This is a genomic window from Arthrobacter sp. Soil_C_49, assembly GCF_057656635.1.
In genome coordinates this window covers 1-46,830 of record NZ_JBDGJZ010000022.1, presented here as the reverse complement: position 1 = coordinate 46,830, position 46,830 = coordinate 1, and the positions used below count along the sequence as shown (strand labels likewise).

The window sequence follows — 46,830 nt, the reverse complement described above, 5'->3', positions numbered from 1 at the left end:
CACAGGCACCCGCTGGTCGAGCGGGCAGCGCACAGGCACCCGCTGGTCGAGCGGGCAGCGCACAGGCACCCGCTGGTCGAGCGGGCAGCGCACAGGCACCCGCTGGTTGGGCGTGACTGACAGCGGGAGGTTAGGGAGCGGCTGGGGAGCCGACCCGTGTGGCCGATCCTGCGGCTGGGCGGAACCGATTCGGTGGTTGAGCTCGGGGCCGACGGCCGCCGGCCTCCCCGGCCGAGCGCGGAGGTCAGGGAGCGAAACCCGGCGACGAGTCAGGCGGGTGGGGCGTGCAGGAACCACTCGAGTGCTTCTTCGCCTGGGGAGAGCCCAAGGTAGATAAAGTCCGGAGGATCCGCCGAGGCTTCGTGCAGTTGCCTGGGCCAATGTGGTGGTTCCCAGTCGTGGTGTTCGGTTTTGTAGTGGCGGCCGGTGGGTGAGGTCCAGCCCGGTGGTTCGTTTTGGGTGGCCGGGGTGGGCGTCCATCCGGTGGCATGTTTGAGGCGGTGGTGTTTCGGGCAGAGCTGGGCCAGGTTACTGATCCCAGTGGTGCCGCCGTGCTGCCAGGCTTGAAGGTGGTCCGCCTCGTTGTCCAGGGAGGGGTTATTGCAGCCGGGGAAGGTGCACTTACCGTCCCTGAGCTGCAGTACCTTCTTCATCGCTTTGGTGAGCCGGTAGCTGGTGCGGCCGATTTCCAGCGGCGCCCCGTCCCGTGGATCAACGAGCACCCGGTAGAACGAAGAGGCGCCACCGTCGACGAGTTTGCGGGCAATGGACGCAGGGATCGGGCCGTAGCCGTCCAGATTCGCCGGTTCGTCCGTGGCGCCCAACAGCGCGAACACCGGCACGGTGACCAGGACATCCGCCTTGGGTACCGGGACGTCGCCCAACCCGGCACCTGCGTGGGTTTCACCCGGCTTGCCTGCAGCCGCGTTGCTTTGTTCTGTGCTGGTTTCCGGGCCGGGTTGAAGTGCGGTTCCGGCGCCGAGCAGGACGCTGGCGGCGATGTCGGGGCGGAGTTGGGTGATGGTGCGGGGTTCGTTGGGGCCTTGGAGGCCGCGGGCGAGGGCGGTGGTGCGGTTCCAGATCGCTGAGGCCTGGTCCGCGGGAACGTAGAGGGAAACCCGGGCCATGCCGTCGCGGTCCGGGATGTATTCCATCCGCCGGTCCGCCACACCCTTGGCGTGGCGTTTTTCGATGGATTCCGGGTGGTGGCGTTCCCGCCAGTTCCTGGCCTTGGCACGAAACCGGTACGCCGGCAACTCCCCGACCGGGGTGGCCGTGGGCGGCCGGGGCACGTCGGGGTCCAGGAAGTGTGCCTCCAGTGCCGCCGCGCCGGCGGGGTCAAGGCCGGCGGTTTCCTCCGCCATGACCAGGGCGTGGGGCCAGGTGATCGTTCCTGCCTGCAACGCCGAGAAGGCCAGCGGCAGCTCTTTGGTCACGGTGTGGGAGGCGGCCAGGAACGCACCGGCGGCCCGGGGCCCGAGGGCCAGGAGGGTGCCGATTTCCGCGGCGACAGCCGTTTCCAGCGCCTGCACCGGCATGTCCGGCCCCGCGATGGCCTGGGCAGTGTCCGCATACGTCACGGCAGCCCGGGCCTTCACAGCCGCGATCCCGGCCTCCGCCACCCGCGCCCCCGCAAGGATGTCCAGGCACCCATCTCCCAGTCCGGCCAGCGGATCAGCAACGGAGAAGGGCTCCGCACCACACCCCTCCGCCTCGGCGTTGAGCACGGCAAGGGCGGCATTGATGTCCTCAAACGCCTTCACCACCGCCGCTTTCCCCATAAACCCATCATCACAAGGGGGTCTGACAATTTGGCGGCGCTAAGAGGCACAGGGACCTGAAGCGAAAAGCAAAATAGGGCAAGAAGATATGACCCGCGCCCAGTGATCCTAGACCCGCGTCCAGCCGACCTTCCCCAACCACGCCCGCAGGATCGGCAGGACCACAGAACTGTGCATCGCGCTGAGGTGTTCCAACCCGGGCAGGACCTGGATGTCCCAACCGGCGGCGACCAGCGCATCGCGGTGCCTGGTAAGTGGCGCACCAATACTGACCCGGACGCCGCCCCACTGCTCGCTGTAGTCGATCTGGTCGTTGGCCCCGGCAAACGCGAGGCGGGACAGGCCGGGCGGTACCGGAGCACCGACGTCGTCGAAATCCTGCAACGCCTCATAGAGGGTGACGAACTGGCGGGTCTGCGCCTCGGTGGTCTGCACTGTCACAGAGTCCCAGTCCCCCGGCTCCGCTTCGGCAAGCGGAACGGCAGACGGATCCGGCGCCTGGGTGGACGCGGCATGCGCGGCACGGGTCACCGCAAGCATGCTCCGGTAGGGCCCGTCCCACGGCGGAAAGCCACCCATGGCGAGCGTCCGCAGGCGGTCCGTGCGGAGGGCTAGCTGAAGCCCGGCGAGCGCGAGCCAGGAGTACCCGTAGTAGCCGAAATCATCCGCACCACCGGCGTCAGCGATCGCGAGAAGGTCGGCGGTAAGGTGATCCGGCGTGAGGGTCTCCGCTGCAGGGTGGACCATCCGATGCCCCTCGTAGTCCGCCACAATCAGCCGGTTCGATCCGGAAAGCCCGGCAACCAGGGCCGCCCCCAGGTCCGGGTCCCCGCCCCACTTCCGCATCGTCTCGGCCTCGTCCGGCGGATACGGTTCAAGCCGGACAGGGAGCAGCATGGCGGGGCCTGCACCGTGGACGGTGACCCGAATGCCAGACCCGTCATGGAGGAAAGCATCGACAGGTGCAGCCATAAGCAACCCTTCCTCTGGACTTTGCAACCAGTTTCAGGATGGCACCGAAAACCGGCCACGTCCTGGCTGGGATCCCAGAACCGCCATTCAGTTCGGGCGGGTACGCGCGTAGCATCGTCGGAGCCCGCGTCCGGATGGGCAATTCGCCAGCAAGGAGACAATGATGTGCCTTCATGACCACACCTCCGCCCCCACACCCCAAACCAAGCTTCCCCGCCGCGGAATCCTCGCCGGCGCCGCAGCACTCGCCGGGATCTCCGTAGCCACCCTCGCCGCGCAGCTCGGCGGCGCCCCTGCCGCACACGCCGGAGGCAAGCCCTCCGGCCTCAACTACCCCGGCAGCCCCCTCACCCATCCCCCGCTGATCATCGAAGGCGGCACCATCGTCGACCCCGAGACCGGAGACGCCGTCGAGGACGGTGTGCTGGTGCTCGACGGCGGCAAGGTCGCCGCTGCGGGCACGCGCGACGAGACGCGAAAGGCGGTGGCCGCCGTCGCCGGCCGTGCGCAGGTCCTGAACGCCGCCGGCCGCTGGGTGCTCCCCGGCCTGGTGGACGTGCACGTGCATGCGAACGCGCTCGCCGACGCCCGCGCCATCCTGCAGGGCGGGGCCACCAGCGTCCGCAGCGGCTCGAGCAGTTTCTACCAGGACGTGGCACTCGCAGCCCTCCCGGAGTGGGCGCCAGGAGTCTCACCTCGGATGACACCGGCCGGCCTGTTTATCTCCCCGGACCTGGGCGACTCGCTCCTGGCCGATCCCGATCTCGCACCGCTCGCCACGCTGTCGAGCGGGGTCAAGGAACCCTCGGATCTGGCATATCTCACGCGCGTGAACCTGCAGCGTGGAGCCAAGGTCATCAAGACCCGCGCCAACCCCCGCGCCGGGCTGCCCGAGCAGGATCCGCGCGAGCTGGTCTACAACCAGGAGCAGCTGTCCGCCGTGGTAAAAGCCGCCAAGGGCGCCGGCGTCCTGTGCCACGCCTACAGCGCGGAAGGAATCGACGGAGCGGTCCGGGCCGGGGTGCAGAGCATCGAACACGGCGTTTTTGTCACGGAAAGCACCATCGCAGAGATGGCACGGCGCGGGACCTACTTCACGCCCACCATGGATGCCATCACCAGCATGGCAACATCGACGAACCCCATTCTGGCGGCGCGCGGCAAGGAGTACACCCCCATCCTGCAGGCCGCGGTGCGCGCCGCGAAGGAGGCAGGCGTGACCATTGTGGCGGGCACCGACTCCTTCGGCACCGACGTCACACCCATCGGCACTGAAGCCCGTCTGCTCGCCGAAGCCGGACTCTCGCCGCTTGAGGCGCTGCAGTCCGCCACCGTGCACGCCGCCCGCCTGCTCGGACAGGACGACGTCGGGCGGCTGGTCCGCGGATCACTCGCCGATGTGGTGGTGGTCGACGCTGATCCACTCTCCGACGCTTCCGCCCTCGAGAAGGTGCGCGTTGTAGTGGCGCAGGGCGCAGTGGTGCGGAACGGGCTCTAACTCCCGCCGGGCGGCCGGCCGGCCGGGCCGCACGGGCCCGCGGCAACGAGGGATCAGTTGCTGGTCCGCTGCTCCACCGGCCGCCCAGTCCGGACCATCCGCATCTCCGGCAGGGCTTCCCATTCGGGCGGGAGCAGGCCCCGCCTGCCGTCCGGCCGGAAGCCATGCCTGCGGTAGAAGGCCTGCGCCCGAAGGTTGTCCTCCAGCACCCACAGGTACGCCGGTGACTCCCCGATCGCGGCATCCACCAGGGCCGAGCCCAGACCGAAGCCCTGTGCCCGCGCCAGGATGTAGATGGAATACAACTCCAGCGGAACGGGACCATCCTCGTCCCGTCCGGTGCCGGCGTCGGCAAACCCCACCACCTCGTTGTTGGCGTCCACGGCGATCACGCGCGGGTCCCCCACGTCGAGGTGATTCCGACGGCGGGCCACCCGTTCCGGAATCGCCTCACGGCGGGCTGCGAAGAAGGCCGGGGACAACAGGTGCGGATAGCACTCCTCGTGCGCCAGCGTATGCATCAGCACTATTGCTTCGGCATCGTCAGGAGTGGCCTGGCGAAGTACGTAGTCCATGCCCCAGCGTAACCAGTGATGCACGTCAACCCCTTCAACCCTTGCCCCCGGCGGAGTGCAGCAGCATACTTATTAGCAGGACTAATTAGCATTGCTAAGCATTTTCAGGAGGCGCAAAGCCACAGTGACCAGCACCGCGAACGTCATACCCAAAGATCCGATCACCGCTGATAACCTCGCCATCGAGCTGCGCACCGCCGTGATGCGCACATCCCGCAGGCTCCGCGTTGAAGCGACCGGTGATGTCATCACGCCGGGCCAATACACAGTGCTGGCCCAACTCCACGGAAGCGGCGCCGCCACGCTGCGCGAACTCGCGGAGCGGGAGCACGTGCAGGCCCCTTCGATGACCCGCATCGTCAATGCGCTCGCCGACCAGGGCTTTGTGTCCAGGGCCGCAAATCCCGACGACGGCCGCCAGGTCCGCGTGGACATCACCGACGCGGGCCGCGCCGTCCTGGCTGAGGCCCGGAACCAGCGCACCGCCTGGCTGGCCCAGCGCGTCGCGGGACTCAGCGAGGAAGACAGGCTGGTCCTGAGCCGCGCGGCCCACATCATGCAGGAGATGAGCGGCAAATGAGCGCCATGTTCCGGGCCTTGGAAAACCGCAACTACCGCATCTGGGCCGGCGGGGCGATCGTGTCCAACATCGGCACCTGGATGCAGCGGGTGGCGCAGGACTGGCTGGTCCTGACGGTCCTCACCAACCATTCCGGCGCCGCCCTGGGCATCACCACCGGCCTGCAGTTCCTTCCCATGCTGCTGCTGGGCCCGTACGGCGGGGTGCTGGCGGACCGTTACCGCAAGCGCATCATCCTGCTGTGGACACAGGTGGCCATGGGCGTCACCGGGCTGGTGCTGGGACTCCTGGTTGTCACGGGCACCGCCCAGCTCTGGCACGCCTACCTGGCCGCGCTGTGCCTTGGAATCGCTGGGGCCATTGACGCGCCGTCGCGCCAGGCATTCGTTTCCGAACTCGTGGGGCAGGACAACATCTCCAACGCGGTGGCACTGAACTCCGCATCCTTCAACACCGCCAGGCTTACCGGCCCGGCCATCGCCGGCGTGCTGATCGCCTGGGTGGGCACCGGCCCGGTGTTCCTGCTCAACGCGGCAAGCTTCGCCGCCGTCATCATTTCGCTGTTCAGGATCCGGACGTCCGAACTGGCCCCCGCCGTCCGGCCGTCCCGGAGCAAACACCAGGTGGCGGAAGGCGTGCGCTACGTCCGCCAGAGGCCGGACCTGGTACTGATCCTCTTTATGGTGGGCATTTTGGGCGCCTTTGGCATGAACTTCCCCATCACCAACGCATTGATGACCACCACCGAGTTCGGGGTGGGGCCCGGCGAATTCGGGCTCCTCGGCTCCATCATGGCGGTGGGCACGCTGGCCGGAGCGCTGCTTGCGGCGCGCAGGGCCGGCCCGCGGCTGCGGTATCTCCTGGGCGGAGCGCTGGGCCTTGGCGCTTTCACGCTCCTGGGCAGCGTATCGCCGTCGTTCTGGCTCTACGCCGCCGTCCTGATCCCGGTGGGCCTGGCGTCCATCACGTTCCTGAACAGCTGCAACACCACCATCCAGCTCTCGGTGGAGCCCCAGTTCCGCGGACGGGTGCTGGCCCTTTACCTGGCAATCCTGCAGGGCGGAACTGCCGTTGGTGCCCCGCTGATGGGGTGGATCGGCTCCGAGTTCGGTGCCCGCTGGTCCGTAGCCGCCGGCGGTGCAGTGGTCCTGCTGACCGCACTGTTCGCCATCATTGTGGTAAGCCGCCGGAACAGCCTCAGCCTCCGGGACAACCTGCGGCTGGTGTTCCGCAGAAGGCGCGAGCCGGCGGTATAACTGGCCGCCGGGAGTCAGCTCTTCTGAGCCGCGACTGCTTCGGACAGTGATTTCAGGCCGCGTTCGAAGTCCGACCCCACCAGCTTGTCCATGTTCATAAAGAGTGCGAACAGCTTGGCCGCGCCCTTGTTTTCCCCGGTCATCACCCAGCTGACCTCGGTGCCGCCCGGTACGGGGGTGAAAGTGAAAGTGGTCGGATTCAGGGCCTTGAAGGGCTTGGTGAACTGAAGGCGGACGTGAATCCGGCTGGACGGCTCGGATTCGACGATCTCCATGGTTCCGCTGCCCGCTTTTCGGTTGCCGCTCCACTCATAGCCTGCGCCCACACCTGATTCGCTGCCGAAGTAGCGCCGGCTCATGCCCGGATCCACGGTCTCCCACGGCGACCATTTGGTCCACTCGTGGAAGCTGTTGACCAGCGGAAAGATGTCTTCGGCAGGGGCAGGAATGACCGCGCTGCGGCGGACTTCATAGGTGGACATGGCCCTAAGCATAGGAGCCGCGCCAGGTTCTGAGTAGACCGCCTAGTCCGGCGCGCCGCCCAGCACCACGTTCAACGGCTCCTTGCCCTCCAGCATCAGCCCGATCTGCTGCTTGACCAGGCGGACCATGCGCGGGAACATCGCCGAACTCGCCCCGCCCACATGCGGTGTGATGAGCACGCCGGGCGTGGTCCACAGCGGATGTTCGGCCGGCAGCGGCTCCGGGTCTGTCACGTCCAAGGCTGCCCGAAGCCGGCCGGACGACGTCTCCGCCAGGAGCGCATTGGTGTCCGCCACCGGTCCTCGTGCCACGTTCACCAGCAGCGCGCCGTCGGGCATCGCCGCCAGGAACTTCGCGTCCACCAGCTGCCGGGTCTGCTCGCTCAAGGGCACGCTCACCACCACAATCTCGTGCAGCGGCAGCTGTTCATACAGCGAGTCAATCCCGAAAATCTTTCCGGCGGCGTCCTCGCGTTCGCGGCTGGCCATCCGGGTCACCTCGGTTTCGAACGGCAGCAGCCGGGCCTCGATGGCCTTGCCCACTCCCCCGTAACCCACCAGCAGCACCCGCCGGTCGGCCAGGCTGGGCCGCTGGCTGTTGTCCCAGGTCCCGGTGGCCTGGTTCCGGGCAAAATCGGCCATGCCGCGCTGGCTGGCGATCATCATGCCCAAGGCGAGTTCCGCCGTCGACGTCTCATGCACTCCCGCTGCGTTGGCGAAAACGCACCCGTTGGGCAGCACGTCCGCCACGCCGTCGTACCCGATGGACTGGCTTTGGACCAGCCCGACATCCACGCCGTCCAGGGCCGCCAGCGCACCCGGCTTGCCCATGTAGGGCGGCACCAGCAGGTCGAGCCGGCCCTCCGGAGCAGGCCCTGTGAGGTCCCACAGGAGAAGTTCGACGCCGGCCGTCCCCTTCAGAGCATCCATGAGCTTCTGGTCGGGCAGGGCTACCCGCAGCGGCGCGGTCATGCCGCCACCACGAGCTTGACGTTGGCCGCACCCAGCGCGTCCTCAATCATTGCCGGCGGGGGCGCATCGGTCACCAGGACGTCCGCTGCGTCAAAGGCGGCCAGCCGCGCCAGTGCGTACCGCAGCATTTTCTGGTGGGTGGCCACAACAACCACCTGTTCCGCAGAGTTCATGAGGGCGATCTTAGTGGCCCGCTCCACGTCCCGCTCAATGTAGAACGCCTCGTCGTGAATCCCGCTGACGCCAATGAATGCCGTCTTCGCGCGCAGCCCGGCAGCGGCACTGACCGTCATGGGTCCGTTGAACGCCTGGCTGTCCAGCAGGAGCTCACCGCCCAGGCAAATGGTCCGCGCCGCCGTCAGCTGCAGGCACCGCTGGATGGCCGGCGCCGAGTGGGTGATGATGGTGCCGGTGAAGGAAGTAGGCAGCTCCTGGGCAATCTGGTAGGTGGTGGTTCCCGCGTCCAGGATGATGGCGTCCCGCTCGCCGATCATCGACACGCAGGCCCGCGCCACCCGTAGCTTCGCGTCCGAGTCTTCCCGCACACGCGCCGCGAAGTTCGCGTTCTGCCCGTGCCCATCGACCGCACTGACGCCGCCGTGGACCACCCGGGCCAGGCCCAGCTTGGACAGGACGCGGGTGTCGCGCCGCACGGTCATGTCCGAAACTGCAAACGTCTCCGCCAGGTCGGTCGTGGAAATGAACCCGCGCCTGCCCAGCTCGTCCAGGATGGTGCGCTGCCGGGACGTCAGCGCACCCTCTTTCCGTGCGGTGCCCATAACCCCTTCTTTCCTCCCCAATATGCCGGGCCGCAGCCAGGCGGAGTGTTGCAATTCCAACACCAATCTACTTACGAACGTACCCCGGAAGCGGCAATCGTAAGCTCCACGGGGCGGCCTTCCGTAATAGAACGTTCGGCAGCCAGGCCCATCCGGACAGATTGCAGGCCGTCGGCCACTGTTACTTCCACGGGCCCTTCACCAAGAATCGCCTTCCGGTAGCCAAGGTGCTCGTAATAGGTGGAGCCGTGGTGGGCGCCGGCAGCGAGCACTGCCTCATCCACCGGAACCTCATGCTTTTCCGGACCCAGCGGCGAGCGCGGGCTGAACTCCACGGTGGCTTCTGCCTCATCTCCGGGAATCCAGTGATTTGCCGCCACCGGGATGAGCGTCTCAATCTTGGCCGCATCACCCACAATGGAAATCCGCTCCTGGAACTTGGACCCTTCGGCGAACATGGACAGCTCCAGCATGGCCCGGCGGCCGCCCCTGAAGTCCACAATCACGTAGGCGTTGTCGATCATGTCGGAAACACGGCCGTCGTACACCTCGTCCATGTGGTTTACGTCGTGGCCGCCGCTCGCGTAGACGCGGACGGGCTCGTCCTGCAGGATCAGCCGCATAAGGTCGAAGAAGTGGCAGCACTTTTCCACGAGCGTGCCGCCGGTCCGTTCCGCGAAGCGGTTCCAGGCGTCCACCTTGTGCAGGAACGGGAAACGGTGCTCCACGATGGAGAGCATATGGATGTTGCCGAGCTTGCCGCTGTGCGCGGCCTGGATGACTTCCTGCACCGGCGGCATGTAGCGGTATTCCATGGCAACCCAGACCGGCGCGGTGTAGTTGGCGGCAAGCTGCTCAAGTTCGTCCGCCTGCCCGGCGCTGGTGCACACCGGCTTTTCCACCAGGACCGGGAGGTTGGTTCCGCTGGCGAAGATGTCCTTCAGGATGCCCAGGTGCGTGTCATTGGGGCTGGCGATGACCAGCGCATCCACCAGGCCGGAGGCCAGCAGTTCCTGATGGGACGGGAAAGTCTGCACCTGGTAACCGATCTCCTTCACGGTCTCTTCCAGTGAGGCCTGCGTGGGATCGGAGACTGCGGTGATGGTGCTTCCGGGGATCAGGGCAAGGTTCCGGACGTGTTCGCGGGCCATATGGCCGGCTCCGATGAGGCCGTAACGAATAGTCCGGACCGGTTCCGCAGAAGGCAATGACATGAGCTGCTCCGTTTTCTCTACGTTGAGGTGGGGGGACCGCGGCGTTGCATCCCAAACACAACTATACAGAAAGTGTTGTTTTTCCAACATAGCGTGTGTATATTTCTTCAGTATCAGCCCGGAACTACAACGAGGTGGAACGTGCCCCAACCGTCAACCGGAACCCTGCTCTTCGTAGGGTGCGCCACCCTGGACGCGATCGCCCTGGTCCAGGACTACCCCGCCGCGGACAGCCGCACCATCGCTTCAGACTTCGCGACCGCCGGCGGCGGCCCCGCAGCCACGGCCGCCGTTGCGGCCGCCCGGGCCGGGGCCACTGCAGCCTTCGCGGGCGTCCTTGGCACCGATGAAGAAGGCGACCGCATCATTGCCGGACTCAAGGCGGAAGGCGTGGACACCTCCGCCGTCATCCGCGACCCGGGCGTCAAAACGGGCGCCAGCGTGATCGTGGTCAGCCAGGCCACCGAAAGCCGGGCCATCGTGACCCGCCCCGTCCCGCCGGTCAGCTTCCCCGCCGGCAGCCGGTTCTTTGACCTGCTGGCAACCGCAGCCTGGGTCCACGTGGATCACCTGGGCTGGAACGCCGTGGCGGCAAAGCCGGGCTTCAAGCCCGGGAGCCTGAACATCAGCGTGGACGCCGGCAACCCCATCCCTTCCTTCACCCCCGCCGGCGTCGCCTTGTATGTGCCCACCATCGAAAGGCTCTCGGCCGAATACGGTGAGCACCTCTCCCCCGAGGCGCTGCTTAAGAAAGCAGTGGACGACGGCGCTTCCGCCGTCGTCGCCACCGCCGGCTCCCAAGGCGCCTGGGTCATGGAACGGGGCGGCACTGCCGTCCACATTCCCGCAACCCCGGCCACCATCGTGTCCACCCTCGGCGCCGGAGATGTGTACCACGGCGCATTGCTCGCCGCCGTCGCAGCGGGTCTTCCGCTCGTGGAAGCCGCCGCCTTCGCCGGCCGCACCGCCTCCGCCTCCTGCGGGGGCTTGGACGGCCGCTCCGCCATCCCGCACCAGACCATCAACCCTGTCCTAGCCTCCAACCTGCCCGCCTAAAACGCCCAGCTGAAAGAAGCAGCCCATGAGCCCCACAGACCTCTCTCCCCTCCAGCGCCCGTCAGGCGCTTTCGCAATGCTCGCCGTTGACCAGCGCGAAGCGATGCGCAACATGTTTGCCGAGCACACAGACCAGCCCGTCACCGACGACGACCTCCGCGATTTCAAACTTGAGGCCGCCAGGATCCTCACCCCCTACGCCTCCGGCATCCTGATCGACCGCCAGTTCGCACTGGACCAGGCCATCGAGGCCGGCGTGGTGGACCCCAACTGCGGGCTCATCGCTTCCGCTGACCACTTCGAGTCCGCCCACGGCGAGCTGGTGGGCGAGGTGACCATTGACCGGCTGGTGGACCCGCACAAATACAAGGCGCTGGGCGTCAAGGCCCTCAAGCTGCTGGTGCTCTACCGCCCGGACGAGCCCGCCGACGGCCGGGTGGCGATGGTCTCCGAATTCGTGGAAAGCTGCCGGTCCGCCGGATTGATCAGCATTATCGAGCCCGTCTCGCGCAAGCCCCTGGCCGGCGGCGATTTCGACTGGAACGCCGGCATCCTGGCTGCCGCCAAGGAACTTGGCAGCCTGGGCGCCGACCTTTACAAGGCTGAGGTCCCTTTCAAGGGCCAGGCCTCCGAGGCGGAGGTCCGGGCGGCGTGCGCCGAGCTGACCAACGCCATCGACGGCCCCTGGGTTGTCCTCTCCTCGGGCGTTCCCGAGGACGTCTTCCCCGACGCCGTCCGGTGGGCCTGCCTCGAAGGCGCCAGCGGCTTCCTCTCCGGACGCGCAGTTTGGGCATCCTGCATCGGCGCCCCCGACGTCGTTGAATCCCTGTCCACGGACGCCGTCCGCCGGCTGCAGCGCCTCTGCGCCGTGGTGGACGACGTCGTATCCGCCCAAAGGACTAACGCATAGCGGCCCCCCGCAAAGCGCCTCAGGGTCCTGGCCGGGCACCCCACTTTTTCGTAGTCAAGCAATAAGGCATAGCAAAACTCAACGAGGAGAATACTGTGAGTCAGATTTCACGCAGGCAGGCCATCGCCATTCTTGGTGCCCTGGGCTTCGGCGCTACCGCAGCAGCGTGCGCCGGCCCCGGGGGCTCCACCGCTCCTGGCGGTGCCACCGGGCCCGCCGCCCCTGCCACCGGTGACATCACCGGCAGGGTGTCCTTCGCCCACTGGCGCGGTGAGGACAAGGCGGTCTTCGACGAACTCATCAAGCGCTTCGCCGCCATGCATGACGGCGTAGAGGTGGCCCAGGACATCTCCACCTCCAACGACTACAACGCCCAGGGCCTGCAGAAGGTGCGAGGTGCCGCCATCGGCGATGCCTTCGCAACCTTCCGCGGAGCGCAGTTCAAGAACTTCACCGAGGCCGGAATCTACACCGAGCTCAAGGACAGCAAGGCTGTTTCCAACTACCAGGAAGGCCTGCTGTCCGCCGGGAAGTCGGGCGAGAGCCAGTTGGGCCTGCCGTACCAGGTGGTGTTCCCCATGCCCCTGGCCAATGTGGACCTGTTCGAGAAGGCGGGCGCGGACCTGGCCCCGAAGGACTGGGATTCCTTCATGGCCATGTGCGAGAAGCTGGCCGCCTCCGGCGTCGTTCCCATTTCCTGGCCGGGTGGCGACGTTGGAAACGGCGGCCAGCTGTTCAACTGCATGATCGCCAACAACGCGCCCGTGGATGACATGTGCGCCCAGATCGAGCAGGGCAAGCTCAAAGTCACCGACGATTGGTTCATCAAGATGCTGGGTCAGTACAAGGACCTGGTCCCGTACCTGCAGTCCAACGCCACCGGCACCGCCGTGGAACCTGCGCAGAACCTGTTCTCGCAGGGCAAGGCCGCCATGCTGGCCACCGGCTCCTACCACATCGCCGCAGTCCGCGGCCTGGGCGCCCAGTTCCCCATGGAGCTGGTGTTCCCCAACACGTCGGACGGCAACGCCAAATACGAGGGCGTCTACAACGCCACCTTCATCCTGGGCGTGAATTCCGCGAGCAAGAACCAGGCCGCAGCCGCAGCTTGGATCGATTTCCTGTCCGAGCCGGAGAACGCGGGCTACTACGCGAACCAGACGGCCCAGCACGTGTCCGTCAAGGACGTCGACTACACGAACCCGGACCTCAAGCGCCTGAGCCCCTGGCTGGACAAGAAGACGGCCCTGGCCGCCCGGTTCCAGTTCCAGAACCTGGACGTCCGCAACGCCGTGGAAGCCAGCGCGACGGCGGTCATCTCCGGCACCAGCCCGGAGCAGGCAGCCGAGGCAGCCCAGAAGATTGTTGACGAACGGCTATGAGCATCCATCCCGGAACGGCTGCGAAACGAAAGGCGCCGGACAGCCGGACCGAAAACGGCGCAGCCAGGAAACGCCGCTCCCCTACGCGGGTGAATCCGGCGCTGTACCTCTTCCCGCTCCCGGCCGTCGCCATCATCGCGTTCTTCCTGGTGATGCCTACCCTGCAGGCGTTCCAGTACGCAATCACGGACTGGAACGGCTTCTCGGCGGCGTTCAACTACGTGGGGCTGGACAACTTCGTCCGTGCGTTCACCAAGGACTCGCTGTTCACCAATGCGTTGACCAACAACCTGAAGTTCGTGCTGCTGGTGGTGATTGCGCAGACGCTGTTCTCGCTGGTCCTGGCCTTGCTGCTCACCAGGAACTCCCGCGGCAGCATCCTGCTGCGGGCACTGTTCTTCTTCCCCACCATCCTGTCCTCGGTATCCGTGGCCTTCATCTGGAAGTTCATCTACGATCCCAACTTCGGCCTGGCCAACTCTGTCCTGGGCGCAGTGGGGCTGGAGGCGCTCCAGGGCTCCTACCTTGGCAACAACGCCCAGGCCCTGTACTGGGTGGCCGTCACGCAGGTCTGGTTCCACTCGGGCCAGATGATGGTGGTCTACATCGCCGGCCTGCAGGCCATCCCGCGGGAACTCTACGAAGCCGCCGAAATGGACGGCGCTGGCAAATGGCAGCAGTTCAAGTCCATCACCTGGCCGTTCGTGGCCCCGGCAACATCCATTGTGGTGGCCTACACCACCGTGCAGTCGTTCAAGGCCTTCGACCTGATCCTGGGTATCGCGGGCAACCCGCCCAAAAGCTCCCTGGACATCCTCTCCACCCGCATCTACAGCACCTTTGCCAACTCGGAGTTCGGCTACGCTGCCGCCCAGTCGATCATCTTCATGGCAATGATCGCCCTGGTCACCTGGCTCCAGCGCCGGCTGCTCCGGCTGACCCCGAAGGGGGAATGACAGCATGCTCGCCTCAATAAGCCGCCGCGCCATCCTTGGCATCTACGCGGTCATCATCATCGTTCCGCTGACCGTGGTGGGGTTCGGCAGCTTCAAGTCCACGCAGGAACTCTTCGCCGGCCCGTTCAGCCTGCCGCAGTCCCTCTCTCCCGCCAACTACGCCGAGGTGATCGGCGGCCAGGATCTGGGTTCCTCGTTCTGGAACAGCGTCATTGTCACCGCCGTGTCCGTGCCGCTCACCCTGTTCCTGGCGAGCCTCGCCGGGTACGCCGTGTCCAGGCTGAAGGGCTTTATGTCCTGGGCGATCTTCGGTTTCCTGGTCTTGGGCATGGCCATCCCGGCTCAGGCCAACATGGTGCCGCTGTACGTCCTGTTCGGCCGGTTGGGGCTGTTGGACAGCCTCACGGGCCTGATCCTGGCAAACGTGGTGTCCACCCTGCCCATCGCCGTTTTTATCCTGGGCGGGTTCATGCGGACCCTGCCCCGGGAGCTTTACGAAGCATCCTCAATTGACGGCACCGGCCCCTGGCGGACCTACGCGTCCATCGCCCTGCCGCTGTCGGCACCGTCCATCGCCGCCGCCGCGATCTTTCTGTTCGTCATCCACTGGAACGAGCTGCTGTATCCGCTGTTGTTCATCCAGTCCCCGGGCAACCGCACCCTGCCGCTGGCACTGCTCAGCTTCCAGGGCGAGTTTCAGACCGACTACCCGCTGCTGTTCGCGGGTGTCATCCTGGCCTCGCTGCCCGTGGTGGTGGCCTACGTCTTCCTGCAGCGCTACTTCGTTGCCGGCATCACCGCAGGCGCGAGCAAGGGATGAGTACGACGACGACGGGCGGCTTCGCGGGCGGCGAAGCCCTCCCAGCCAACGAAAGGCAATATCAGTGAACCTCAAATCAGCCCGACACCTGGTGAACGGCACCTGGCATGCGGCCGGAACGTCGAAGGACGTGACGGACCCCGGAAACGGGAGCACCGTGGGCGAGGTAGCCTGGGGCGCCGCCGAGGACGCCACCCAAGCTGCCGATGCCGCCGCCGAGGCCTTCGCGTCCTGGTCCCGCACCACGGTGCGCACCCGCGCGGACCTGCTCCGCAACGCCGCCGATCTCCTGGCCGAACGCCGCGACGAACTGGCCCACACCCTCGCACTGGAAGCCGGCAAACGGCTTCCTGAGGCGCAGGGCGAAGTGGACTTCTCGGTGGAATACTTCCGCTGGTTTGCCGAGGAAGTGCGCCGCACCACGGGTACCGTCAGCCCGCCCGAACTGCAGGGCCGCCGGCACCTCAGCCTCCGCAAGCCCATCGGCGTGGCGCTCAGCCTCACCCCGTGGAACTTCCCGGTGTCCATCCAGGCCCGGAAGCTCGCCGCGATGCTGGCCGCCGGCTGCACCGTGGTGGGCCGTGTCTCCGAAAAGGCGCCCCTGGCTGCCACCGGGCTGTTCGAGGTGCTGCACGACGCCGGGTTCCCGGCCGGCGTCGTGAACCTTGTGCACGGCCCGTCCCGCGAGATCACCGCCGCGCTGCTCAGGCACCCGGCAGTGCGGGCCGTCAGCTTCACCGGTTCCACCGGCGTGGGCCGCCAGATCATGGCCTCCGCGGCAGTGCGGGTGGTCCGCCCGCTGCTGGAGCTTGGCGGCAACGCTCCCTTCATTGTGTTCGAGGACGCGGACCTGGACGCCGCCGTCGAGGGCGCCGTGCTGGGCCGGCTCCGCAACACCGGACAGTCCTGCGTCGCTGCGAACCGCTTCCTGGTCCAGGACAGCATCGCCGACGAGTTCGCCCGGAAGCTGGGTGCGCGCTTCGATGCGATGAGCATCGGACACGGAGCTCCCGACGGCGGCGCACCGGTCCCTGACCTCGGTCCGGTCATCGACGCCGAACGGGTGTCCGCGGTGCAGGCGCTGGTGGATGACGCTCTGAACCGCGGCGCGCGCCGCGTCACGCAGCGGACCGACGTGCCCGGCACGGGGTCCTTCCTGGCCCCCACGCTGCTGGCGGATGTCCCCGACGATGCCCCGCTGGTAGGCGAGGAAGTGTTCGGCCCGGCTGCCGGCGTCGTCACCTTCTCCTCGGAAGAGGAAGCTATCCGGAAGGCGAACGCCACGGAGATGGGACTCGCTGCCTACGTCTGGAGCAGCAGCCCCAAGCGCGGCTGGGACATCCCCGAACGGCTCGAAGCCGGCATCGTGGGAGTGAATGACCCCCTGCCGTCCGTAGCCTTTGCCCCCATGGGCGGCGCCAAGCAGTCGGGCCTGGGACGGGAAGGATCCAGCCTGGGCCTGGAGGAGTTCGAGGAGGTCCAGTACGTGGCCTGGAGGCCGTAAGGTGCTGACCACCGGGCTGGTACTGGGCGCTGTGGTGGTAGGGGCCGGAATGCAGCGGATCACCGGCATGGGCTTTGCCCTGGTGGCCGCCCCGTTCCTGGTCCTGCTGCTGGGCCCGGTGGAAGGGGTGGTGCTGGTGAACGTGTGCGGCGCCGTAACGGCTGGGGCCATCATCTTCCGGGTGGTGCGGGACGTCGACTGGAAGCGGTACCTCCTGCTCGCGGCCTCAGCGTTGCTCGGGATCATTCCGGCGGCGTTCCTGATCCGCCTCATTCCGGCGGCGGTCCTGGAGATCTCCATCGGAGTGATCCTCGCGGCCGGGCTCACCGTCCTGCTGGTCCTCAAGTCCGCCACCCTGCCCGCACGGCGCCGGTACCTTCTCACCGCCGGTGGCCTGAGCGGTTTTATGAACACGGCGGCCGGCGTGGGTGGTCCGGCCGTCAGCATGTACTCCATCGCTACCCGGTGGCAGCACAAGTCCTTCGCGGCCACCATGCAGCCGTACTTCTTCACCATTGGTGCGTTCTCGCTCATCTCCAAGGCCCTGACCGCGCCGGAGACGTTTCCCGTGCTGCCCTTGGGCATGTGGGTGGCGGTTGCAGTGGCGTGCCTGGGCGGGCTGGTGCTGGGCGACGTCGCATCGAAGTTCGTCCCCGCCCGCGCCGCGCAAATCCTGCTGATCGTCCTGGCGTACCTGGGAGCGGCCGCCACCATCACCCGCGGCGTGTTCGACGCCGTCGGCTGACCTGATTTTTCACCTGCACCAGAGAACTTGCATCGGAAACAGAGAGAGGAAACAACATGACGTGGCTGAATAGTGCCGCTCACGCACGATGGCTCGAGGCTGAAACGGACCGGCTGATCAATTTCGCCGCGGCGTCGAAGGTGCCTACGGGATTCGGCTGGCTAGACAACTACGGCGTGGTGTTTGCCGACAAGCCCACCCATCTTTGGATCACCGCGCGGATGACGCACAGTTTCGCTGTTGCCGCGTTGATGGGACGGCCGGGTGCCGGGCTCCTTGTGGACCATGGCATAGCAGCACTTAACGGAGCCCTCCACGATGACGAGTTCGGCGGATGGTACGCCGAGGTGGACGGGGACGGTCCCGTGAACGCCACCAAGTCCGGCTACCAGCACTCTTTTGTGCTCCTCGCGGCTGCCAGTGCTGTTGCTGCGGGGCGCCCGGGAGCCAGGGAGCTGCTCGATGAGGCGCTGCGGATAGCTGACACGAAATTCTGGGACCACGAGGCCAACATGTGCTTCGACTCGTGGAACCGGGAATTCACGGAAACCGAGGCATACCGCGGCGGCAACGCGAGCATGCACTCGGTCGAGGCGTATCTGATCGTCGCCGATGTCACCGGGGAGGACCGCTGGCTCCAACGGGCACTGCACATCGCCGAAGTGCTCATCCACAACTTTGCGCGCAACAACAACTACCGCGTGTTTGAACACTTCGACCCGGAGTGGAACCCCATGCCGGAGTACAACACCGACGACCGGGCCAGCCAATTCCGTGCGTATGGCGGAACGCCCGGCCACTGGGTTGAGTGGGCGCGCCTGCTCCTCCACGTCCGTGCCGGGCTTGAGGCCCGCGGCCTGGAGGTTCCGGCCTGGCTGCTCGACGACGCGCGCGGCCTGTTCCACGCCGCCATCCGCGACGCCTGGGAGCCGGACGGAAACCCGGGATTTGTCTACACAGTGGACTGGGAAGGCAAGCCGGTGGTCACCACCCGCATCCGCTGGGTTCCCGCAGAGGCAATCGGAGGTGCGGCAGCCCTCTATATCGCCACCGGTGAAAAGGAGTATGCGGACTGGTACGAGCGGATCTGGGACCACGCGCGCGACTGGTTCATTGATTACGAGCACGGATCCTGGAAACAGGAACTTGACGAGAACGGCAATGTCACCTCGACCGTATGGTCCGGCAAGGCGGACATCTATCACCTCTTGCACTGCCTGGTGGTCCCGCGCCTCCCGCTGGCGCCCGGGCTTGCCCCGGCCGTCGCGGCGGGCCTGCTCGACGCGCGGCTAAGTTCAACCGTGCAGGACAAAGAGCCTGCCGCACGCTGATTCGCCCCCAAAGAAAGGACAGCCATGTCTGCCATCTCCCCCGAAGAAACTGTCGTCCGCATTTCCAGCACCAGCGATGAGCCTGTCAGCCTGCGGGTTGAAGCAGGGCAGGCTGTGACGGTCCGCGTGGAAGTAGAAAAAAACTGCAACTGCCACCAGGGATCGGCCGGCCGCCCGGGCTCCTTTACGGATATCGATTTCGGTACAGGCAGGTAGCCCGGGAACGCACCGCGCCGGGGTCCAAGTCAATTTCGACCCCTCCACCGGAAGTTGGTAGAGGTTAATGGATGCAAGACCTACTCAATCCCGCCAAGCCATTCATTGCCGTCACGCTTGCATTGGCCGCAGGGCTGGTCCTGTCCTGGCTGCTGCGCAAGCTTGTTCTGCGCCTCAACCGCAATCGTCCCGAGCTGCAGGCCACCTCGCGGGTGGCCCGCCAGCCGCTGCGGCTGGCGCTGTGCCTCATCGGCGTCCGCACCGCCCTGGGGCTGACGGCCGGGAGCGAAGGCTGGCTGCCCGGCGTCGACCATTTGCTGCTGATAGCCCTCATCGGCTCGCTGGCCTGGCTGGGGGTGGCGGTGCTGCTGATCGTCGAAGCCGTGGTGCTGGGACGGTACAGCGTTGACGTTGCGGACAACCGGCGCGCCCGGCGGCTCCGCACGCAGATGATCCTGGCCCGGCGGATCGGCGTTGCCCTGGTGGTGGTTCTCGCCGTGGGCTCGGTGATGCTCACTTTCCCGGCCATCCAGGCCCTCGGCGCCGGGCTGCTGGCGTCCGCCGGCGTCATCTCGATCGTCGCGGGCCTCGCCGCCCAGACCTCCCTGGTGAACGTCTTCGCCGGCATGCAGCTGGCCTTCACGGACGCCATCCGGGTGGACGATGTGGTGGTGGTCCAGAAGGAGTGGGGCCGCATCGAGGAAATCACGCTCACCTACGTGGTGGTCCACATCTGGGACGACCGGCGCCTCATCCTGCCCTCCACCTACTTCACCACCACACCCTTCGAAAACTGGACCCGCCGCCAGTCCGAGGTGATGGGCACCGTGGAGTTCGACCTCGACTGGCGTGCCCCCGTGGAGGACATGCGCGCCGAACTGCGCAGCGTCCTTGCCGGGACCGACCTGTGGGACGAGCGCGTGGGTGTCCTGCAGATCACGGACGCCACGGGCGGCTTCGTCCGCGTGCGGATCCTGGTCAGCGCCGCGGACAGCGCCGCACTCTTTGACCTCCGCTGCCTCATCCGCGAAGCTATCGTTACCTTCCTGCAGGGCCGTCCGGAGGCACTGCCCCAGCAGCGCTGGGCCGAGGCGGCGTCCGACGGCGGCACCTCCTCCCGCCGCCAGCAGCCGCTGCCGGGCCTGGGAACCTCCGGCCGGGACGGTTCCCGCGTCCCGGCAGACCCTCAGGAGTCACAGCTGTTCACCGGATCAATCGAGGCGGTCCAGCGTTCGCGCGCCTTCACCGGCCCCGGCGACGAGGTGTTCCAGGACCGGGACCAGACCCTGGCCGCCAGGAACTGACCCTTGATATGTGACCGAATGGTCACCTATCATGGTTCCTATGGATGCCGTGTTCAAGGCACTCGCGGACCCCACCCGCCGGGACCTGCTTGACGAGCTCTTCCGCGAGGACGGCCAGACCCTCGGCGCCCTTGAAGGCCGGTTCGACATGACCCGCTTCGGGATCGCCAAGCACCTCCGGATCCTGGAAGAAGCAGGCCTGGTGGTGACCCGCCGTCGGGGGCGTGAAAAGCTGCATTTCCTGAACCCGGTGCCCATCCGGCTCGTCCACGACCGCTGGGTGAGCAAGTACGCCGAACCATGGGCCGCTGGCCTCAGCGACCTCAAATCCAGATTGGAAAGTCCCATGGAAAAAATCTTCGAGATCTACATCAAGACCACGCCCGAGCGGCTCTGGGAAGCCATCACGGACAGCGGCATCCGCAGCAAGTACCAGTTCGGGAACACCATCGAAACGGACTGGACCCCGGGCAGCAGCCTCACCATGAACAACGTCAAAGCCGGCGCACCCCTGGGCGAAGGCGAGAACCTGGAGGTGGACCCGCCGCGCCGGCTCGTCCAGACGATGCGCGCGCTTTGGGGCGAGGACGTCAAGGCCGAGGGAACCTCGAAGGTCACCTGGGACATCGAGCCCGTGGGCGATTCCTGCCGCCTCACCGTCACCCACAGCGACCTCCGTGAAGGCGCCAACGAACAGCTCTACGGCGGCTGGCCCATGATCCTCTCCGGCCTGAAAACCTGGCTGGAAACAGGCGAGAAGCTCACCACGCCGGGTTCGCTGATGTACACCTGAGTCCTGTTGAACAGCTAAAGAACGGACGACGGCGGGAGGCGGCTAAGTGCCATACCATCACGTTCGGCGCGTGCCGTCCCACCTGCGTCTGCGGAGCTTACTCGTGGCCATCAGCGAGCCGCCGATGAACAACACTCCGAGGACCACGGTGGCCACGCCCACGTAGAACCATGCACCCCGGCCGAAGATCATCAACGCCGCGCCCAGGATGCAGAGGCCTTTTGCGGTGATATCGAGGTACAGCTGCGCCTTTGGAGAAGCCATACTTCCACGATAGACCCGGCTCCCGGGACCCTTAGTCCGTCCGCTGCCTCCACAGCAGGAACACACCGAACGTCACTACGCACAGGACCAGCATGGCCAGGACCATCCGCGCCCAGTTTTCCTGGTGGACGCCGTCGGCGGCGAACACACCGATCATCACCGTGGCCGTGATGGCGCCGACGTACCGGCAGGTCTGGTAGATGCCCGCCGCGACGCCACGCTCCTGCGGCCGGGTGGAGACGAACATGCCCTGGTTGGTGGCGATGCTCACCGTTCCGTACGGGACGCCCATCAGTGCCGTCAGCACCACCACCAGCGGGATCACCAGGGTGCCGGTCAGCAGCCACATCAGCGCGGCCACCGCTGTCAGGAGGACGACGCCGGCAATCAGCACACGGCGCACGCCGAACCTTCCGATGGCCCTGACCGCCCACGGGGTTGCGACCACAGACATGGCGGCGAGCGGCAGCATCAGCAGGCCGACAACGCCGGGATCGTAGCCGCCGGCCTCCTGCAGCAGCTGGGGCAGTCCGAAGAAAACGAAGTAGTACACGCTGCTGAACACCGCGAAGCCGAGGTACACCAGCAGCAGCGGGCGGTTCCGGCCCAGGAGCCTGATGTCCAGAAAAGGCCGGTTGAAGCGCAGCTCGCGCCAGGCGAACAGGGCCGCGATGACGGTACCGGCCGCGAGCATCCACCAGCGGTATCCCGGCGCCACATTCAGCGCTGCCATCATCACCAGCAGCAGGGCGGAGACGAATGCCAGGATCCCTGGGATGTCCGAGTCCCTGACAAGTTCGGCAACACTGCCATGCTCCCGGGCTTCGTCCTTCGGGGCTGCCTGCCGCACAATCAGCAACGCGGCGAGCGCCAGGGGGACGTTGACCAGGAACAACGCTTCCCACCCCACCAGGCTCACCAGCAGGCCGCCGACTACCGGGCCCACGGCGGCCGCCGAGGTGTTGGCCATCTGCAGCCGGCCCAGCGGCCGGGCGGAGTCGACGTTGGCCCGGTGGGCTATCGCTCCCACCATCACCACCGCACTGGGATAGGCCGTTGCGGTGCCCAGCGCCATGACCGCCCGCGCCACGCAGAGGAGGGCGAAGTTCGGCGCGAGCGGTGCCAGCGCGCAGGTGACGGCGACCAATGCCATGCCGAGCATAAACATCCGCCGTGGCCCGAACCGGTCCGCCAGCCTGCCCATCACGGGTTGCCCCGCAGCGGAAGCCAGGTAGAAGGAGGTGACCACCCACGTGACAGCCGCGACGTCGAGCCCGAAGTCGGCGCGAAGCACCACCAGGGCCACCGCGATCATCGAAGAGTTCAGGGGGTTCAGTGCCGTGCCCAGGCTGAGGCCGGCGACGGCCAGGGCAGTCCGGGGATTGTTGCTCACGGAAACAGTCTTACCCACCCGCCCGGACGTTAGCGAGTTTGACGCAGCCCTGAAAGACCGCGGTTAAAGACAAGCTGTTGGTTGCCCGAATGGAAGCGTCGATCCTGCGATGCGCCATGCTGCTCCGTCCCAAAGCATGGAATATCTGATCCTCCAGTCGCTGCATGCCTGTCCTTGGGGGCCGAATTCGGGGCTTTGGATAGTCCGCAGCTTCACATCCGCGGTCAAGTTGTTGCCTGATCCGCTCACATTTAGAACGTCCAGGCTTTGCCAGTACGAGCTTCCCAGTTCGGCACTCCAACCGGCAGCGCCATCGAATGTCGCCTGCAGTTCGGGCGTGAATTGCTTGAAGGCCGCACTATAGGCCCCCCTGTTAATACCTTGGCCGTGGAGCAGCAGGCTCTGCCCAATATTGTTCGCCTGGTCATGATCGGAGCTGATAATCAATGGAAAATAGCCGGATTCGGGGGCCGGTGCATTTCCGCACTCGACCAGTGGCATCGGGACGCCACGCACCTCCCATTCGGCAATTGCTTCGGCTGCCCGTGGGCCACTGACAGCGTAAGCCATTCCCTCGGCCCCGGTTTTCCCAGCGCTCACCACTCCGGCAACGAGGGCATCCTGCCCCAGAAGAGGACCACCACTGTTGCCTGGATTGATCGCGGCGTCCGTTTGGATCATGTTACCAATTCTTCCGCTACCGAAATTGACGTCACGGTCCAGGCCGCTCACAATTCCCCTCGTTAACGTCAATGATTCGCCCCGAGGGAATCCAAGGGCCGCGACCTCGGTCCCCATGGGAGGGTCAGTTGTTTGGAATTCGAATTGGTGGCCGTTAACCGCTGAGTCGAGTCGAACAAGAGCTAAATCTGCAAGTTCATTGAATCCGAGGACAACTCCCCGAATGGTATTCCCGTCAAAAGAAACGCTAATGGCGGACGCGTCCTCAACGACGTGGGCCGCTGTAGCAACGAGCGTGGAGGTAATCAGAAACCCAGTACCGGTATAGCTGTTGTCACATGTCGTGACGCTGAACTGCCCGACGCCGGATTGGACTTCGGGGACCACTGCTAGCCAACCCTGGGGCGCCTCACTGGCTGTCGCCGGGGACTGCGATGCTGTCACCTGCGGCGAGGTACTGAACGATGCTGTAGGAGATGGTCCGGGGCGTTCAGTGTCCGCCTCGGGGACCGGTGACGGCGGAGGGGCCGGAGTGCAACCAGCCGCAAGGGCCAGGACCACGACCGCAGAACCTAGCATTTGGCTTCGAACCATACTCTTGGCGTATCTCATCGAACCACTCCTGACGCTATAGCGCGGGGCGTCTTTGCCGCGTGCAATTTTGTCTAAAGCTAGCCCTGCGCGCCGGTCGGTCCACGCATTGAAACTACCTAACCGCCTCCCTAATCCATCTTGGCGGAAGCACCATGTCTTGAGTTTTAGCCTCTATTTGCCCGCCTGGACAGGAGGAAAGAGGGTCTTTTCAACCACACCGGTGAGCTCCCTGATGACCTCGGCCTGCCCGGCGTCTTCGGTGCCGTCCGCGTTCTCGGTGTAAATCACCAGCACAAAGGTGGAGCCGCGGTAGGCCAGCACGGCGGCGTCGTGGAGTTCGCCGCCGATTTCACCGAATTTATGGAACACCTCCACCCCGGCCTGGGAACCGGCGGGAATGAGCTCCTCGTTGTTGGTGTCCTGCATGTAACCCAGGAGCTGCGCGGTGTTCTCCGGGTTCAGCAGGTCTCCGGCGTACAACTGCTTCAGGACCAGGGCCATCTCGGCAGGAGTCAGCAGGTTCTCCTCCGGGTCATAGGCGACGCCGATGGAGGCCGCGTATTCAGTCAGCTGCGGATAGCCCACGGCATCCATCAGCAGCAACCAGGAATCATTGTTGCTTTCGTTGACCATGGCTTCCAGCTGGAAGGCGGCGTCGTAGTCCCCCAGCGGGTCATCCAGGCTCGCCTCGCCGTTCTCCACTAGGTGGTAGAAGGCGGCGGCCGTGATGATCTTCGCGGTGCTGGCGGCGGTGAAAGCCTCCTGGTCCCCGAAGGTGAGTGCGGCATCGCCCGAAATGTCTGCCATGGCCAGCCCGATCCGGTAATCCGGATTTTCGTCCAGGACGGACTGGATGCTGTCCTGCAGGGAATCAGGGGCCACGGCCACAGGTGCCTCGGGAAGGGCTGGGGGAACCGCTCCGGTTGCGCCGTTAAGCGGCCCTGACTTCACCACCGCGAACACAACGATGGCCACGATCACCAGCGCAACGGCGGTGAACAGCAATGCCAGCCTCTTCCGGGCACGCCGGGGTGCCGGGACATTCCGCCCGGGCGCAGGCATTTCTTGGTCCGACATAGGGCTCCTGTCCCAACTCAACAATCTGATCCGCATCCTGCGGGCCCCAGCGCACGCGATGCGATGTCGATTAGATCATCGAAGTTTGGGAACTCCCTGTTAGCGGGTGCGGGCAGCCAGTGCTGAGTCCAGGAACTCCAGGTGGGCCGGTGCTACGCGGACGGTGTTGCCCGAGTATTCGGGATGTTTGGCGAGGAACTTCTTGATAAAGGGGCACACCGGAACGATGCCCATCCCCGCGCCAACCGTTTCGTCCAGGGCCACCGTGGCGAGCTGGCCCGCCAGGCCCTGGCCGCCGTATTCCTCGTTGATCACCGTGTGGTAGAAAATCCGCTGCGGTGAGCCGCCGCCGTTGTATTCCTTGTACGCTGCCTTGCCGATCACGTTTCCTGCGTCAAGGATTTCAAAACGCTCGCGGCCGGCGTTGTGGCGGACGGTGATCTCACTCAAGGGGACTCCTTCGATGCGGTTGCGTTGCTGCCCTTGCCAAGCCTAACCCGGCTCGGGCTGCCCTTATTTCCGCATCTGATGTTCCCGGCGCATCACCGTCCGCTGGCTGCCTCCGCCCTAGCTCAGGTACCCGTTCGGATTGAGCACGTACTTGGTGGCTGCACCGGCGTCGAACTCCGCGTAGCCCGTCGGCGCCTCCTCCAGCGGAATCGCCTTGGCATTGACATTCTTGGCGATGCTGACCTTGTCATTGAGGATGGCCATCATCAGCTGCCGGTTGTACTTCATGACCGGGCACTGGCCAGTGGTGAAGCTCAGCGACTTGGCCCAGCCGGTGCCCAGGCTCAGGCTCAGCGAGCCTTTCTTGGCGGCCTCGTCGATGCCGCCCGGATCACCCGTCACGTACAGCCCGGGGATGCCGAGCGCACCGCCTGCCGCGGTGATGTCCATCAGCGAGTTCAGCACGGTGGCGGGTGCCTCTTCGGCGTCCTTGCCATGCCCTTGTCCCCGTGCCTCAAAGCCCACCGCGTCCACACCGCAGTCCACCTCCGGCACGCCGAGGATCTGCTCGATCTGCTCCGCCGGGCCTCCCTTGGTAAGGTCCACCGTTTCGCAGCCAAAGCTGCGCGCTCTCTCCAGCCGTTCCTCGTTAAGGTCCCCCACAATCACGACGGCGGCGCCAAGCAAATGTGCGCTGGTCGCCGCTGCGAGGCCCACCGGGCCGGCACCCGCAATGTACACGGTGGAGCCGACGCCGACCCCGGCGGTGACGGCGCCGTGGAACCCTGTGGGGAAAATGTCCGAGAGCATGGCCAGGTCCAGGATCTTCTCCATGGCCCGGTCCTTGTCCGGGAACTTCAGCAGGTTCCAGTCGGCGTAGGGCACCAGCACGTAGTTGGCCTGGCCGCCCACCCAGCCGCCCATGTCCACGTACCCGTAGGCGCTGCCGGGGCGGTCAGGGTTGACGTTCAGGCAGATGCCGGTCTTGCGTTCCTTGCAGTTCCGGCACCGGCCGCAGGCGATATTGAACGGCACCGAACACAGATCGCCCACCTTGATGAACTCGACGTCGCGGCCCACCTCCACTACCTCGCCGGTAATCTCATGGCCGAGCACCAGGTTGGGCGGCGCCGTGGTGCGTCCACGCACCATGTGCTGGTCCGAGCCGCAGATGTTGGTGGCCACCGTCTTGAGGATCACCCCGTGGTTGACCGGGCGCCCCACGTTCGCCGGGTTGACGCCGGGGCCGTCCTTGAGTTCGAAGCTGGGGTAGTCGATATCGATGACTTCAACCTTGCCTGGTTCCTTGTAGGCAACGGCTTTGTTCCCTGTCATGTGTTTCTCCTGTAGTCAGGCCTGCCCGGTAGGGCGGCCGTGATCATGGGTGGGTGAAGTGCCCCTGCAGGGCCCCGTGCTTCGATTGACGTGCGGTTTCCATCGTGCGACATGACTGGTGCCGGTGATCTTGGGCCTGATCTCTTAGCCGGCCGGGTCCGGCCGGTTGATCCTGCCGAGGCTCCTGGGCTGGGGTTCGCCCAGTCTAGGCAGGGGCCGCGGGCGGTGCCAGAGCCAGAAGGGCGGCGGCTCTACCCTCTTTGGGATTAGGGGGTGTCCGGGACCCGATGACTTCCGCGGTGAAGCCTTGTAGTGTCAGCACCGGAACAGCCAACCGCAGCGACATGTTGACGAAGGAGCAGACCATGGCAGTCAGTGACGAGGAAGCACGGGTACTGGACCAATGGAGCAACAGGCTTGCCCAGGCGCTGCAGATCCTGGACCTCAAGGTGGACAACGAACTGCTCCTTGACCTGGCCCGCCGGTCCGCCGATTCGATCATCCATCCCGCCGCGCCGGTCACCACGTTCCTGGTGGGCTATGCCGCGGGCCTGGAGGCCGGAACCGGCAGCGCCGGATCAAGGGAGGCATCCAGCGCGGCGGTACAGCAGGCCGCAAGCATCGCTTTTGACCTTTGCGACGACGGGCCCGACGGCGGCCCCGCCAGCCAGGGCTGGGCCGCCACGGCCCAGTAGCTGCGCCTGCGCACTTTCTACCCCGCCGCCGTCGGCTCCTCTTCAAGGACCAGAACCGGCTCGAGCTTTACGATCACTGCCTTGGACACGGGCGTCTGGCTGCCCTCGGCCACGCTTTCCAGCGGCACCAGGACGTTGGCCTCCGGATAGTAGGCGGCGGCGCATCCCCTGGCCGTGGGGTAGGACACCACCCGGTAGTTCCGCAGGACCCGCTCGGCGTTGTCCGGGTAGACGCCCCAGATGTCCACGTGCTGCCCGTCCTCGAGGCCCAGGTCGGTGAGGTCTGCCGGGCTCACAAACACGACCTCACGGCCCTTCTTGATGCCCCGGTACCGGTCGTTGTGGCCGTAGATGGTGGTGTTGAACTGGTCGTGCGAGCGCATGCTCTGCAGGATCAGGGTGCCCGGCGGGCGTTCCACGTGCTCGAGTTCGTTCACGGTGAGCACGGCCTTGCCCGTGGGGGTATGGAAGGTGCGCGAGTCCCGGGGCCCGTTGGGCAGGATGAAGCCGCCGTCCTGCCGGATCTTCCGGTTGTAGTCCTCGCAGCCCACAACCACGTGGGAAATGTGCTCCCGGATGAGGTCGTAGTTCTTTTCGAAGCCCGCCCAGTCCGCAGCGATCCGGTCACCCAGCACACGGCGCGCAAGCCGGCTGACGATCGCCACTTCGGAGAGCAGCCCCGGAGCCACCGGCTCAACCGTTCCATGGGAGGCGTGGACAGCGCAGACGGTGTCCTCCACCGAAACGAACTGCGGCCCCGATTCCTGGCGGTCGATCTCGGTGCGCCCCAGCGTGGGCAGGATCAGCGCCTCGGCGCCGGTCACGGCGTGCGAATGGTTGAGCTTGGTGGAGATCTGGACCGACAGTTCGGTGCGCTCCATCGCCGCCTCCGCCGCGTGGGTGTCCGACATGGCTCCCACGAAATTTCCGCCCAGGCCCACAAAAACCTTGATGCCGCCGTCGCGCATCTGCCGGATGGTCTCCACCGCGTCCGCGCCGTGCTCCCGGGGCGGTTCGAAGCTGAATTCCTTGCCCAGGGCATCCAGGAAGGCCGGCGGCATCTGCTCCCAAATGCCCATGGTGCGGTCGCCCTGGACATTGCTGTGTCCGCGGATGGGTGAGGCTCCGGCGCCGGGCTTGCCGATGTTGCCGCGCAGCAACAGCAGGTTGATGATCTCCTTGATGGTGGCCACGGCCTTTTTGTGCTGGGTGATGCCCATGGCCCAGGTGATGATCACCTTGTCCGCCCGCAGGTACCGGTCCGCCAGTTCGTCGATCTCCTCGGAGCGCAGGCCCGTCGCCTCGAGGACACTGGCTTCGTCCAGGGTGGCAAGGTGTGCCTTCAGCTCGTCAAGGCCCTGGCAATGTTCCTCGAGGAATTGATGGTCAAGTACCGTCCCCGGCGCCGCGGCCTCGGCCTGCAGGACGCGCTTGGAGACTGCCTGCAGCAACGCCATGTCCCCGCCGAGCCGGATCTGCAGGAACTGGTCAGCCAGGTCTGTGCCGTGTCCGATGATGCCTTTCACCCGCTGCGGATTCTTGTAGCGCATCAGGCCCGCCTCGGGCAGCGGGTTGACTGCAACGATCTGCGCGCCGGCGTCCTTGGCTTCCTCCAGCGCGGTGAGCATCCGGGGGTGGTTGGTGCCGGGGTTCTGGCCCAGGATGATGATCAGGTCCGCTTTTTCAAAGTCGTTGTAGGAGACCGTGGCCTTGCCCACGCCGATGGTCTGCCCCATCGCCCAGCCGGAGGACTCGTGGCACATGTTGGAGCAGTCCGGCAGGTTGTTGGTGCCGTATGCGCGGATGAACAGCTGGTACAGGAACGCAGCCTCGTTGGAGGTGCGGCCGCTGGTGTAGAAGGCTGCCTGGTCAGGGCTCGGCAGCGAGTTCAGCTTGTCCGCGATGATCCCGAACGCATCATCCCAGCCCACAGGCCGGTAATGGTCCTCACCGGCCGGCTTGTAGACCGGCTGGGTGAGGCGGCCCTGCATCCCCAACCAGTATTCTGACCTCTCCCGAAGCCCGCTGACAGGATGCTCAGCCCAGAACTCCGGGCCAATCACCACTGGCGTGGCCTCCCAGGTGACTGCCTTGGCACCGTTCTCGCAGAATTCGAACGTCTTGCGGTGGCCCGGGTCCGGCCAGGCGCAGCTCATGCAGTCGAACCCGTCCTTCTGGTTCAGCGCCAGCAGGGTTTTCCGCGACCGCTCCAGGCCCATGTGCTCCAGCGCGGGCTTCATGGAGTGGTAGACGCCGGGAACGCCGGCGGCCCAGGTTTTAGGGTGTCCGCTCACCTCAAGTTCGGATTCGTCCGCCTCTTCGACCTTTGGATTCTTGCGCACCACGCTGCATCCTCCTCGCTTTGCCTGGCCCCGAAAATACAGTGCAAGTGCTCTGGGACCAGTTGCTTCCACAGTTGTTCACAGGTGGCCGGGAAGTCAAGGACAGCGGCGGGGCTGTGCATAACAAGAGCTCCGATTTGTCCACATAGCCGCGGACACCGAGGACGGCGTGTCCCGGCCGCGCTAGGCTGTTTATCTCGGCTGAAGCAACCGGCCGCAGGATCCACTGTGCGGAGCCGCTGTATATGTCCGACGATCGTGCCCTAGCCGCCCTTGCGGCGTCTTCTTTCTCCCTGCCCCACCTCCGTGACGGCCAACTGGCTGGGATGGCTGCGCTTGCCGGCGGCCGCGACGTCCTTGCGGTGATGCCCACCGGCTACGGGAAATCCGCTATCTACCAGGTCGCTGCCCTGCACCTGAAGAACACCACGGGACGCCCCGCCGTCGTGGTCTCACCGCTGATTGCCCTTCAGGAGGACCAACTGGACGGGCTGTCCGCCGAACTGGGTGACGAGGCCGCCGTCGCCATCAACTCCTCCCACAGCGACTCCGAACTGGAAGCAGCGTGGCAGGCGGCGGAGACCGGCAAGGCGGCCTTCCTGTTCCTGGCCCCCGAACAGCTCGCCAAACAGGAAACCGTGGACCGGATCCGAAACCTTGACATCGCCATTTTCGTGGTGGACGAGGCCCACTGCGTTTCCTCCTGGGGCCACGATTTCCGCCCCGATTACCTCAACCTGGGCAACGTCCGCGAACGCCTGGGCAACCCGCCGGTGGCAGCGCTGACCGCCACCGCCTCCCCTCCCGTGCGCGATGAGATCGTGGAGCGGCTGAAAATGAAGGACCCGCTGGTCCTGGTCCGCGGCTTCGACCGGCCCAACATCAGCCTCGATGTGGTCCGGCACCAGGAGGACAAAGGCAAGCGGAAGGCAGTACTGGAACAGGTCACGGCGCTGGCCAGGGAACAGGGGCAGGGCCTGCTCTATGCCGCTACCCGCAAGGATACCGAGAAGTACGCAGCCAAGCTGGCCAAGGAAGGGCTCCGGGCGGAGGCGTACCACGCCGGCCGGTCAGCCGCGGACCGGGAGCGCATCCACGAACTGTTCCTCGACGACCAGCTGGACGTGGTGGCCGCCACCACCGCTTTTGGAATGGGCATCGACAAACCGAATGTGCGGTTTGTGGTGCACGCGGACGTTCCCGAGTCGCTGGACGCTTATTACCAGGAGATCGGCCGGGCGGGCCGCGACGGGGAGGCCGCCTCCGCCGTGCTGCACTACCGGGCTGAGGACCTTGGCCTGCGGAAGTTCTTCGGTACCCACTCCCCTGATCCGGACCGGCTGCTGGCCGTCTTGAAGATCCTCAAAGCCGCTGGGGCGCCGGTTCCTAAAGCGTCGCTGGCGGAACTTTCCGGGTTCCCCGCCCGCCGGGTGACGGGGCTCGTGAACCAGCTGGAGGAGGCGGGCGCGGTCACAACAGGCAAGCGCGGCATCCGGCTCACTTCCAAAGCCAAACTGCCCGCACTCGTGCAGCGCGCTATCGAACTCGCGGAGGCACGGCAGCGCGTGGACCAGTCCCGGCTCACCATGATGCGTGCGTACGCCGAGACTGACGGCTGCCGGCGGCAGTTCCTGCTGGGGTACTTCGGCGAGGACCTGCCGGAGCCGTGCGGCAACTGCGACGCCTGCGCCGAGGCCGCGAACCAAACAGACGGGCCGGCTGCGGCCAAGGAAACGCCCGAAGCCGGCGGGCCGGGATCGGGAGGGGAGGTTCCGGCGGGGAAGGTTGCCGATGGGCGGCCCGCCGCCAGTGGCGACGAACCGTTCCCGCTGCAGTCCGCCGTGATCCACAAGGAGTGGGGTCCGGGGCTGGTGATGCGGCACGAAGACGACGTCATTACCGTCCTGTTCGAACAGGAAGGGTACAAGACGCTGTCCCGCACCGCCGTCGTCGAGCATGAACTCCTGCGGCCTGCTTAGGTAAGCATGCTTTCGGTAGGCTGGGAGGACACTGACGACGAAAGGCCCGCCGCGTGGAAGTACCTTCTTATGTCTGGACGCTGACCATTGCAGGGATTGTTGGCCTGCTGGCCTTCGATTTCTTTTTCCATGTGCGGAAGGCACACACGCCGTCGCTGAAGGAATCCGCCACCTGGTCCGCCATCTATGTGGGCATCGCACTGGTCTTCGGGCTGGGTGTGCTGATGTTCGGCGGCCCGACGATGGGCACAGAATATTTTGCCGGCTACGTCACGGAGAAGGCGCTCTCCGTGGACAACCTCTTTGTGTTCCTCATCATCATGGCCAGTTTCCGCGTGCCCCGTGCGGACCAGCAGAAGGTGCTGCTGTTCGGGATCGTTTTCTCGCTCATCGCCCGCACGGCATTTATCTTCCTGGGCGCCGCGCTGATCAACAGCTTTGCCTGGGTGTTCTACATCTTCGGGCTGATCCTGCTCATCACCGCCGGCAACCTGCTGCGCCCCAACAGCCACGACGACGACTCCGAAGGATTGGTGGTCCGGCTCGCCAAAAAGTTCCTGCCGGCGTCGGAACACTACGACGGCGACAAGCTCTTCACCATGGAGAACGGCAAGCGCGTCCTCACTCCGATGCTGCTGGTGATGGTAGCCATCGGCGGCACGGACATCCTCTTTGCGCTGGATTCCATTCCGGCCATCTTCGGCCTGACCCAGAACGTCTTTATCGTGTTTACCGCCACCGCGTTCTCCCTGATGGGCCTGCGGCAGCTGTTCTTCCTGATCGACGGACTCCTGGACCGGCTGATCTTCCTTTCGTACGGCCTGGCCGTCATCCTGGGTTTCATCGGTGTGAAGCTCATCCTTCACGCACTGCACGAGAACACGCTGCCGTTCATCAACGACGGCGAACACGTCAACGTGGTGGAAATCAGCACCGGGGTTTCCCTGAGCGTCATCCTCGGCGTCCTCGTGGTCACGGTGCTGGCATCCATTTTCAGCCCCAAGGGTAAGGCCAAGAACGCCGTCTCCGGTGCACGCCGGCACGCCGTGGAGTACCTGGACCTCAACTACGAAACGGACATGGTGGAGCGGGACAAGATCTTCGCCAAGATGTGCCGCGAGGAGAACCAGATCCGCAAGCTGCCGGAGAAGTACAAGAAGCTCGTCCGCAATGAGACCGAGTTCCTGGACCTGCTGCGGAAGGCTCACATCGAGCACGACAAAGCCCAAGTGCGCGCGGACGCAAAGGGCTGACCCGGCCAATTGTCGGTGCCCCTTGCTAGGTTAGGTTCATGGCCGGGGGAACCGTCCTTAGGCTAATGATCACAGCCCGGCTGTCGATGGGGAGGCCCTGTGTTTTTGCTCGAAGCTGCAGCTGCCGGCGCGCCGCAGGACCTGGTGTTTTCCGCCAGTGATCTGGTGGCAGCCAGCGAGTGTGAGTACCGCACGCTCCGGGTCCTGGACGAAAAACTGGGCCGTTGCCCCAAGGCCGAATTCGCCGCGGACGAGATGCAGGTCCGCGCCGGCGAACTGGGCGACAAGCACGAACAGACCGTCCTTGCCAGCCTGGTCGCCAAGTACGGCGAGTGGGATGCGAGCCGCGGTGCGGGTGTGTACTCGCTTGAGCGCGGGCAGAACTTGCGCGGGGAGCTCCAGGCCAAGCACGCGGAAACCGAGCTCGCGCTGCGCTCCGGTGCCGACGTCGTGTTCCAGGCCACCTTCTTCGACGGCGAATTCCTGGGTTACGCAGACTTCCTCGTCAATGAGGCGGCCGGTACCGGCAGTCCCGGGCGTTACGAAGTCTGGGACACGAAGCTGGCCCGGCATGCCAAAGTGGGCGCCCTGCTGCAACTCGCGGCATACGGGGACCAGCTCCTCGGGATGGGCCTGGATCCCGCCCCCACCGTGACCCTCGTGCTGGGAACCCGCGTGGGTGATGACTGGCTGCGCAGCAGCCACTCCCTTCCGGACCTGCTGCCTGTCTTCCGCGAACGACGCCGGCGCTTCCGCCAGCTCACAGCGGAGCACCGCGCTGCTGATACCACTGTGCAATGGCAGCAGGCCGGGATCGTGCACTGCGGCCGCTGCGACTACTGCGCCGAACAGGTACAGGAGCACCGGGACCTGCTGATGGTGGCCGGGATGTCGGTGGTGCAGCGCCGGAAGCTGCATGCTGCCGGAATCACCACCATCGACCAACTCGCAGCCATGCCCGCTGAGGAGGCGCGGAACTCGGTGGTCCGGCTCCGGGCGCAGGCGCGGATGCAGCTGGGCCTGGATGCAGCCGCCGGGTCCAGGACGTTCACCAAAGACGGCCTGCCGCACAGCGTTTCCTTTACCGTCCTGCCGGAGAACAGCATCGGGGCGCTCCCGGCGACGAGTCCGGGTGATATCTTCTTCGACTTCGAAGGCGATCCGCTCTGGCAGGACCCGGCAACTGGCGCGTGGGGTATCGAGTACCTCTTCGGGGTGATCGAGGCACCGGTTGCCGGGCGTCCCGGCGACCCTGTTTTCCGTCCCTTCTGGGCGCACTCCCGGTCAGAAGAGCGCCGGGCCTTCCTCGACTTCCTGGACTACGTGGAGAAGCGCCGCGCCCGCTATCCGGGTATGCACGTGTACCACTATGCCGCCTACGAAAAGACTGCCCTGCGGAACCTTTCCTTGGCGCACCAGGCCGGTGAGGATACCGTGGACACCTGGCTCCGCGAAGGCCTGCTCGTGGACCTCTACGCCACAGTGCGGCGATCCCTGCGCATTTCCGAAGCGTCGTACTCCATCAAGAAGCTCGAACCGCTGTACATGGGAGACAACCTGCGTTCAGGGGACGTCAAGGACGCCGGCGCCTCCGTGGTTGCCTATGCCGCGTACTGCGCGGCCCGTGATGCCGGGAACGAGGCGGAAGCGGCGGCAATCCTGGCGTCCATCTCGGACTACAACCGGTACGACTGCCTGTCCACGCTTCGTCTGCGCGACTGGCTGCAGGAGATTGCCGGGCCAGCCGGGACGACGCCCGCCGGAGCGGTTGTTCCGGGGACACGGGCCGGTTCATCAGCTGTGGCTGAATCGGATGAACGCCCGGCAGCACCGGACCGGGCTGCCGGGGCTGCTGAAACTCCCGAAGAGCGCCGGCTGCGCGAATACCTGGCCAGGCTGCCGGATAACCGCCCCTGGACCGATGACGAGCGCGCCATCGCCATGGTCGCCGCGGCTACCGGTTACCACCGCCGCGAACGCAAGCAGTTCTGGTGGCAGCACTTCGACCGGGTGGAAGCACCTATCGAGAACTGGTCGGACCAGCGGAACGTTTTTGTGGTGTCTTCGGCGGAAGTTACCTCGGAATGGGCGCTGGCCAAGCCGCGGGAACGCATGCGGACAAGGGTCCTTCGGCTGCGCGGCACCATGACGGAGGGATCGGACTTCAAAGCCGGCTCAAAGTGGTGCCGGCTCTACGATGCCCCTCCCCCTGAGGGGATGGCCGCTCCTGACGCCGCTCCCGGTTCGCGGGCCTATACCTTCGCGACCAGGATCAGTGAGGTGGCGCCTGCCCCTGACAATCCAGAGCACACCTTCATCACCATCACCGAGCGGGAAACCGGCAAGGTTGCCGCCTACCCGCATCTGCCGGTGGCGCTCACAGAAGACAAGCCGATACCCACGGACAGCATCGAAGCTGCCATCGCCGAAATTGCCGCCAGCGTCGGAGCGTCAGTGCCTTCGCTGCCCGGCCAGCCGGGACTGGACATCCTGCGAAAACAGCCCCCGCGCTTCCGGACCCTGCAGCAGCCCGTGGACGTCCCGCACGGGCCCGATGGTTCTGCGGACTACGCCGCGGCGATCACCGCATCTGTCCGCGACCTCGACCGCTCCTACCTCGCCGTCCAGGGTCCCCCCGGTACGGGAAAGACCTACGTCGGTGCCCACGTCATCGGCCGGCTGGTCGCTGAAGGCTGGAAAATCGGGGTTGTGGGGCAGTCGCACAACGTGGTCGAAAACCTGCTGTGCTGTGCCATCGCCCAGGGCGGGGTGGATCCGTCCAGTGTGGCCAAGAAGCTGGTGTCCCCGCACGATGTTCCGTGGCGGGCCACCGCCGAAGGCGACGTTGCACGGCTCCTGTCCTCGCCCGGCGGCTGCCTGGTGGGCGGTACCGCCTGGATCATGACGGGCAAGGAGGTGCCGGCCGGCGCACTGGACCTGCTGGTTATCGACGAGGCCGGGCAGTTCTCGCTGGCCAACACCCTGGCCGTATCCCGGGCGGCCAAGCGGCTCCTGCTGCTCGGCGATCCGCAGCAACTGCCGCAGGTCACGCAGGGGGCACACCCTGAGCCCGTGGACGAATCAGCGCTGGGATGGCTGGCCGCGGGCCACGCCACGCTGCCAGCGAATCTTGGCTACTTCCTCGCGGACAGCTGGCGGATGCATCCCGATCTGTGCCGCGCCGTCTCGCAGCTCAGCTACGAGGGGAAGCTTCAGGCTGCACCGGCGGCCTCGCTGCGCCAGCTCGAACAGCTGCCGCCCGGGGTGGAAACAGTCTTCGTCAACCACAGCGGCAACGCCACCGCGTCCAAAGAGGAAGCGGCTGAAGTGGTTCGCCAGGCGCGCCGGCATTTAGGGCTGAAGTGGACGCCCGGCCAGGACAGCGAGTCCCGTCCGCTCGGCCAGGAAGACCTGCTGGTAGTTGCCGCCTACAACGCCCAGGTCCACCTCATCCGGAAGGCCCTTGAGGAGGACGGCCTGGCGGACGTCCGGGTAGGGACCGTGGACAAGTTCCAGGGCCAGGAGGCGCCGGTGGTGCTTGTCTCGATGGCCTGCTCAGCGGTCAGCGAGGCACCCCGCGGCGCCGAGTTCCTGCTGAACAGGAACCGCATCAACGTGGCGGTCTCCCGTGGCCAGTGGCGGGCGGTGATCATCCGCTCCCCGGAGCTCACCAGCTACATGCCGCACCGGCCCGGGGCCCTGGAGGAGCTCGGCGCGTTCATCGGGCTGAGCCCAAGGGGATGAAGCCCGCCGTGATCGAACACATCCGTGGCGGTGTCAGCGGGCATTGAAGCCGCGAAAGGTTCCCTCAGCTTCGGAGATAAAGTCCTCCACCCGTTCCACCCTCCCGGGGGTCCGGTCCGAGTTCAGCCACTCCCGGAGTTCATGGACCTTCCACTGCGGCCCCTCGGCCACTACGGCGACCGAACCGTCGTCGAGATTTTTCACCTCGCCGCTAAGGCCCAGCTCTTCTGCCTTGCCCATGGTCCAGTAGCGGAACCCGACACCCTGCACCACGCCAAAAACGCGGGCAGTCAGCCGCACAGCCCCGGCACCCGCGTCTGGCGGATCAGGATCTTCGGACGGTGAACCTGCGTGCCTCGCCATAGGTGCTTTCCCCTCTTTCGCTGGCTTACGGGCCCAGGAATTCCCGCGGGCACCTGTCCAACAACCAACCCTCCCAACTGGTTCGAGTTAACGCTCCGAAAACGGGTTTTCGGAGCGTTAACTGTCAGTCAGTTGGGAGGGCGGAACGGTTAGTTGATGGTGATGTCGCGGGTGGTGTGGTTGTAGCGGATGGTGACGATGCCGCCGTCGTGGTACAGCTCGTGGTTCGGGCCATCGAAGGTGCCGAACGCGCCGTAGTTTTCGTCCCAGGACCGGTTCAGGGCGATCTTGAAGGTGTAGTGGCCCGCCGGCAGTTCCGCGCTCTTCTTCCACAGCTGGTCCAGGAAGTCGAACTCCATCTGGGCTTCGTCGTACTGCGGGGCCCAGTTCTCGGGCGCACCAAGGATGGTGTTGAAGTCGCCTGCAACAGCCACTGCCTCAGGCTGCGGGAGCGTCTCGACGTCCGCGTCCTCGAACTGCCCGGCAACGGCCGGTTCTTCAGTCTTCGCTGCTGACTTGCCACGCACTGCCTTCACCACCGGCTCAACAGCGTCTTCGATCACCTTGGCAGCCTTGCCCACGGCCGCCGCGGCCTTCTTGGCAGGCGTCTTCCGGGTGGTCTTCTTAGCTTCCGTCTTGGCTGCCGGCGCCGGAACTTCAGCAACAGCGGTGGTCTTGCGGACGAATCCTTCGGGAGCCGCGGGAACCGGGATGTCGGCAGGAACGGGAGTGCCGGCGTCGAGCGCGGTGGCAAAGGACACGGCGTCCGGGTAGGCCACCGTGGCGCGCATGCCGTCTTCGGTGATGGTCCAGCCGGAGCGGCCCTTGACCAGCCAGCCTGCCTTGACCAGCTTGGCCGTGGCGGAAGTCAGCGTCTTGTGCCCGCGGGGAATCCCGCCGCTGAGCAGTTCGGCTTCGTGCTCATTGAACGGCACGCGTGCCGTAGCCTCCGCGAGGACCTGCCCCGCGTTCAGTGCATCACCGGACCACACGCCTTCGGTCAGGACATCCAGCACGGTCTTGAGTCGAAGGAAGGTGTTTTCTGCGGTGGACTTGGCCATGATTCCCCTTTTATAAAAGCGATCGGTCTTAGGCATCTTGCCAACTGCCCGTTACATCGCGCGACTTGAAATGGTTAACTCTGCGTGTCGTGACCGACTATGAAGCGAAAGATACCAACAAGTGAGTCTGGAGTATCGGGTGTGGGGCCGGTTGCATAACCCCTGGAGTGATTCCACAGGTTCCGCCCTGCACCTCTCCGGACACGCCTGCGGCACCAAGTTTAGCGGCAAGTTGGCGCGGCTGTTGCCTGGGACACAGCGCACCTCATTGCGGCGCTTCGAGGCCGTTCAATTCAGCCAGCAACTCGGACTTCCGTTCTTCGCTCGCGAAGGACGAATGGATTGAGTGGGCGGCCAGCCGGGCCTTGTCGAAATCGGAGAGTTCGAACACTGCATCCAGCTGGCTGAAGTTGTCGTCCACATAGCCGCCGAAGTAGGCGGGATCATCGGAGTTGACGGAGACGTTCAAGCCCGCGGCGAGCATGGCCGGCAGCGGGTGGTCCGCCAGGGTGTCCACCGCACGCAGCCGGACATTCGACAGCGGGCAGACGGTCAGCGGGATCCGCGCGTCAACGAGCCGCTCCACCAGGTCGGGATCTTCCATGCAGCGAATGCCGTGGTCGATCCGCTCCACGCCCAGGATGTCCAGAGCCTCAACGATGTACGACGGCGGCCCCTCCTCGCCTGCGTGCGCGGTGAGGCGAAGGCCGGCTTCGCGTGCTTTGGCGTAGAGCCGCTCGAATTTCGACGGCGGGTTCCCCACCTCCGCGGAGTCGAGCCCCACCGCGCCGATAGGGGCGTTCATCGCCAGCAGGGCATCGAATACTTCCAACGCAGACTCTTCGGAGAGGTCCCGCAGGAAGGCTGCGATCAGCAGGGTGGAGATCCCGAACTCTTCCTGGGACGTGGCGAGGACGGAGGCGATGCCGTTGACGCAGGTCTCCAGCGGAATGCCGCGCGAGATGTGGGCCTGCGGGTCCATCATGATCTCGGCGTGCCGCACACCGGCAGCAGCCGCGCGCTCCAGGTAGGCGCGGGTCATGTCCGCGAAGTCCTGTTCGGTCTGCAGCACGGCCATGTTGGCGTAGTAGAGGTCCAAAAAGGACTGCAGGTCGGTGAACTCATATCGCGCCCGAAGCTCATCCAAGCCCGAGTACGGCAGCGTCATGCGGTTCCGTTCGGCCAGCGCAAAGATCAGCTCCGGCTGGAGGGTCCCCTCGATGTGAAGGTGCAATTCGGCCACCGGGAGGGGTTTGGCGGCGACCTCCAGCTCGGCTGTATCGGGCTCGGTTTCAGGCACGGCAGTGCTGCCCGCAAAGTTATCCATCCGGTCAGGATAATGCCCCGTCCCCTAAACGCCACTAGAGTCGAACCAATGCAGAACGCCAAGCACGCTGATGACCTGCAGTATCCGACTCCTGCCCACGCAGCCGACGGCTTTGTCCGGGTGCGCGGAGCCCGTGAAAACAATCTCCGCAACGTGGACGTGGATGTTCCACGGGACGCGATTGTTGCATTCACGGGGGTTTCCGGCTCCGGGAAGTCATCCCTGGCCTTCGGCACGATCTACGCAGAGGCGCAGCGCCGCTACTTCGAATCAGTTGCCCCTTACGCACGGCGCCTGATCCAACAGGGGCACAATCCCAAGGTGGAGCTGATCAGCGGCCTGCCGCCCGCCGTCGCACTCCAACAACGCCGCGGCGCCCCCAGCAGCCGCTCCACGGTGGGAACGGTCACTACACTCTCCAATTCCCTGCGAATGCTCTTTTCCCGCGCGGGCACCTACCCGGCAGGCAGCACCCAGCTGGACTCGGATGCCTTCTCCCCCAATACAGCAGCAGGGGCCTGCCCTGAATGCCACGGTCTGGGAACCGCGCATACCGTCACGGAGTCCTCGCTCGTCCCCGACCCGTCCTTGAGCATCCGCGACGGCGCCATCGCTGCGTGGCCCGGCGCATGGCAGGGAAAGAACCTGCGGGACATACTCACCCACCTGGGGTACGACGTCGACGTCCCGTGGCGCAAGCTGCCGAAGAAGCACCGCGACTGGATCCTCTTCACCGAGGAACAGCCCGTGGTTGAGGTGACCCCGCAGCGCGACCGGGTTGCCAAGCCTTACAAGGGTCGGTTCTGGAGCGCCAGGAGCTACGTGCTCCACACACTGGCAGACTCGCAAAGTGCATCGATGCGTGAACGGGTGCTTGCCTACATGGAGTCGGGCCCATGCCCGCGCTGTTCCGGCACCGGGCTGACTCCGCAGGCCCTGGCCGTCACGTTCGCGGGCAGGACCATCGCGGAGCTCAACCGCCTTCCCATGGCGGACCTTGCGGAGGTTGTCCGTCCCACCTCGGAGTTGCACGACGCCGGTACGGCCTCGCGCAGGCAGCTCACCGGAGAGTCGAACGAGGTTGCGGTGGCGATCACCCGGGACCTGCTCCAGCGGATCACTGTCCTGCTGGATCTGGGGCTCGGCTACCTGGCCCTGGGCCGGGCCACTCCGACGCTGTCGCCCGGCGAGATGCAGCGGCTCCGGATCGCCACACAGCTGCGTTCCGGCCTCTTCGGTGTGATCTACGTGCTGGACGAACCTTCGGCGGGGCTCCACCCGGCGGACGCCGAGCCCCTCCTGGACGTGCTGGAGCAACTGAAGTCGTCAGGCAACTCGGTGTTCGTGGTGGAGCACAACATGGATGTTGCGCGCCGGGCCGATTGGCTTGTGGACGTGGGTCCCCGCGCCGGTGAAGGCGGCGGCGAGGTGCTCTACAGCGGACCCGTTGCCGGGCTCGCTGACATCGATGCATCAGTCACCAGGCCCTTCCTGTTTGGCGACGCCTTGCCGCCGGTCCCTGATGCCCAGGGAGGGCAGGCACGGGAGCCCGGCGGATGGCTGGAACTGAAGGACGTCCGCCGGCACAATCTGCGCGGACTCGATGCGCGTTTTCCCCTCGGCGTTCTGACTGCCGTCACCGGCGTGTCCGGCTCGGGGAAGTCCACCCTGGTGAGCCGGGTGCTCGGTGAGGTGGTGGGTTCAGGACTCAAGTCCCCCGTTGCGGCAGGGGAAGACGGCGGCCCGTTGGCCTTGGGAACCGTTACCGGCAGCCACTTCATCGACCGCCTGGTGACAGTGGACCAGAAACCCATCGGACGGACGCCTCGTTCAAACCTGGCCACCTACACGGGACTCTTCGACGCGGTCCGCAAGGAGTTCGCCGCAACCCAACAAGCCAAAGACCGCGGCTTCGGTGCCGGCAGGTTCTCGTTCAACGTTGCCGGCGGCCGCTGCGAGACCTGTCAGGGCGAGGGCTTTGTGGCGGTGGAACTGCTTTTCCTGCCGGGCAGCTACGGCCCGTGCCCGGAATGCGGCGGGTCCCGCTTCAACCAGGAGACGCTTGAGGTGGAGTACCGGGGCAAGACTGTGGCCGACGTGCTGGCCCTGACGGTGGATGCTGCTGTGGAGTTCCTGGCCCAGGTCCCTGCCGCGGCGCGGAGCCTCAAAAGCCTCCATGATGTGGGGCTCGGCTATCTTCGCCTCGGGCAGCCGGCCACGGAGCTCTCCGGCGGCGAAGCGCAGCGGATCAAGCTGGCCACGGAACTTCAGCGCGCGCAGCGGGGGCACACCCTGTACCTGTTGGATGAACCCACCACCGGGCTGCACCCGGCGGACGTGGAGTTGTTGATGGCGCAGCTCCACGGTTTGGTGGATGCCGGAAACTCGGTGGTGGTTGTCGAGCATGAGATGGCGGTGGTGGCCGGAGCTGATTGGGTCATCGATCTCGGCCCGTCAGGCGGGGACAAAGGCGGGCAGATCATGGCCACCGGGACTCCGGCCGCTGTGGCGCAGTCCTCTGAAAGCCGTACAGCACCCTACCTGGCTGCTGCGCTCGGTCAGGAAACTACCAGGGAACGCCCAGAAAAATCTCGATTTGATAACGCCACTGCTATGTCCTAGCGTGAAATACATGCCCGGCCAGCGGGCGACATGAATGCCAGGTGCTGCCTCCACCAGAACTGCCCAGCAGGCAGCCACCGAAATTGACCTCTATTCGTCAGGGGCGGGCAGTGGCGCGATGATCTCCGGGGACGGAACCAGCGCAGGTGGCCTTCAGGAGCATAACCATCATGAACAACACCAAATTCCGTACTGCCGCGCGCCGTGGAGCCACCGTAGTGGCCATTTCAGCCGCAGGGCTTGCACTGTCGACAACGGCGGCCAACGCCACCACCAGCGCTTCAACCTGGGACGCCCTGGCACAGTGCGAGAGCGGGGGTAACTGGGCCATCAACACGGGCAACGGCTTCAGCGGCGGCCTCCAGTTCACCCCCAGCACCTGGGCAGCCTACGGCGGCACAGGCTCAGCCTCGGATGCCAGCCGTGAGCAGCAGATTGCCGTGGCTGAGCAGGTCCAGGCAGCACAGGGTTGGGGAGCCTGGCCCTCCTGCGCAGCCCAGCTGGGATTGAGCGGCGGAGCTACCGGGGTGGCACCGCAGAGTGTTCCGGTGCAGAGTGCTCCCGTCCAGGCGGCGCCAGTCCAGGCTGCCCCGGCGCAGTACGCCGCCGTCGAAGCGGCACCGGCCGCGGCTCCGGCCGCCAAGCACGTCACTGCCGTTGCCCTGAGCGGCGACACCTACACGCTCCAGGCGGGCGACACCTTGAGCATCGTGGCTGAAAAACTGGGGATCGACGGCGGCTGGCAGCACCTTGCCGACGCCAACCTCGATACCATTTCCGACCCCAACCTCGTCTTCGAGGGACAGGTCGTCCAGCTTCCCGCGTGATCACTGCCGCGACATTGCGCAGTGACCGAGGCCGGACGGCCTCCCCAAACAGGTCGGCGATAGACAAATTCCGTTGACCAAAAACGACGCCGGCGTGCCCCCAGAAGGGGCGCGCCGGCGTCGTACTTTTAAGGCTGCTGCAGACTCTTAAGGCTGCGACGGCTTCCTAGCTGCTGGCTGGAATCTCGCGGACGATCCGCACCTTCCAGGCAGACTCGTCGCTGGTGTCCAGGAGGGCAACGGTGCCGTGGGCCAGGTTGAGGGCGACGCGCTTGACCGCCAGGAGCTCCAGGTACAGGTGCTCGTTCATGCGGCTGGGGGTATCGATCATGTACTTCACGGCGTCGCGCACCTTGCGGTAGTTCGCGCTCTTCTCCCGGTGCATGTGCAGCTCCAGCGCCGACTGCTGCTTGAGGCGCGGCTCGTGCCGGTTCAGCAGGGTGACGGCGGTGTGCACAGCGACCACGAGGGCGAGCGAAACGCCGTAAATCCACCATCCGCTGGAGAGCAGGAACAGTGGAAGGTTGCCGATGGCCACGATCGCGATGATCACACGGAGGGCTGCGATCCGGCGGACCGTCCGGGCGACGGCGGCGATGCCATCGCGGAAACGGTGCTGGTCTTTCCGCGCAATCTCGGGGTCCAGGGTAAATTCGTCAAGGACCAGGATGCCCTTCGCTTCCGGACTCAGCATCTGCCCGTAGCGGGGCGCGAAGGAGTGGGGGATTCCGGCGGTTTTTTCAGGTGTTGATGTCATGAGTGGGCTTCCAAAACGGTGGGGTGTTGCGGAGATCTTAGTGGTTTTAAGCACGCGCTGTATGCATAGGTCCACTATGTGAACACTTCGGCGCCGCCTGTGTGGCGCCCGGCACTGTAATTGGCACATCCGCATGCTGCCGTCAGACTGAAGGGATGCAAACCTTCCTCCCGTACCCCGATTTCCGGCAGAGCGCCGCTGCCCTGGATACCGCCCGTCTCGGCAAGCAGCGCGTCGAAGCGCTCCAGACGCTGCGCGCCCTGGTGATTCCCGGATACGGCTGGCAGACCCACCCGGCGATCCGGATGTGGATGGGCTACGTGCCGGCCCTGACCATGTACGGGCTGGCGATGGTGGACGAATGGACCAAGCGCGGCCACCCGGATAAGACGCGGGAGAACATCACCGAGTTCGCGCCGCAGGCAGCCCACCCGGACTACGCCGCCAAGATTCCGATGCCGCCCTGGCTCGGGGATCCCGATTTCCACCTCAGCCACCGCTCCAAGCTGGTGCGCAAGGAACCCAAGTTCTACACCTCCGTATTCGAGGATGCAGTACCGGACATGGACTACATCTGGCCGGAGCCGAAGCACGAGTTCCTGCCGCAGGAACCCGAGGGGGACATTTTGTGGATCCTCCGTTCCCCGCATCACGACGTCGATCCCCAGACCCTGGACACGGTGGCGCTTCCGCCGGTGCATGGTTTCCCCGCTGCCGCGGCCGCCGGCTCGGACGAGCCCGAAGACGGGTACTCCCCTGTCTACATTGACGACGGGTCCCGCCGGCCGTCGAAGCAGCCGCGGAAGGCGCCGCCCAAGCCGCAGCAGAAGAAGCCCACCCGCAAGCGCCTGGCGCAGGAGGAAGCCTTCGCTACCCTCCCCGGGAAGACGCCCGTGGCCGTCCCGTTCGAACACGGCCACAAGTTTGCCGTGGGGCAGGTGGTGGGCCGGCCGATCACGCTGGACGACGGCAGGTTCGGCAGGAACTTCACGGTCACCGAGATCATTGACCGCTCCGCCTTCACCTACCCGGCGCTCCTGCAGGATCCACGCGTCTTCTTCCCGGTCGAGGCACCGTAGGCCATGACAATCCTCCTGGCCGGCTGCGGCGACCTCGGCACGGAAGCGGGCCTGCGGTTCGCAGCCCGTGGTCAGCGTGTGGTGGGGTGGCGCCGCTCCCCCACGAAACTGCCAGCAGACATCAAAGGTGTTGCGGCTGACCTTAGCGCACCCGACCTGCCGCCGGTTCCGGCAGACACCACCGCCGTCGTTATTGCCGTTGCAGCCGATTCCCCGTCAGAGGACGCTTACCGGGCCGCGTACGTGCGGGGCGTCAGCAACGTCCTGGACGCTTTGGAGCGAGACGGCGTGACGCCGGCCCGTGTGCTTTTTGTTTCCTCCACGGCCGTCTACGGCGACGCCGAGGGCGGCTGGGTCGATGAGGGTACGACGCCGGCTCCTGGCGGATTCTCCGGCCGAATCCTGCTGGAGGCCGAGGAACTGCTGCATGCGCGGTTCCGTGGGACAGGCACCACCAGCACCGCCCTCCGCCTGGGCGGCATCTACGGCCCGGGCCGGACCCGGTTGATTGACCAGGTACGCAGCGGTTCGGCCGTGGTTCCGGACGCGCCGCGTTACACGAACCGCATCCACCGGGACGACGCCGCCGCGGCAATTGTCCATCTGGCCACCATGAGTGCTGCTCCGGCTCCCGTCTATGTTGGTGTGGATGATGACCCGGCCGATCTCGGCGCTGTGCTGCGCTTCCTCGCCGCTGAACTGGGCCTCGCAGAGCCGCCCGTGGGTGACGCTGGACCTGCCCGCGGCGGAAACAAGCGCTGCAGCAACAAGCTTCTCCGAAGCACGGGTTTCGACTTCACGTTTCCGTCCTTCCGGGAGGGTTACCGGGACATTCTGGCCGGGAACGGCGCCCGCCACCCGTAGGCTGTCCCTTGAATGGCAGCTACTGAATGGCAGCTACCGTGACGTGACGCAGATGAGGCAGGGTACGTGGATTTTCGGCACATTATTGAGACGGTCGGCCAGTTCGTGGACTTTGCGGGCGTGGCCGTTATGGTCATCGGGGCCTTGATTTCCATCCCGTTGGCGGTCCGGGGCCACCAGCCTCGCAGGCTTCCTGCCGGTGCCGAAAAGCTGACTGTGTACCGTTCGTACCGGCAGTTACTGGGGCGGTCCATCCTGCTGGGACTCGAACTCCTGGTGGCGGCCGACATCATCCGCACCGTGGCCGTCACTCCCACCTTTGAGAGTGTGGGTGTCCTGGCCGTCATAGTGTTGATCCGGACATTCCTCAGCTTTTCACTGGAGCTGGAAATTACCGGGCGTTGGCCATGGGAGAAGGAGCCCAAGCCCGCTGATTCTGCTGAAGCTGCCGCTCACTAGTCCCTCCGTTTGGCTGCCGTTGCCGTTGGCATTTGAGGGTTTTCCACATAGCTTCTGTTCCATCCAGTTTTGTCAGTGCCCTCTGGCAGAGTTGACCTATGGAAGCCATTGGGGAACGGCCTGGGCAGTACGGCGGTAACGTCGTGGTGCTCGGACGGGCCGGGGTTGCTACCTCTGCCGCCCCTTTGGGCTTTGACGATCCCGCAACGGGCAGTTCCGGTGCTTTTGCCGCTTCCAGTCCTTCTGCACACACCGACTACGACGACGGCACCCGGCTGAGTCCCGGCTGGCGCCTTCACGCTGTGCCCGCGGAGCCCGCACAGGCCGATGCCGATTCAGCGGGGCCCGGAACAGGGCCCACGAATGGGGATTCCGCACCAGCCGCGTTCGCAGAGGCTGAATTCCAACCAGCGGGGTCACGGCAGGCTGATTCCGCAGTCGCCGGGCCCGCGGAGGCTGACTCCGCACCGACCGGACCCACTGGGCCTGCTTCAGCACTCGCAGGGCCCGCGACAGGGCCGGTTCCGGCAGATTCCCT

At 65.7% G+C, this 46,830-nt stretch carries 41 protein-coding genes and 1 pseudogene; 24 read left to right on the top strand and 18 right to left on the bottom strand.

Annotation, left to right across the window (positions count from 1 at the left end; all coding sequences use genetic code 11):
* Positions 1–269: 269 nt before the first annotated feature.
* Entirely contained in the window at positions 270–1,781 is a 1,512-nt protein-coding gene (locus tag AC3A4Z_RS22405; protein WP_498714473.1) for an HNH endonuclease signature motif containing protein, read from the bottom strand.
* 108 nt (positions 1,782–1,889) lie between these two features.
* On the bottom strand, positions 1,890–2,753 hold the full coding sequence (locus tag AC3A4Z_RS22400; RefSeq protein ID WP_498714471.1) for an alpha/beta hydrolase: 864 nt from the start codon (positions 2,751–2,753) through the stop codon (positions 1,890–1,892).
* Between the two features lie 160 nt (positions 2,754–2,913).
* On the opposite strand from AC3A4Z_RS22400, the gene AC3A4Z_RS22395 reads away from it, so the two are divergent.
* A complete protein-coding gene (locus tag AC3A4Z_RS22395; protein WP_498714469.1) occupies positions 2,914–4,251 on the top strand; it encodes an amidohydrolase family protein in 1,338 nt (445 codons plus the stop codon).
* A 53-nt stretch (positions 4,252–4,304) separates the two neighbouring features.
* Here AC3A4Z_RS22395 and AC3A4Z_RS22390 read toward each other — a convergent pair whose 3' ends face one another.
* Positions 4,305–4,826 carry a GNAT family N-acetyltransferase gene (locus AC3A4Z_RS22390; protein WP_498714467.1) on the bottom strand — a complete coding sequence of 174 codons (522 nt, stop codon included), beginning with the start codon at positions 4,824–4,826 and terminating at the stop codon, positions 4,305–4,307.
* 202 nt (positions 4,827–5,028) lie between these two features.
* Between AC3A4Z_RS22390 and AC3A4Z_RS22385 the strand changes: the two genes are divergently transcribed.
* A complete protein-coding gene (locus tag AC3A4Z_RS22385) occupies positions 5,029–5,406 on the top strand; it encodes a MarR family transcriptional regulator (RefSeq protein WP_152683898.1) in 378 nt (125 codons plus the stop codon).
* Entirely contained in the window at positions 5,403–6,662 is a 1,260-nt protein-coding gene (locus AC3A4Z_RS22380) for an MFS transporter (protein WP_498714466.1), read from the top strand. The genes AC3A4Z_RS22385 and AC3A4Z_RS22380 overlap by 4 nt, the downstream gene beginning before the upstream one ends.
* Positions 6,663–6,676: 14 nt before the next feature.
* On the opposite strand, the gene AC3A4Z_RS22375 is transcribed toward AC3A4Z_RS22380, so the two are convergent.
* The 4 genes from AC3A4Z_RS22375 to AC3A4Z_RS22360 all read right to left on the bottom strand — a co-directional run bounded on the left by AC3A4Z_RS22375 (position 6,677) and on the right by AC3A4Z_RS22360 (position 10,109).
* Positions 6,677–7,144: an SRPBCC family protein gene (locus AC3A4Z_RS22375; RefSeq protein ID WP_498714464.1), complete on the bottom strand. Its 468-nt coding sequence runs from the start codon at positions 7,142–7,144 to the stop codon at positions 6,677–6,679.
* Between the two features lie 42 nt (positions 7,145–7,186).
* Positions 7,187–8,116: a 2-hydroxyacid dehydrogenase gene (locus AC3A4Z_RS22370; RefSeq protein WP_498714462.1), complete on the bottom strand. Its 930-nt coding sequence runs from the start codon at positions 8,114–8,116 to the stop codon at positions 7,187–7,189.
* Positions 8,113–8,895, bottom strand: a complete 783-nt coding sequence (locus AC3A4Z_RS22365; RefSeq protein ID WP_498714460.1) for a DeoR/GlpR family DNA-binding transcription regulator — start codon at positions 8,893–8,895, stop codon at positions 8,113–8,115. Before AC3A4Z_RS22365 ends, AC3A4Z_RS22370 begins: the two co-directional genes overlap by 4 nt.
* Before the next feature lie 71 nt (positions 8,896–8,966).
* Complete coding sequence (locus tag AC3A4Z_RS22360) at positions 8,967–10,109, bottom strand: Gfo/Idh/MocA family protein (protein WP_498714458.1); 1,143 nt, start codon at positions 10,107–10,109, stop codon at positions 8,967–8,969.
* A gap of 141 nt (positions 10,110–10,250) precedes the next feature.
* Between AC3A4Z_RS22360 and AC3A4Z_RS22355 the strand changes: the two genes are divergently transcribed.
* The 11 genes from AC3A4Z_RS22355 (at position 10,251) to AC3A4Z_RS22305 (ending at position 21,126) form a co-directional block, all read left to right on the top strand.
* Entirely contained in the window at positions 10,251–11,165 is a 915-nt protein-coding gene (locus tag AC3A4Z_RS22355) for a PfkB family carbohydrate kinase (RefSeq protein ID WP_498714457.1), read from the top strand.
* A gap of 25 nt (positions 11,166–11,190) precedes the next feature.
* Complete coding sequence (locus AC3A4Z_RS22350) at positions 11,191–12,075, top strand: aldolase (RefSeq protein ID WP_498714455.1); 885 nt, start codon at positions 11,191–11,193, stop codon at positions 12,073–12,075.
* A gap of 95 nt (positions 12,076–12,170) precedes the next feature.
* A complete protein-coding gene (locus AC3A4Z_RS22345) occupies positions 12,171–13,457 on the top strand; it encodes an ABC transporter substrate-binding protein (protein WP_498714453.1) in 1,287 nt (428 codons plus the stop codon).
* Entirely contained in the window at positions 13,454–14,413 is a 960-nt protein-coding gene (locus tag AC3A4Z_RS22340) for a carbohydrate ABC transporter permease (RefSeq protein WP_498714451.1), read from the top strand. The genes AC3A4Z_RS22345 and AC3A4Z_RS22340 overlap by 4 nt, the downstream gene beginning before the upstream one ends.
* Positions 14,414–14,417: 4 nt before the next feature.
* Positions 14,418–15,233 (top strand): carbohydrate ABC transporter permease, encoded by an 816-nt coding sequence (locus tag AC3A4Z_RS22335; protein WP_498714449.1) that lies wholly within the window; start codon positions 14,418–14,420, stop codon positions 15,231–15,233.
* 64 nt (positions 15,234–15,297) lie between these two features.
* Positions 15,298–16,737 (top strand): NAD-dependent succinate-semialdehyde dehydrogenase, encoded by a 1,440-nt coding sequence (locus AC3A4Z_RS22330; RefSeq protein ID WP_498714447.1) that lies wholly within the window; start codon positions 15,298–15,300, stop codon positions 16,735–16,737.
* 1 nt (position 16,738) lies between these two features.
* Positions 16,739–17,482, top strand: coding sequence for a sulfite exporter TauE/SafE family protein (locus AC3A4Z_RS22325; protein ID WP_498714445.1), 744 nt, complete (start codon positions 16,739–16,741; stop codon positions 17,480–17,482).
* 56 nt (positions 17,483–17,538) lie between these two features.
* Positions 17,539–18,813, top strand: coding sequence for an AGE family epimerase/isomerase (locus AC3A4Z_RS22320; RefSeq protein WP_498714443.1), 1,275 nt, complete (start codon positions 17,539–17,541; stop codon positions 18,811–18,813).
* 24 nt (positions 18,814–18,837) lie between these two features.
* Positions 18,838–19,029 (top strand): hypothetical protein, encoded by a 192-nt coding sequence (locus AC3A4Z_RS22315; protein WP_498714441.1) that lies wholly within the window; start codon positions 18,838–18,840, stop codon positions 19,027–19,029.
* 71 nt (positions 19,030–19,100) lie between these two features.
* The gene (locus tag AC3A4Z_RS22310) at positions 19,101–20,333 is read left to right on the top strand and encodes a mechanosensitive ion channel family protein (RefSeq protein WP_498714439.1); all 1,233 of its coding nucleotides are present in this window, start codon (positions 19,101–19,103) and stop codon (positions 20,331–20,333) included.
* 40 nt (positions 20,334–20,373) lie between these two features.
* Positions 20,374–21,126, top strand: a complete 753-nt coding sequence (locus tag AC3A4Z_RS22305; RefSeq protein WP_498714477.1) for an ArsR/SmtB family transcription factor — start codon at positions 20,374–20,376, stop codon at positions 21,124–21,126.
* Positions 21,127–21,183: 57 nt separating this feature from the next.
* Here AC3A4Z_RS22305 and AC3A4Z_RS22300 read toward each other — a convergent pair whose 3' ends face one another.
* From AC3A4Z_RS22300 to fdhA, 6 genes are all read right to left on the bottom strand, one after another.
* Entirely contained in the window at positions 21,184–21,390 is a 207-nt protein-coding gene (locus AC3A4Z_RS22300) for a hypothetical protein (protein WP_493972374.1), read from the bottom strand.
* Positions 21,391–21,421: 31 nt separating this feature from the next.
* A complete protein-coding gene (locus tag AC3A4Z_RS22295; RefSeq protein WP_498714437.1) occupies positions 21,422–22,783 on the bottom strand; it encodes an MFS transporter in 1,362 nt (453 codons plus the stop codon).
* A gap of 63 nt (positions 22,784–22,846) precedes the next feature.
* Positions 22,847–24,043 carry a S1C family serine protease gene (locus AC3A4Z_RS22290; protein WP_498714475.1) on the bottom strand — a complete coding sequence of 399 codons (1,197 nt, stop codon included), beginning with the start codon at positions 24,041–24,043 and terminating at the stop codon, positions 22,847–22,849.
* 186 nt (positions 24,044–24,229) lie between these two features.
* On the bottom strand, positions 24,230–25,135 hold the full coding sequence (locus tag AC3A4Z_RS22285) for a serine hydrolase (RefSeq protein WP_498714435.1): 906 nt from the start codon (positions 25,133–25,135) through the stop codon (positions 24,230–24,232).
* Between the two features lie 99 nt (positions 25,136–25,234).
* Positions 25,235–25,585, bottom strand: a complete 351-nt coding sequence (locus tag AC3A4Z_RS22280; protein WP_498714434.1) for a GNAT family N-acetyltransferase — start codon at positions 25,583–25,585, stop codon at positions 25,235–25,237.
* A 117-nt stretch (positions 25,586–25,702) separates the two neighbouring features.
* Positions 25,703–26,920: a formaldehyde dehydrogenase, glutathione-independent gene (gene fdhA / locus AC3A4Z_RS22275; RefSeq protein WP_498714432.1), complete on the bottom strand. Its 1,218-nt coding sequence runs from the start codon at positions 26,918–26,920 to the stop codon at positions 25,703–25,705.
* Positions 26,921–27,285: 365 nt separating this feature from the next.
* Between fdhA and AC3A4Z_RS22270 the strand changes: the two genes are divergently transcribed.
* Positions 27,286–27,615, top strand: a complete 330-nt coding sequence (locus tag AC3A4Z_RS22270; RefSeq protein ID WP_498714430.1) for a DUF6457 domain-containing protein — start codon at positions 27,286–27,288, stop codon at positions 27,613–27,615.
* Between the two features lie 17 nt (positions 27,616–27,632).
* Here the strand turns inward: AC3A4Z_RS22270 and AC3A4Z_RS22265 are convergent, their stop codons facing one another.
* Positions 27,633–29,960, bottom strand: a complete 2,328-nt coding sequence (locus tag AC3A4Z_RS22265; protein ID WP_498714428.1) for an FdhF/YdeP family oxidoreductase — start codon at positions 29,958–29,960, stop codon at positions 27,633–27,635.
* Between the two features lie 242 nt (positions 29,961–30,202).
* Between AC3A4Z_RS22265 and AC3A4Z_RS22260 the strand changes: the two genes are divergently transcribed.
* The 3 genes from AC3A4Z_RS22260 to AC3A4Z_RS22250 all read left to right on the top strand — a co-directional run bounded on the left by AC3A4Z_RS22260 (position 30,203) and on the right by AC3A4Z_RS22250 (position 36,933).
* Positions 30,203–31,936, top strand: a complete 1,734-nt coding sequence (locus AC3A4Z_RS22260; protein WP_498714426.1) for a RecQ family ATP-dependent DNA helicase — start codon at positions 30,203–30,205, stop codon at positions 31,934–31,936.
* A gap of 53 nt (positions 31,937–31,989) precedes the next feature.
* Positions 31,990–33,189, top strand: a complete 1,200-nt coding sequence (locus tag AC3A4Z_RS22255; RefSeq protein ID WP_498714424.1) for a TerC family protein — start codon at positions 31,990–31,992, stop codon at positions 33,187–33,189.
* A gap of 99 nt (positions 33,190–33,288) precedes the next feature.
* Positions 33,289–36,933 (top strand): TM0106 family RecB-like putative nuclease, encoded by a 3,645-nt coding sequence (locus AC3A4Z_RS22250; protein WP_498714422.1) that lies wholly within the window; start codon positions 33,289–33,291, stop codon positions 36,931–36,933.
* Between the two features lie 33 nt (positions 36,934–36,966).
* Here the strand turns inward: AC3A4Z_RS22250 and AC3A4Z_RS22245 are convergent, their stop codons facing one another.
* The 3 genes from AC3A4Z_RS22245 to AC3A4Z_RS22235 form a co-directional block, all read right to left on the bottom strand.
* Positions 36,967–37,296, bottom strand: coding sequence for an acylphosphatase (locus tag AC3A4Z_RS22245; RefSeq protein ID WP_498714420.1), 330 nt, complete (start codon positions 37,294–37,296; stop codon positions 36,967–36,969).
* Between the two features lie 149 nt (positions 37,297–37,445).
* Positions 37,446–38,357: a pullulanase X25 domain-containing protein gene (locus tag AC3A4Z_RS22240; protein WP_498714418.1), complete on the bottom strand. Its 912-nt coding sequence runs from the start codon at positions 38,355–38,357 to the stop codon at positions 37,446–37,448.
* Positions 38,358–38,622: 265 nt separating this feature from the next.
* Entirely contained in the window at positions 38,623–39,684 is a 1,062-nt protein-coding gene (locus tag AC3A4Z_RS22235) for an adenosine deaminase (protein ID WP_498714416.1), read from the bottom strand.
* 48 nt (positions 39,685–39,732) lie between these two features.
* On the opposite strand from AC3A4Z_RS22235, the gene uvrA reads away from it, so the two are divergent.
* Positions 39,733–42,306 carry an excinuclease ABC subunit UvrA gene (gene uvrA / locus AC3A4Z_RS22230; protein ID WP_498714414.1) on the top strand — a complete coding sequence of 858 codons (2,574 nt, stop codon included), beginning with the start codon at positions 39,733–39,735 and terminating at the stop codon, positions 42,304–42,306.
* A 170-nt stretch (positions 42,307–42,476) separates the two neighbouring features.
* Complete coding sequence (locus AC3A4Z_RS22225) at positions 42,477–43,133, top strand: transglycosylase family protein (protein WP_498714412.1); 657 nt, start codon at positions 42,477–42,479, stop codon at positions 43,131–43,133.
* A 166-nt stretch (positions 43,134–43,299) separates the two neighbouring features.
* On the opposite strand, the gene AC3A4Z_RS22220 is transcribed toward AC3A4Z_RS22225, so the two are convergent.
* A complete protein-coding gene (locus AC3A4Z_RS22220; protein ID WP_050056157.1) occupies positions 43,300–43,890 on the bottom strand; it encodes a hypothetical protein in 591 nt (196 codons plus the stop codon).
* Between the two features lie 155 nt (positions 43,891–44,045).
* Between AC3A4Z_RS22220 and AC3A4Z_RS22215 the strand changes: the two genes are divergently transcribed.
* The 4 genes and pseudogenes from AC3A4Z_RS22215 to AC3A4Z_RS22200 all read left to right on the top strand — a co-directional run.
* Positions 44,046–44,969, top strand: coding sequence for an MSMEG_6728 family protein (locus tag AC3A4Z_RS22215; protein ID WP_498714410.1), 924 nt, complete (start codon positions 44,046–44,048; stop codon positions 44,967–44,969).
* Between the two features lie 3 nt (positions 44,970–44,972).
* Positions 44,973–45,833 (top strand): SDR family oxidoreductase, encoded by an 861-nt coding sequence (locus tag AC3A4Z_RS22210; protein ID WP_498714408.1) that lies wholly within the window; start codon positions 44,973–44,975, stop codon positions 45,831–45,833.
* 66 nt (positions 45,834–45,899) lie between these two features.
* Positions 45,900–46,292: a DUF1622 domain-containing protein gene (locus AC3A4Z_RS22205; RefSeq protein ID WP_498714406.1), complete on the top strand. Its 393-nt coding sequence runs from the start codon at positions 45,900–45,902 to the stop codon at positions 46,290–46,292.
* A gap of 98 nt (positions 46,293–46,390) precedes the next feature.
* Positions 46,391–46,830: pseudogene (locus AC3A4Z_RS22200) on the top strand (hypothetical protein); the annotation flags it as partial.

Coding starts and splice junctions, on each gene's coding strand:
- AC3A4Z_RS22220 (WP_050056157.1), bottom strand. CDS start 43,890: ATGACATCAACACCTGAAAAAACCGCCGGAATCCCCCACTCCTTCGCG.
- AC3A4Z_RS22380 (WP_498714466.1), top strand. CDS start 5,403: ATGAGCGCCATGTTCCGGGCCTTGGAAAACCGCAACTACCGCATCTGG.
- AC3A4Z_RS22235 (WP_498714416.1), bottom strand. CDS start 39,684: ATGGATAACTTTGCGGGCAGCACTGCCGTGCCTGAAACCGAGCCCGAT.
- fdhA (WP_498714432.1), bottom strand. CDS start 26,920: ATGACAGGGAACAAAGCCGTTGCCTACAAGGAACCAGGCAAGGTTGAA.
- AC3A4Z_RS22310 (WP_498714439.1), top strand. CDS start 19,101: ATGCAAGACCTACTCAATCCCGCCAAGCCATTCATTGCCGTCACGCTT.
- AC3A4Z_RS22335 (WP_498714449.1), top strand. CDS start 14,418: ATGCTCGCCTCAATAAGCCGCCGCGCCATCCTTGGCATCTACGCGGTC.
- AC3A4Z_RS22390 (WP_498714467.1), bottom strand. CDS start 4,826: ATGGACTACGTACTTCGCCAGGCCACTCCTGACGATGCCGAAGCAATA.
- AC3A4Z_RS22395 (WP_498714469.1), top strand. CDS start 2,914: ATGATGTGCCTTCATGACCACACCTCCGCCCCCACACCCCAAACCAAG.
- AC3A4Z_RS22360 (WP_498714458.1), bottom strand. CDS start 10,109: ATGTCATTGCCTTCTGCGGAACCGGTCCGGACTATTCGTTACGGCCTC.
- AC3A4Z_RS22400 (WP_498714471.1), bottom strand. CDS start 2,753: ATGGCTGCACCTGTCGATGCTTTCCTCCATGACGGGTCTGGCATTCGG.
- uvrA (WP_498714414.1), top strand. CDS start 39,733: ATGCAGAACGCCAAGCACGCTGATGACCTGCAGTATCCGACTCCTGCC.
- AC3A4Z_RS22370 (WP_498714462.1), bottom strand. CDS start 8,116: ATGACCGCGCCGCTGCGGGTAGCCCTGCCCGACCAGAAGCTCATGGAT.
- AC3A4Z_RS22340 (WP_498714451.1), top strand. CDS start 13,454: ATGAGCATCCATCCCGGAACGGCTGCGAAACGAAAGGCGCCGGACAGC.
- AC3A4Z_RS22285 (WP_498714435.1), bottom strand. CDS start 25,135: ATGTCGGACCAAGAAATGCCTGCGCCCGGGCGGAATGTCCCGGCACCC.
- AC3A4Z_RS22350 (WP_498714455.1), top strand. CDS start 11,191: ATGAGCCCCACAGACCTCTCTCCCCTCCAGCGCCCGTCAGGCGCTTTC.
- AC3A4Z_RS22305 (WP_498714477.1), top strand. CDS start 20,374: ATGGATGCCGTGTTCAAGGCACTCGCGGACCCCACCCGCCGGGACCTG.
- AC3A4Z_RS22245 (WP_498714420.1), bottom strand. CDS start 37,296: ATGGCGAGGCACGCAGGTTCACCGTCCGAAGATCCTGATCCGCCAGAC.
- AC3A4Z_RS22225 (WP_498714412.1), top strand. CDS start 42,477: ATGAACAACACCAAATTCCGTACTGCCGCGCGCCGTGGAGCCACCGTA.
- AC3A4Z_RS22375 (WP_498714464.1), bottom strand. CDS start 7,144: ATGTCCACCTATGAAGTCCGCCGCAGCGCGGTCATTCCTGCCCCTGCC.
- AC3A4Z_RS22405 (WP_498714473.1), bottom strand. CDS start 1,781: ATGGGGAAAGCGGCGGTGGTGAAGGCGTTTGAGGACATCAATGCCGCC.
- AC3A4Z_RS22385 (WP_152683898.1), top strand. CDS start 5,029: ATGCGCACATCCCGCAGGCTCCGCGTTGAAGCGACCGGTGATGTCATC.
- AC3A4Z_RS22315 (WP_498714441.1), top strand. CDS start 18,838: ATGTCTGCCATCTCCCCCGAAGAAACTGTCGTCCGCATTTCCAGCACC.
- AC3A4Z_RS22260 (WP_498714426.1), top strand. CDS start 30,203: ATGTCCGACGATCGTGCCCTAGCCGCCCTTGCGGCGTCTTCTTTCTCC.
- AC3A4Z_RS22320 (WP_498714443.1), top strand. CDS start 17,539: ATGACGTGGCTGAATAGTGCCGCTCACGCACGATGGCTCGAGGCTGAA.
- AC3A4Z_RS22365 (WP_498714460.1), bottom strand. CDS start 8,895: ATGGGCACCGCACGGAAAGAGGGTGCGCTGACGTCCCGGCAGCGCACC.
- AC3A4Z_RS22290 (WP_498714475.1), bottom strand. CDS start 24,043: ATGCTAGGTTCTGCGGTCGTGGTCCTGGCCCTTGCGGCTGGTTGCACT.
- AC3A4Z_RS22270 (WP_498714430.1), top strand. CDS start 27,286: ATGGCAGTCAGTGACGAGGAAGCACGGGTACTGGACCAATGGAGCAAC.
- AC3A4Z_RS22300 (WP_493972374.1), bottom strand. CDS start 21,390: ATGGCTTCTCCAAAGGCGCAGCTGTACCTCGATATCACCGCAAAAGGC.
- AC3A4Z_RS22240 (WP_498714418.1), bottom strand. CDS start 38,357: ATGGCCAAGTCCACCGCAGAAAACACCTTCCTTCGACTCAAGACCGTG.
- AC3A4Z_RS22210 (WP_498714408.1), top strand. CDS start 44,973: ATGACAATCCTCCTGGCCGGCTGCGGCGACCTCGGCACGGAAGCGGGC.
- AC3A4Z_RS22215 (WP_498714410.1), top strand. CDS start 44,046: ATGCAAACCTTCCTCCCGTACCCCGATTTCCGGCAGAGCGCCGCTGCC.